Annotated in this window: 57 protein-coding genes (2 of these 57 cut by a window edge); 28 read left to right on the top strand and 29 right to left on the bottom strand. The window is 46.3% G+C overall.

Annotated features, from left to right (window positions below):
* Nucleotides 1-368: the end of an AAA family ATPase gene (locus C943_RS08230; protein WP_008626444.1), read on the top strand. It extends 418 nt beyond the left edge of the window; 368 of the gene's 786 nt are visible here — the last part of the coding sequence; its start codon lies beyond the left edge, outside the window; its stop codon occupies nt 366-368.
* A 63-nt stretch (nt 369-431) separates the two neighbouring features.
* On the opposite strand, the gene C943_RS08225 is transcribed toward C943_RS08230, so the two are convergent.
* A complete protein-coding gene (locus tag C943_RS08225) occupies nt 432-857 on the bottom strand; it encodes a hypothetical protein (RefSeq protein WP_008626439.1) in 426 nt (141 codons plus the stop codon).
* A gap of 461 nt (nt 858-1,318) precedes the next feature.
* On the opposite strand from C943_RS08225, the gene C943_RS08220 reads away from it, so the two are divergent.
* Entirely contained in the window at nt 1,319-2,719 is a 1,401-nt protein-coding gene (locus C943_RS08220) for a membrane dipeptidase (protein WP_040479675.1), read from the top strand.
* A 25-nt stretch (nt 2,720-2,744) separates the two neighbouring features.
* Here the strand turns inward: C943_RS08220 and C943_RS08215 are convergent, their stop codons facing one another.
* On the bottom strand, nt 2,745-3,188 hold the full coding sequence (locus tag C943_RS08215; protein ID WP_157198480.1) for a hypothetical protein: 444 nt from the start codon (nt 3,186-3,188) through the stop codon (nt 2,745-2,747).
* A 240-nt stretch (nt 3,189-3,428) separates the two neighbouring features.
* A complete protein-coding gene (locus C943_RS08210; protein WP_008626425.1) occupies nt 3,429-4,985 on the bottom strand; it encodes an AbgT family transporter in 1,557 nt (518 codons plus the stop codon).
* An 80-nt stretch (nt 4,986-5,065) separates the two neighbouring features.
* Between C943_RS08210 and C943_RS08205 the strand changes: the two genes are divergently transcribed.
* From C943_RS08205 to C943_RS08185, 5 genes are all read left to right on the top strand, one after another.
* On the top strand, nt 5,066-6,022 hold the full coding sequence (locus C943_RS08205) for an endonuclease/exonuclease/phosphatase family protein (RefSeq protein WP_008626422.1): 957 nt from the start codon (nt 5,066-5,068) through the stop codon (nt 6,020-6,022).
* A 12-nt stretch (nt 6,023-6,034) separates the two neighbouring features.
* A complete protein-coding gene (locus C943_RS08200; RefSeq protein ID WP_008626420.1) occupies nt 6,035-6,946 on the top strand; it encodes an SMP-30/gluconolactonase/LRE family protein in 912 nt (303 codons plus the stop codon).
* A 281-nt stretch (nt 6,947-7,227) separates the two neighbouring features.
* The gene (locus C943_RS08195; protein ID WP_040479847.1) at nt 7,228-9,033 is read left to right on the top strand and encodes an FAD-dependent oxidoreductase; all 1,806 of its coding nucleotides are present in this window, start codon (nt 7,228-7,230) and stop codon (nt 9,031-9,033) included.
* Nucleotides 9,030-10,868, top strand: a complete 1,839-nt coding sequence (locus C943_RS08190) for a 2-oxoacid:acceptor oxidoreductase subunit alpha (protein ID WP_008626411.1) — start codon at nt 9,030-9,032, stop codon at nt 10,866-10,868. Before C943_RS08195 ends, C943_RS08190 begins: the two co-directional genes overlap by 4 nt.
* Nucleotides 10,843-11,895: a 2-oxoacid:ferredoxin oxidoreductase subunit beta gene (locus tag C943_RS08185; protein WP_008626410.1), complete on the top strand. Its 1,053-nt coding sequence runs from the start codon at nt 10,843-10,845 to the stop codon at nt 11,893-11,895. Before C943_RS08190 ends, C943_RS08185 begins: the two co-directional genes overlap by 26 nt.
* 73 nt (nt 11,896-11,968) lie before the next feature.
* On the opposite strand, the gene C943_RS08180 is transcribed toward C943_RS08185, so the two are convergent.
* From C943_RS08180 to C943_RS08130, 11 genes are all read right to left on the bottom strand, one after another.
* On the bottom strand, nt 11,969-13,594 hold the full coding sequence (locus C943_RS08180) for an FAD-binding oxidoreductase (RefSeq protein ID WP_008626408.1): 1,626 nt from the start codon (nt 13,592-13,594) through the stop codon (nt 11,969-11,971).
* Nucleotides 13,595-13,671: 77 nt separating this feature from the next.
* Nucleotides 13,672-14,007 carry a Bor/Iss family lipoprotein gene (locus C943_RS21365; protein WP_008626406.1) on the bottom strand — a complete coding sequence of 112 codons (336 nt, stop codon included), beginning with the start codon at nt 14,005-14,007 and terminating at the stop codon, nt 13,672-13,674.
* Between the two features lie 245 nt (nt 14,008-14,252).
* Entirely contained in the window at nt 14,253-15,410 is a 1,158-nt protein-coding gene (locus C943_RS08170; protein WP_040479672.1) for a hypothetical protein, read from the bottom strand.
* A 144-nt stretch (nt 15,411-15,554) separates the two neighbouring features.
* Nucleotides 15,555-16,184 (bottom strand): response regulator, encoded by a 630-nt coding sequence (locus C943_RS08165; protein WP_008626396.1) that lies wholly within the window; start codon nt 16,182-16,184, stop codon nt 15,555-15,557.
* 41 nt (nt 16,185-16,225) lie between these two features.
* Complete coding sequence (locus C943_RS08160; protein ID WP_169334613.1) at nt 16,226-18,013, bottom strand: tetratricopeptide repeat-containing sensor histidine kinase; 1,788 nt, start codon at nt 18,011-18,013, stop codon at nt 16,226-16,228.
* Between the two features lie 303 nt (nt 18,014-18,316).
* Nucleotides 18,317-18,841, bottom strand: coding sequence for a YfiT family bacillithiol transferase (locus C943_RS08155; RefSeq protein ID WP_008626393.1), 525 nt, complete (start codon nt 18,839-18,841; stop codon nt 18,317-18,319).
* Between the two features lie 33 nt (nt 18,842-18,874).
* Nucleotides 18,875-19,591, bottom strand: a complete 717-nt coding sequence (locus C943_RS08150) for a DUF3307 domain-containing protein (RefSeq protein WP_008626392.1) — start codon at nt 19,589-19,591, stop codon at nt 18,875-18,877.
* Entirely contained in the window at nt 19,588-20,232 is a 645-nt protein-coding gene (locus C943_RS08145) for a hypothetical protein (RefSeq protein ID WP_008626391.1), read from the bottom strand. The genes C943_RS08150 and C943_RS08145 overlap by 4 nt, the downstream gene beginning before the upstream one ends.
* Nucleotides 20,233-20,365: 133 nt before the next feature.
* Nucleotides 20,366-22,885 carry a replication restart helicase PriA gene (priA, locus tag C943_RS08140; RefSeq protein WP_008626390.1) on the bottom strand — a complete coding sequence of 840 codons (2,520 nt, stop codon included), beginning with the start codon at nt 22,883-22,885 and terminating at the stop codon, nt 20,366-20,368.
* A gap of 8 nt (nt 22,886-22,893) precedes the next feature.
* The gene (locus C943_RS08135; RefSeq protein WP_008626389.1) at nt 22,894-24,918 is read right to left on the bottom strand and encodes a thioredoxin domain-containing protein; all 2,025 of its coding nucleotides are present in this window, start codon (nt 24,916-24,918) and stop codon (nt 22,894-22,896) included.
* 291 nt (nt 24,919-25,209) lie between these two features.
* The gene (locus C943_RS08130; RefSeq protein ID WP_008626384.1) at nt 25,210-26,196 is read right to left on the bottom strand and encodes a GSCFA domain-containing protein; all 987 of its coding nucleotides are present in this window, start codon (nt 26,194-26,196) and stop codon (nt 25,210-25,212) included.
* Between the two features lie 348 nt (nt 26,197-26,544).
* Here C943_RS08130 and C943_RS08125 point away from each other — a divergent pair, with 348 nt between their 5' ends.
* The 14 genes from C943_RS08125 (at nt 26,545) to C943_RS08055 (ending at nt 38,146) form a co-directional block, all read left to right on the top strand.
* Nucleotides 26,545-27,129 (top strand): hypothetical protein, encoded by a 585-nt coding sequence (locus C943_RS08125; RefSeq protein ID WP_008626382.1) that lies wholly within the window; start codon nt 26,545-26,547, stop codon nt 27,127-27,129.
* Nucleotides 27,130-27,210: 81 nt separating this feature from the next.
* Nucleotides 27,211-28,362: a helix-turn-helix domain-containing protein gene (locus tag C943_RS08120; RefSeq protein WP_008626380.1), complete on the top strand. Its 1,152-nt coding sequence runs from the start codon at nt 27,211-27,213 to the stop codon at nt 28,360-28,362.
* Nucleotides 28,363-28,436: 74 nt separating this feature from the next.
* Entirely contained in the window at nt 28,437-28,832 is a 396-nt protein-coding gene (locus C943_RS08115) for a hypothetical protein (protein WP_211208872.1), read from the top strand.
* A 529-nt stretch (nt 28,833-29,361) separates the two neighbouring features.
* The gene (locus tag C943_RS08110; RefSeq protein ID WP_040479666.1) at nt 29,362-30,003 is read left to right on the top strand and encodes a hypothetical protein; all 642 of its coding nucleotides are present in this window, start codon (nt 29,362-29,364) and stop codon (nt 30,001-30,003) included.
* A gap of 139 nt (nt 30,004-30,142) precedes the next feature.
* The gene (locus tag C943_RS08105) at nt 30,143-30,661 is read left to right on the top strand and encodes a DUF5946 family protein (protein WP_157198479.1); all 519 of its coding nucleotides are present in this window, start codon (nt 30,143-30,145) and stop codon (nt 30,659-30,661) included.
* A gap of 13 nt (nt 30,662-30,674) precedes the next feature.
* Nucleotides 30,675-31,439, top strand: a complete 765-nt coding sequence (gene map, locus C943_RS08100) for a type I methionyl aminopeptidase (protein WP_008626363.1) — start codon at nt 30,675-30,677, stop codon at nt 31,437-31,439.
* Between the two features lie 212 nt (nt 31,440-31,651).
* Nucleotides 31,652-32,167 carry a GNAT family N-acetyltransferase gene (locus C943_RS08095; protein WP_040479661.1) on the top strand — a complete coding sequence of 172 codons (516 nt, stop codon included), beginning with the start codon at nt 31,652-31,654 and terminating at the stop codon, nt 32,165-32,167.
* Between the two features lie 162 nt (nt 32,168-32,329).
* A complete protein-coding gene (locus C943_RS08090; RefSeq protein ID WP_040479659.1) occupies nt 32,330-32,956 on the top strand; it encodes a hypothetical protein in 627 nt (208 codons plus the stop codon).
* 353 nt (nt 32,957-33,309) lie between these two features.
* Entirely contained in the window at nt 33,310-33,756 is a 447-nt protein-coding gene (locus C943_RS08080; RefSeq protein ID WP_157198478.1) for a hypothetical protein, read from the top strand.
* A 286-nt stretch (nt 33,757-34,042) separates the two neighbouring features.
* Nucleotides 34,043-34,264, top strand: coding sequence for an antitoxin VbhA family protein (locus C943_RS08075; RefSeq protein WP_040479649.1), 222 nt, complete (start codon nt 34,043-34,045; stop codon nt 34,262-34,264).
* A complete protein-coding gene (locus tag C943_RS08070) occupies nt 34,257-34,868 on the top strand; it encodes a Fic/DOC family protein (protein ID WP_008626358.1) in 612 nt (203 codons plus the stop codon). Before C943_RS08075 ends, C943_RS08070 begins: the two co-directional genes overlap by 8 nt.
* A 195-nt stretch (nt 34,869-35,063) precedes the next feature.
* A complete protein-coding gene (locus C943_RS08065; RefSeq protein WP_008626356.1) occupies nt 35,064-35,969 on the top strand; it encodes an NAD-dependent epimerase/dehydratase family protein in 906 nt (301 codons plus the stop codon).
* Nucleotides 35,970-36,066: 97 nt separating this feature from the next.
* Entirely contained in the window at nt 36,067-37,041 is a 975-nt protein-coding gene (locus C943_RS08060) for a hypothetical protein (RefSeq protein WP_008626355.1), read from the top strand.
* 412 nt (nt 37,042-37,453) lie between these two features.
* Nucleotides 37,454-38,146, top strand: a complete 693-nt coding sequence (locus tag C943_RS08055; protein WP_008626348.1) for a DUF4349 domain-containing protein — start codon at nt 37,454-37,456, stop codon at nt 38,144-38,146.
* Between the two features lie 142 nt (nt 38,147-38,288).
* Here C943_RS08055 and C943_RS08050 read toward each other — a convergent pair whose 3' ends face one another.
* Together C943_RS08050 and C943_RS08045 are read right to left on the bottom strand one after the other, a co-directional pair.
* Nucleotides 38,289-38,681 carry a DUF1573 domain-containing protein gene (locus C943_RS08050; protein WP_008626334.1) on the bottom strand — a complete coding sequence of 131 codons (393 nt, stop codon included), beginning with the start codon at nt 38,679-38,681 and terminating at the stop codon, nt 38,289-38,291.
* 10 nt (nt 38,682-38,691) lie between these two features.
* Nucleotides 38,692-40,146 (bottom strand): ATP-dependent DNA helicase, encoded by a 1,455-nt coding sequence (locus C943_RS08045; protein ID WP_040479643.1) that lies wholly within the window; start codon nt 40,144-40,146, stop codon nt 38,692-38,694.
* A 15-nt stretch (nt 40,147-40,161) separates the two neighbouring features.
* Between C943_RS08045 and C943_RS08040 the strand changes: the two genes are divergently transcribed.
* The 4 genes from C943_RS08040 (at nt 40,162) to coaD (ending at nt 42,604) form a co-directional block, all read left to right on the top strand.
* Nucleotides 40,162-40,665 (top strand): NUDIX domain-containing protein, encoded by a 504-nt coding sequence (locus C943_RS08040; RefSeq protein WP_008626330.1) that lies wholly within the window; start codon nt 40,162-40,164, stop codon nt 40,663-40,665.
* Nucleotides 40,666-40,718: 53 nt separating this feature from the next.
* Nucleotides 40,719-41,300: a hypothetical protein gene (locus tag C943_RS08035; protein WP_008626327.1), complete on the top strand. Its 582-nt coding sequence runs from the start codon at nt 40,719-40,721 to the stop codon at nt 41,298-41,300.
* A gap of 68 nt (nt 41,301-41,368) precedes the next feature.
* Nucleotides 41,369-42,136 (top strand): DUF3822 family protein, encoded by a 768-nt coding sequence (locus C943_RS08030; protein ID WP_342664142.1) that lies wholly within the window; start codon nt 41,369-41,371, stop codon nt 42,134-42,136.
* A gap of 12 nt (nt 42,137-42,148) precedes the next feature.
* On the top strand, nt 42,149-42,604 hold the full coding sequence (gene coaD / locus C943_RS08025) for a pantetheine-phosphate adenylyltransferase (protein ID WP_008626322.1): 456 nt from the start codon (nt 42,149-42,151) through the stop codon (nt 42,602-42,604).
* Here the strand turns inward: coaD and C943_RS08020 are convergent.
* Nucleotides 42,592-43,278: an NUDIX hydrolase gene (locus C943_RS08020; RefSeq protein ID WP_008626320.1), complete on the bottom strand. Its 687-nt coding sequence runs from the start codon at nt 43,276-43,278 to the stop codon at nt 42,592-42,594. The genes coaD and C943_RS08020 overlap by 13 nt on opposite strands.
* Before the next feature lie 108 nt (nt 43,279-43,386).
* On the opposite strand from C943_RS08020, the gene pyrE reads away from it, so the two are divergent.
* Nucleotides 43,387-44,031, top strand: coding sequence for an orotate phosphoribosyltransferase (pyrE, locus tag C943_RS08015; protein WP_008626317.1), 645 nt, complete (start codon nt 43,387-43,389; stop codon nt 44,029-44,031).
* A 113-nt stretch (nt 44,032-44,144) separates the two neighbouring features.
* On the opposite strand, the gene C943_RS08010 is transcribed toward pyrE, so the two are convergent.
* From C943_RS08010 to C943_RS08000, 3 genes are read right to left on the bottom strand one after another with little or no spacing between them, the layout of a single operon-like run.
* Entirely contained in the window at nt 44,145-44,915 is a 771-nt protein-coding gene (locus C943_RS08010; RefSeq protein ID WP_008626312.1) for a TIGR02757 family protein, read from the bottom strand.
* Nucleotides 44,916-44,917: 2 nt separating this feature from the next.
* Nucleotides 44,918-45,472: a hypothetical protein gene (locus C943_RS08005; RefSeq protein WP_040479836.1), complete on the bottom strand. Its 555-nt coding sequence runs from the start codon at nt 45,470-45,472 to the stop codon at nt 44,918-44,920.
* A gap of 5 nt (nt 45,473-45,477) precedes the next feature.
* Nucleotides 45,478-46,653, bottom strand: a complete 1,176-nt coding sequence (locus tag C943_RS08000; protein WP_008626308.1) for a LysM peptidoglycan-binding domain-containing protein — start codon at nt 46,651-46,653, stop codon at nt 45,478-45,480.
* A gap of 380 nt (nt 46,654-47,033) precedes the next feature.
* Here C943_RS08000 and C943_RS07990 point away from each other — a divergent pair, with 380 nt between their 5' ends.
* Nucleotides 47,034-50,201: a VPS10 domain-containing protein gene (locus C943_RS07990; protein WP_008626304.1), complete on the top strand. Its 3,168-nt coding sequence runs from the start codon at nt 47,034-47,036 to the stop codon at nt 50,199-50,201.
* 51 nt (nt 50,202-50,252) lie between these two features.
* Here the strand turns inward: C943_RS07990 and rfbB are convergent, their stop codons facing one another.
* The 6 genes from rfbB to C943_RS07960 all read right to left on the bottom strand — a co-directional run bounded on the left by rfbB (nt 50,253) and on the right by C943_RS07960 (nt 54,861).
* The gene (gene rfbB / locus C943_RS07985; protein ID WP_008626302.1) at nt 50,253-51,302 is read right to left on the bottom strand and encodes a dTDP-glucose 4,6-dehydratase; all 1,050 of its coding nucleotides are present in this window, start codon (nt 51,300-51,302) and stop codon (nt 50,253-50,255) included.
* Nucleotides 51,303-51,346: 44 nt separating this feature from the next.
* Nucleotides 51,347-52,399: an NAD-dependent epimerase gene (locus tag C943_RS07980; protein WP_008626300.1), complete on the bottom strand. Its 1,053-nt coding sequence runs from the start codon at nt 52,397-52,399 to the stop codon at nt 51,347-51,349.
* Between the two features lie 84 nt (nt 52,400-52,483).
* Nucleotides 52,484-53,653 (bottom strand): glycosyltransferase family 4 protein, encoded by a 1,170-nt coding sequence (locus tag C943_RS07975; RefSeq protein ID WP_008626298.1) that lies wholly within the window; start codon nt 53,651-53,653, stop codon nt 52,484-52,486.
* 105 nt (nt 53,654-53,758) lie between these two features.
* Nucleotides 53,759-53,959, bottom strand: a complete 201-nt coding sequence (locus C943_RS07970) for a helix-turn-helix transcriptional regulator (protein WP_040479635.1) — start codon at nt 53,957-53,959, stop codon at nt 53,759-53,761.
* A 12-nt stretch (nt 53,960-53,971) separates the two neighbouring features.
* Nucleotides 53,972-54,424 (bottom strand): hypothetical protein, encoded by a 453-nt coding sequence (locus C943_RS21360; protein WP_008626293.1) that lies wholly within the window; start codon nt 54,422-54,424, stop codon nt 53,972-53,974.
* An 11-nt stretch (nt 54,425-54,435) separates the two neighbouring features.
* On the bottom strand, nt 54,436-54,861 hold the full coding sequence (locus C943_RS07960; RefSeq protein ID WP_157198477.1) for a hypothetical protein: 426 nt from the start codon (nt 54,859-54,861) through the stop codon (nt 54,436-54,438).
* 170 nt (nt 54,862-55,031) lie between these two features.
* Between C943_RS07960 and proC the strand changes: the two genes are divergently transcribed.
* Complete coding sequence (proC, locus tag C943_RS07955) at nt 55,032-55,838, top strand: pyrroline-5-carboxylate reductase (protein ID WP_008626287.1); 807 nt, start codon at nt 55,032-55,034, stop codon at nt 55,836-55,838.
* 32 nt (nt 55,839-55,870) lie between these two features.
* On the opposite strand, the gene C943_RS07950 is transcribed toward proC, so the two are convergent.
* The 3 genes from C943_RS07950 to hisH form a co-directional block, all read right to left on the bottom strand.
* Nucleotides 55,871-56,359, bottom strand: a complete 489-nt coding sequence (locus C943_RS07950) for a hypothetical protein (protein ID WP_008626286.1) — start codon at nt 56,357-56,359, stop codon at nt 55,871-55,873.
* A 146-nt stretch (nt 56,360-56,505) separates the two neighbouring features.
* Nucleotides 56,506-57,225, bottom strand: a complete 720-nt coding sequence (gene hisA / locus C943_RS07945; RefSeq protein ID WP_008626285.1) for a 1-(5-phosphoribosyl)-5-[(5-phosphoribosylamino)methylideneamino]imidazole-4-carboxamide isomerase — start codon at nt 57,223-57,225, stop codon at nt 56,506-56,508.
* A gap of 140 nt (nt 57,226-57,365) precedes the next feature.
* Nucleotides 57,366-57,671 carry the 3' portion of an imidazole glycerol phosphate synthase subunit HisH gene (gene hisH / locus C943_RS07940; protein WP_008626284.1) on the bottom strand. It continues 294 nt past the right edge of the window, so only the last 306 of its 600 coding nucleotides appear in the window; its start codon lies beyond the right edge, outside the window; the stop codon is at nt 57,366-57,368.

Below are 57,671 nucleotides of genomic sequence, written 5' to 3'. Positions count from 1 at the left end.
TGCATGGCCAAAAAGAAGCCCTTCAAAGGAGATACGGTGACCTGACACAGGTGTCCCATGGCGAAGGCTTTTTGAAAGTGTTGCAGGGAAGACTCCAGTCCGAGGGTATTTACCTGATTGACGAACCGGAGGCGGCACTTTCCCCACAGCGGCAGCTTGCGCTTTTCTCCCTGATCAAAAACCTGGCGGAAAACGAGGGCTGCCAGTTTATCATCGCGACCCACTCCCCTATCCTGATGTGCCTTCCGAAGGCCCAACTGTTCCAATTTGACGATACTGTACATCGAGTTTCCTACGAAGAAACGGAGCATTTCACCATACTGAAAAACTTTTTGAACAACCCTGAGGCGTTTTTGAGGTATTTGTAGTAAAAAAGTAACAGAAAGATTTTTTGTTCAACCCATGCCAAATGTTGGCATCTCCCATTTTGATTACATGTTGTGTTCTGAGTTCCTAAGAGAAATAGCAAGCATGGTATATAAAGAGATGACGATCGCGGTAGGCAATGCAAGTCCCGAGATGTAGTTGTACTTTCGAATCTGGACTTTCTTAATCTCGGTGACCGGAATCCGCATTTGGTAGCGATCCTTCACTGCAATAGGGTCGTTTGTTACCGGTTCGCGCATCAACAATCCTTTGAGATGCTGCCCATCCGTTTCTTGATAAATCAAATAGTAGCGCTGTGCCTGGTAAGTTGTGACCAAAATGATATCCTCCTGCTCCAATTTTTCAATCTGCCGGAGGTCAAAGACATCATTTGATTCCGGCTTCTCAAGCCTTGGTCTGGTGTTTTCGATGTTTCTGAAAGTGACGCAGGAACTTGTAAAAAGAAGTCCCAATGCGAGGAAATTACACATGAAACTTAAACGAAACCTGTTCATAGCAACTTCTTAAATGGATTTTGATAAGTTTCACAAAAATCAGATCAACTAAGTTACACAATTATCCCAAGCGGACAGCATCATTCCCACATTTGACTTTACATTTTCCAACAACACGACCTATTGAACACCATCAGTCTTGCTTGACACAAGACTTACTTGATCCGGAAAGCCTTCCCAAAAGCCTCCCTTAAAAAGAGTAGCTGTCCCCTTTTTGGACCACATATGTAGGGTCAAAAAAATCCAAGTAACAAACTACCGCTGACTTTGTATGACCTCCCACTTTTTTGATCATCCAAAACTCCAGTGATTCGCCAATTACTCATGAATTCTACGCGTGGGAACTTAAAAAATGTGGAAAATCTTCAATAAAGCGCATTTTTCAATTTGGGCTTCCTACGCATTTGGACTAAATTGGATCAAACAATCTCCCCAAAATGCCGTCATTCCCAATTACCGATTTCCATGTGCATCCAAACCTAAAGACATATGGAAGAACCTTTGATAGGCGAGCAAAGGGTACCGAACAACTTTGGATGGAATCCAAGCCCGGCTTTTGGCAACTCAAGAAAAATGCACTTCTCGGACTGACCCATTTCAGCCAAGCGACCTACCTGATGTTGATAAAGGGCGGCGTGCGGGTTGCGATGGTTTCATTGTATCCGTTCGAGAAGGGCTTTTTCGAAAATGGACGTTTGAAGGGCCCTCTCGCTGAGATTATCGCCAATTTCATCACACAGATTGGGTTTAGCAGAATCCGCCACCTTCAGAAACAAATGGATTATTTCCAGGAACTCGCCGGAGAAATGGACTTTCTGCTCCGAGCGGAACAGTCTTTTGAACAAAATGGCGTTTCCTACACAGCGACATGGGCAGAAAATTGGACCAACACTCAACAAATACTTGCAACGCCAAACAGTCTGGCGCTCATCCCGACCATCGAAGGCGCACATGTATTCAATTCCGGCTTGGGAAAATTTGGCAAAAACCCTGATCGGGAAGAAATTCTGAACAACATCCGAAGTGTAAAATCATGGAGGTTCCCTCCCTTTTTCATCACGTTCGCCCATAATTTCAATAATGACCTATGCGGCCATGTAAGAAGCCTCGAAAAGGCTGGCAAACTTCTCGACCAATCCGAAGGCATCGATCTCGGATTCTCTGAATTGGGTTGGGAAGTGTTGGAACATTTGACGTCGACGCATTTTGGCCGGCCAATCCTCATTGACGTGAAGCACATGAGCGTGAAGTCCCGAAAGGAATTCTATGCCTGGAACAATCGCCGCCCCGATCCCCTACCCGTTTTGGCTAGCCATGCAGGCGTAGCCGGATTGGATTTTTCGAAAACATCCAAAAACCCAAATACCCCAACTTGGCTTTGCCACGATGAGATCAACTTTTTCGATGAAGATATCTTGGAAATCGGAAAGACAAAAGGCATACTCGCCCTGCAACTCGACAGCAGTCGCCTCGCCAATGCGGCCAAAATCAAAAAAAGCCTATTGGGCAAGAATCGGGAAAAGGCAATTGGCGAATCTTGCCAAATCCTTTGGGCAAACATCCAACACGCCGCTGAAATACTAGATCAAAACGGACTCGATGCTTGGGATTCCATTGCAATCGGCAGCGACTTTGACGGGACGATCAATCCCTTGGAGGGCATTTACACCACGCTTGATTTCAAAGATATGGCCAATGCGCTTCTGGAATTAGCGAAGAATTATAACAAAAACAGTTCGCTGATATTTGCAAAAAACCGACAAATCGAGCCAGAAGCTATCATTTCCAAGATTCTATTCGAAAATGGACTAGAGTTTCTGAAGTGGAATTTCCGTTAGATTTGATGCCAATTCAATGATTGTCTCAATAAAGGGATATTCCCCAATCGGCATTGATGATCAAGAAATAAAGTCCGACCAGTGAGGCAACGCCTACCACTCCCCACACCACGTAATTTTTCTTCCAAACCTCCAATTTCTGGATTTCATCCAGCGGGATTTTGATCAAATACCGATCATTCAGCTTCAGGATATCACCAGTTACCGGTTCCTTCCAAACCATCCCAATCAAAGTGCCATTTTCGACCTTTTTGTAAAGGACATTATAATCCCGCTCGGCAGTTTTTGCGATTATCCGTTCATTTTTATGGATTTTCATAAATTCATTCTCTGGAAACTGCTCAAATTGGGCGCGCTCTGTTGTTTTTGGGGCAAGGTCCATGACGTCTTTATACATCATGCAACTTGTAGTCAAAAAGAGCATCGCCATAAAAAGGGCGATTGAACGGAAGTATGGATTGATTCTCATGGGTCGTAAAGTTGGGGTCAAAAATAAAAAGCCCGTTTCCCACATTCATTGCGCTAGAAAAATGGACTTTATTGGCATTTGCCAATATCCCTAAATTACAGACTTACTTCGGCAGCTGAAAAACAGCCCGATACTCGTTTTGGCAATTTCCACCAAAATGCCAAAATAGATTGGCGAAAATCAATAAAATCCGCTGTTTTACGGAAATCTCGTCTTTTTCAGACCTATTCGCATGGAAATTTACGGCTTCACCAACATATACTCATAGGTGCTCTGCAGGCCCAACGGAATCCCCAAGGTCCAATACAAAAGCAGAAATAAGGTCCATGTAACCAACAGCATGATCGAATACGGAACCATGATCGATACCAACGTGCCGATACCCGTGGACTTGACATAGCGTTGGCAGAAAACTACAATCAATGGAAAATAGGGCAAAAGCGGCGTGATGATATTGGAAACAGAATCGCCGACACGGTAGGCCGCCTGCGTCAAATCCGGCGAAATTCCCAACTGCATCAGCATCGGGACGAAAATCGGACTGATCAATGCCCACTTGGCAGAAGCCGAACCCACGAGAAGGTTAACCAATGAGGTCAATATGACAATTCCGACAATAGTGATTTGCGCGGGAAGATTCATGGACTGGAGAAAATCCGCTCCCTTCAACGCTGTCAAAGCACCGATGTTGGACTTGGAAAACGAATCGATGAAAAGTGCACAGAAAAAAGCCATCACGATGTAATAAGCCATGCTGCCCATGGACTTGCTCATGGAGGCAATCATGTCCTTCATCGTCTTGTAGGTACCGCTTGCGAAGCCAAAGATCAAGCCCGGAATCCAAAACACGACAAAAATCAAGGGGACGATAGACTTCATCAGCGGCGCATCCCTTGAGGTAAGTTCACCTACCGGATCCCGCAGCGCTGAGTCATTCGGATATGCCCAAAAAAACAAACCGACCAAGCAAATGGCCATCACGCCGAACGCGACCCAAAATGCCTTCCCTTCCTTCTCGGTCAAGGATTCCATCTTGGGAACATCTTCAAGATTCGTATCAACCTGGATATTTTTGTTCAATCTGGGTTCGATAACACGATCCGTCAAAAACCAAACGACTGCTATGACCACCAAGCTCGACAATCCGGTGAAGAATATATTGTTCAATGGATTCAATACGATCTCGGGGTCAATGATTTGGGCAGCTGACTGGGTAAAGCTCTGGATCAGCGGATCAATACTCGAAGGAATGAAATTGGCACTAAAACCGCCCGAAACCCCAGCAAATGCTGCAGCGATACCAGCCAAGGGATGCCTACCTGCCGCATAGAAAATCACACCTCCAAGCGGAATCACCAATACATAACCCGCATCGGCCGCGGTATGGCTCACGTTCGCGACCAATACCAAGATGGGAGTCAGGAGCATTTTGGGCGTTACCCCCAACAAGAACTTCAAGCCCGCATTGATAAAACCCGAATGTTCAGCCACACCGACACCCAGCATCGCCAACAATACCACACCCAGCGGCGGGAAATTGATAAAAACCGAGGTCATATTGGCAAGAAAAGAAGCCAGGAAGGTCCCCGTCAACAAATTTTGAACCCGCAACTCCCCACCTGACCGTGGGTCTACCGCTCCAAAATCAATCGGGGCAAGTAATGCCGACAAAACCCAAGTCAGCAGCATCAACGATAAAAACAACATCGCCGGATCAGGCAGCTTGTTGCCCGCCCTTTCAATCAAATCCAAGAATCTATCCAAAAAGGTACGGGGCTTTTGTTCGATTGTGCTCATAAAGGATTAAATTGGGTTCTTCCAAAAATAACAAGCCTTCCCAATTTTCAAGCATACCTTGGCCACTTTCTACCCATTCGATGAATATTGACCCCAGCACCGCACCGAAAGAGGTAAAAGAGGACCTCAAAAACCTCCAAACCTTCCTGAGTCAAACTCTTCCTGCCAAGAAACTGGACCAAAATGTCCTGATATGTGCATGGAACATCCGCATGTTTGGAGGTCTGACGATGAAATGGGAATCGCAAGAAGAGGATTCGCCTAAGCGGGACATGCATTCCTTGCTGTGCATCGTCGAAATCCTGCGGAGATTTGACATCATTGCGGTACAGGAAGTCCGAGGGAACTTCAAATGCCTTCGGGAAGCAATGAGATTACTTGGGCCGGATTGGAGTTTCCTCATGACCGACGTGACCAAAGGGGGCAAGGGCAACAATGAGCGACTCGCCTTTATTTTTGACAACAGAAAGGTGAAGCTCTCAGGTCTTGCCTGTGAAATCGTCATTCCGGACGATGAATTGGAAAAAAACAAAGCGATCAATGCAGATGCCCTCCAGCGGCAATTTGCCCGAACTCCCTATGCGGTGAGCTTTCAGGTCGCAAATCATACCTTTGTGCTTCTCACGCTCCATGTGTTGTTTGGAAAGAAATCCGCGGACAGGGTGGCAGAAATACAGGCCATCGCCGATTGGATCAAAGGCTGGGCGGCAGAAATGAATTCCTGGAATCACAGCATGATTACCTTGGGGGATTTCAATTTGGAGCGAGGCAATGACCCCACACTTCAGGCTTTCCTATCCACAGGACTGCATATTCCACCGGATCTTGACCCCCATGCGAGGACGATATTCAAAAAATCCACCACCTATTACGACCAAATCTCCTGGTTCAAAGACAACATTTCACTGCAATACAATGGCGGCGGAATCGTGGATTTCCGGGAAAATGTGCTACAAAACAGAAACCACACATTGCCGGAAATTTCCTTTCGGATCTCCGACCATTTCCCACTTTGGGCTGAATTTCTCACACCTTAAAATAAACCCAGCATGAAAAAACACCAATTCCTTCACCTTTGCCTCGCGGGCCTTTTGCTCACAGGTACCTCCTTCGCCCAAATCGAAGACAAAACCGGCATTGTAGCCAAAGGCGCAAAAGTCGAAAAAGCGGGCGATGGATACAACTTCACAGAAGGCCCAGCGGTAGCTAAAAATGGCGACGTTTACTTCACCGACCAACCCAATGACCATATCCACAAGTGGTCGGCGAAAGACGGAAAGGTCAGCCTTTTCATGGAAAATACCAGCCGCTCAAACGGTACCTATTTCGATAAAAATGGCATATTGATCTCCTGTGCTGATTTGGAAAACGAACTTTTGGCGATAGGTCCGGACGGAAAAACCGAGGTCTTGGTCACAGACTACCAAGGAAAAAAGCTGAACGGACCGAACGACCTTTGGATCGCTCCCAACGGCACGATGTACGTCACAGATCCACTTTATAAAAGGGCTTGGTGGAAACGCAGCCCAGAAATGCAGCAGGATGGCGAACATGTGTATATGCTTTCTGCCGATCGAAAGACATTTACAAGAGTCGCCGATGATTTAACCAAACCCAATGGCATCATAGGCACGCCTGACGGTAAAAAATTATATGTAGCCGATATCGGCGCAGGCAAGACTTATTCCTTTGACATTCTGTCCGACGGCAGCCTCGCCAACAAGCAGCTTTTTGCCGAACTCGGTTCAGACGGGATGACGATCGACGCAAAAGGCAACATTTACCTCACGGGCAAAGGCGTGACCGTATTCAATCCGAAGGGAGAGCAAATCGCCCAAATCCCCATTGAAGAACGATGGACAGCCAATGTGGTGTTTGGCGGCAAGGACCGAAAAACGCTCTTTATCACCGCGATGGGTTCTGTCTACACTTTGAAAATGAAGGTGAAGGGAGCTTATTGATTTGGCTATTCCTTTACTCCCCAAGGATCCGAAATCCTTGGGGAGTTTCCTATACAATCGGAAACCGATTGGCGTCAGTAGAACTGTTTAGCTGAAAAGCATTCTGTCTTTTTTTCAAACATATTCACACCCAAAAGCAAGATCATTCTGTACAAAACGTAATTTTCCATATAAACAGATATTTTTCATCTGATTGGTCTTTATTGAATTTTGAAATTTAGTAGATTTAAAAAACGTTGCATCCGATATAGTTCGGGTGGATTTTGCCCAAAACAACCATGATGAAACCTACGAATACCAAAGATCCCGAGTATTACCACAAAGTGGTGGATTGCCAATACGCTTGTCCCGCCCATACGCCAGTTCCCGAATACATCCGCCTCATTGCAGCCGAAAAATACACCGAGGCCTATATGGTCAACTGGGAATCAAACGTGTTTCCAGGAGTCCTTGGCCGAACTTGTGACCGGCCTTGCGAGCCGGCTTGCCGTCGGGTGCGTGTTGAAGAAGAGCCGGTAGCAATTTGTCGTTTAAAAAGAGTCGCCGCAGACAACAAAGGCGACGTGAAGAATTACATGCCACAAGGCCCATTCCAACCAAATGGCAAGAAAGTCGCTTTGATTGGCGGCGGTCCTGCATCCCTGACTGTAGCGAGGGATTTGGCACCCTTGGGCTACGAAGTCCATCTATTCGACGAACAACCGGCAGGCGGCGGCATGATGCGCAGCCAAATTCCATCCTTCAGGCTACCTGAGGAGGTACTGAATGAGGAGGTGAATTACATTTTGGATCTCGGCATCCACACCCAATTCCTCACCTATGTAAACAGCCTCAAAGACGTCCTGGAGGGCGGATATGATGCGGTTTTTGTCGGAACCGGCGCTCCAAAGGGTAGGGACTTGCCAAAACTGCCTGGAAGAAAAGAAGGCGACAAATTCATCCACATCGGTATAGAATGGCTTGCAAACGTGGCCTTTGACCATATAAAATCAATTTCGAAAAAAGTCATCGTCCTCGGAGGCGGAAATACCGCCATGGATTGCTGCCGTACTTCCCGGCGATTGGGTGGAAAGGACGTCAAAGTCGTTGTCAGAAGTCCATTCGATGAAATGAAAGCCTCTCCATGGGAAAAGGAGGATGCATTGCACGAAGATATCCAAATCATAGACAACCATGTACCGCTCAGTTTTGAAGTGGAGGATGGGAAATTGATCGGCATGAAATTCCAGAAAGTCCGACCTGTATATGATGAAAACGGGAAAAGGCAATTATTGCCGACGGATGAACCGGAAGTCTTTATCGAAGCAGACGAGGTATTGATCGCGATCGGTCAGGAAAACAGTTTCCCGTGGATTGAACGGAACATCGGCCTGGATTTTGACCAATGGGGCATGCCTGTAGTCAATGAGAAGACATTCCAATCTACATTGCCAAAGGTCTTCTTTGGCGGGGACGCAGCTTTTGGACCCAAAAACGTCATCACCGCGGTGGCGCAGGGACACCAGGCGGCGGTGTCGATTCACCTTTTCTGCGAAGGAAAAGACCTACTCGACCGTCCATCTCCCTACACGAATCTCATCAGCCAAAAAATGGGAATCCACGAGTGGAGCTACGACAGCGCCGTGATTATTGACCAGCGATACATCGTGCCACAGGCCAAAAAGTCTGTTACGCTCAAGGACAGGAAGAAAGAGGTGGAATTGGGATTCGATGTTCCCACAGCCTACAAAGAAACCCAGCGTTGCCTTAATTGTGACGTGCAGACGGTGTTCACTGCTGACCGCTGCATAGAATGTGACGCATGTATGGACGTTTGCCCTACCTCTTGCATCACGTTTACGGCAAATGCTGAAGAACCCGAACTTCGCCAGAATCTACTTGTCCCTGCCGAAAACCTCAGTCAGGATTTATTGGTATCCAAGGAACTAAAAACGGGACGGGTGATGGTCAAAGACGAAGACGTATGCTTGCACTGCGGACTTTGTGCCGAAAGGTGTCCAACGTCAGCTTGGGATATGCAGAAATACTTCTATTCAGTCACCAAAGCCTACCAAATGCCCTCACCCCTACCAGCAATCCAGAAATGAAGAACAACATCAATGATTTTATAGTCCGCTTCGCGAATGTCAACGGAACGGGCTCTGCCAGTGCAAATTACCTTTTTGCAAAATCCATCTTTCGGATGGGCATTCCGGTGACGCCAAAAAACATTTTCCCCTCCAACATCCAAGGCCTTCCAACTTGGTACGAGGTACGCGTCAGCGAAAAAGGCTACCTGGGGCGGCGTGAAGGAGTGGACCTGATGGTCAGCGTCAACCCACAAAGCATGGCCCAAGACGTGAAAAACGTCAAATCAGGAGGCTACTTTATCTATGACAGCACCAAACGGCTAGCGCCTCCACTGTTCAGAGAGGATGTCAACTACCTCGGTATCCCGATGATGGAAATGGCCAATGAGGCATTTTCCGATCCCAGAAAACGGCAATTGCTCAAGAATATCATTTATGTGGGAGCGCTGTCAAAGTTACTCCAAATCGATATGCCCGAACTGGAAAAGCTTATCGCTGAGCAATTCGAAGGGAAAGCGCAATTGGTTGAGGCCAATATGGAAGCGCTTCGCTTGGGAAGAACTTATGTAGAGGAGAATTTCACCTATCCCCTGCCGTTTTTTCTCGAGAAACGCGACCTCATCAAAGATAAAATCCTTGTCGATGGCAATACCGCTTGCGGCCTCGGGGCAGTATTTGGGGGAGCAACGGTGATGGCCTGGTATCCGATCACACCTTCTACCTCGGTGGCAGAGGCGTTTGAGGATTATTGTAAAGTTTATCGCATTGACCCCGATACGGGAACCCACAAATATGCCATCGTGCAGGCTGAGGACGAGTTGGCAGCGATGGGGATGGTCATTGGGGCCAATTGGAACGGAGCACGTGGTTTCACAGCAACGAGTGGACCGGGAGTCTCATTGATGAATGAGTTTTTGGGCCTGGCATATTTTGCCGAGGTTCCCGCCGTCCTGATTGATGTGCAGCGTGCAGGGCCGAGCACCGGTATGCCAACACGTACCCAACAGTCGGATTTGCTATTGGCGGCATATGCCTCCCACGGAGACACCAAGCATGTGCTTTTGCTACCATCCACGCCTAAGGAGTGCTTTGATATGACCGTCCAAAGCTTTGACTTGGCCGAAAGGCTCCAAACACCCATCATGGTGATGACTGATTTGGATCTGGGCATGAACGACCATGTGTCGGAACCTTTTCATTGGGATGAAAAGAAGAAGTACGATCGTGGAAAAGTACTCTCCGCCGAGGAATTGGAACACATCGGGAGATTTGGCCGGTACCTCGACGTGGACGGAGATGGCATTCCCTATCGCACCTACCCGGGTACCCACCCGACTAAGGGTTCCTTCTTCACAAGAGGTACCTCACGCGATGAATACGCGGCCTATACCGAAGATGGTGCGGCCTACAAACGCAACATGGATCGGCTTTTGGTCAAATGGGAAACAGCCAAGAAAATTGTGCCTGCAGCCCAGTTGTACCAAGAAAACCAGCAATCCGAGCTCGGCATGCTATTCTTCGGCACATCCCAATTTTCCGCAGAGGAAGCCAAAGACCTGCTCCAAGAAGAAGGAATAACACTTGATGCGATCCGGATCAAGGCATTCCCCTTTGGAAAGGAAGTCGTGGACTTTGTCCAAAGCCACCGCGTCATCTTTGTCATAGAACAAAACCGCGATGGCCAGATGCGTAAGATGATGATCAATGAATTGGAAACTAATCCGTCCACATTGATCCCGATTCTCAACTATGATGGCATGCCCATCACGGCTGACGCGATCAAAAACCAAATCAAAAAACACCTTCACCAAGCCTCCAACCTGCACCATGAGCTATCTGAAACCACTGTTTAGACACCCGAAACTCCCAAAAAACAAACTGGGCTACACGCTCAAGGAATACGAGGGTTCGCTCTCCACACTTTGTGCCGGCTGCGGCCATGACAGCATATCGGCGGCAATTGTTCAAGCCTGTTTTGAGCTTTCCATCGAACCGCACAAAGTCGCCAAAATATCGGGTATTGGATGTTCCTCAAAGACCCCGACCTATTTCCTCGGCAATTCGCACGGCTTCAATTCCGTACATGGCAGAATGCCATCTGTAGCGACCGGTGCCAACATGGCCAACAAAGACATGGTGTATTTCGGGGTATCGGGTGATGGTGATTCGGCTTCCATTGGTATGGGACAATTGGTCCATGTGATCCGGCGTAATCTCAACATGGTGTACATTGTGATGAACAATGGCTGCTACGGCCTGACCAAAGGGCAAGACTCCGCCACCGCCGACCAGGGTTCCAAAAGCAAAGCAGGCAGTATCAATCCGTTTCAAGCCATCGACTTGGCCAGTTTGGCAATAGAACTGGGCGCGTCATTCGTCGCCCAAAGCTTCAGCGGTGACAAGCTTCAGTTGGTACCCTTGATCAAAGCCGCACTCCATCACAAAGGCTTTGCATTCCTCAACGTGATTTCGCCCTGCGTGACATTCAACAACAACCCCGGCTCTACCAAATCTTACGACTACGTCCGTGAACATATCGAAGCAACATCCAGCTTGGACTTTGTCCCGGAAATGCCTGAAATCAAAACCAAATACGACGAAGGCAAATCTACCCGCGTAGCCATGCATGATGGCACCTTGATCCAACTCAACAAGCTGGCAAACGATTGGGACCCGGAGGATCGCATTTCAGCCGTGAATGCACTCCAAAAGGCAAGGTCAAAGAATGAAATCCTGACCGGACTACTCTATGTCAATACAGAGTGGAACGACCTCCACGGCACGCTCAATACCCATCAAACACCATTGAATAAATTGAAGGAAGAAGACCTTTGCCCTGGCGATGAAGCTTTGAAGGAGATAAATGATGGGTTTAGGTAAAGACGTTGGAGATTTGATACACAGGATTTGAGATACATCGTTTTAACCTGAATTCGATCGGTTCAATCAGTTTTCAAGGAAAAGGCACATAAGTATCCAACCCACATTGCTGCATAAACTCATTGTTGAAAAGCTGCTGCACCTCCCGGGCCATAACCCGGGAGCGTTGTTTTTTCCAGGCTTCGATTCTTTCGGGACCATACATGTAATTGACCCTGTCCTTGTCCAGAAGTCGATTGACTTTCCCCCAATGTACGGTGTATGGAATTCCCTCCTGTTGCATTTGATCCAACAACAACTTGAAAAACTGATGGTTGATTGCCGCGTCCACACCATCCAATTCCATCACGACTGATTCCGGAAAGCGGGTAAAGGCCAACTTAGATCGACATCCTTTGACAAAACGAAAAGCCAACACGCCCGCCAACTTGATGTCTTTGTTGATTTCCAAGCAGATTTCAATGGTGCGCACGATATCCTTTCGATCCAAACAAACCCCGGCACTAAAAAGCTGTCCGCGAAAACGCGTATTCTTAAAGGTCTCAGCGATAGTGCCTGTCTGATCCTCAGGCCTGCTGTAGGCCAAATTGAATAGGGAATTGACAAGTTGAGGCACAAGTAATCTATTCAAAAAACCCGCAGAGGCCTTGATGCGATCCAAAATAGACTGCATAATACCAAGCGTCTCGTCCCCATAGGTATATCCTTCTGTCACCGTATCGATGGGCGTATAGTCATCCCTGTACTTGACCTTGAACATGGTCCGCATATAGGCCCCCTTGTCGGGATTGTGAAACTCAAAGTCGTGGGGATTGATGGCCAATTCGAAATGGTACAGGTGATGATCCGGATCATTCCAAGGGAACTTAAGCCGATAATTGATCTTGGAAAAATCACTGGCTGTCACTGCATCCATCATGTCTTGGTCAAAAGGCACCCGATTGAGCTTCTGTTCCAGGAGAAATTTGTCCTCAACCTCGACCAAGACTCCGTGGATGATACCAAAACTCCCAAAACTCACCAAAATGGCATTGAACAGGTCATCATCAAGGATAGCCTGCGTCTTCAGTTTCTGGTGAAAAGCTTCGGAGGCAACTTTCCTACTGGCTCTTTCCACATAAAAATGCCTGTCTGGCCCGGTAATCACGTGCATTCCTACAACCATTTCAGGCAATGCTCCTTTGAACACAGCCGCCCCATGGGTTCCGGTAGAAAACGCACCAACGATGGTTTGTCCATTACTACCGCCGCTGACCATCAAGGATTTGGGCGGATTGCTCTGCTTTTCGAGATATTCATTGATGTTGATGATGGTATTGCCGCACTGGAGAAACCGAAAATTGTCCGGTCTTCCGCCTTTTGCCAAAAAATCAGGGTCAAAATTATCAGGCCCCAAGGCAAACTTATGCCGAAGTCGTTTGGTGTTGATGATCGAATCCTCGCTTACCGCCACCTTGCTAAATGACCAACCGCTACCCATTGCCCTTAGATTCATGCTTTTCTCAAGCGCCTGTTGAATGATCCATTGAAAATTTTCCGTGCATTTGTTGTACTGCGAAAGTTGGTTCAAGGCCTGCCAACTTGGGTCATCCAGAAACATGTCAAACGACTGGTCTTCATCGAGCGGTTGGGTAAAATTCTCATGTGCATTGGTAAAATCCTTGATTTTCCAGGGCTTGATTCCAGCGGGATAGGTCATTTTGAGGGGGGTTAAAAATCAACTTGAAATGAACGATGTTTGGAAAGTCTCTAATTGTCTTTGGTTTTGACCAAGTCTTAGGGGATTATCTCTCCCGGCTTTGGCTCCGTGGCACAACAATAATACTCCATCGTCTGTGGAAGAACGATTCCTAAAGTAATCGCGGATAGAAATACCTGTCCAAAATTCGTCTTTACCTTGACTTGGCACATGGACTTGCAATCGGGTCCCGTGACTACGTCGACGGGTTGCTGCAAACCCCAGAAATAGGAAACGCGCGTCACCTTGACGGGAACTGGGTTGTCTGAATCATACTTGGAAATTACCCGCAGATTGGCACAGGAACTAAGCGCGAATACAAGGCCGATGGCGACCGTCAAATACCTGATCGTTTGAATCGATTTCATTTTCATACATACCAAAATTTGACCCAAATTCTTTAAAAAATCTCTTAACTACCTAAATTTCAGGATAATTTATGGAAAAAATTAAAGTATTCGAAGCTTTTTTTCAAATCGAGGTTGCAAGATATAATGTCAAGTCAATCAAAAAAGTGAATTCCCGATCAGCCCAGAGCAAATCCACCCCAAGCTTAAGTGTCGATGAAAAAAAACGGCCCGCGTTTCCGGGCCGTCTTTCTCTGTGTTTCCGTGAAAAATCAGGGATCAATAATGATGGTCGCGAGTTGGCCAGTACTAGTTCCACAATTGGTTCTGAATGATAGCTGATAGGAGCAGCCTACCTTCATGGTGGCCAATGGAATCGTCACCGTGGTCGATTCAGGATTAATTGGAACAGGGGCAATCGAAGTGCCTGGACAGTTAGAATTTGTACTTAGAAACCGTGCCTCTGACAACCAATTAACGTTCTTGCCGGTCACGTTGATCGCCGGATTTCCAGCCTTTGACCAAGAAACCCGCTGGGAAGGTATGGTTGCTATGGTGATTTCCGGAACAGAAGCTACTGGGTAGCTGAATGGCTCCGACTTGATCGTGGTATTATCTATAGAGACCACAAAATCCTCTTTACGCGCAAATCTCCCGGTAAGTACCGGATCTGGAGTACATTCTCCTGAGGCAAGCGATGCTGGTAATCTAAACTTAAAAGCACCGGAGCAGGTGGCCAATGATTGCTCATATACCTCTAAAGGAACAGATTCTGACAAGATATTCAATTTCAATTTTTTGTCTATCCCGGCATCGTCCGCATACAGTCCTAATCCTCCAAGACTCAGAATATTGTCCTGGTCCTTACCTGGAATCACACCTGCGCCTTTGAAGCCCGAATTGGGCACGCAAATCTCTCTGATAAACGGCAGTCCGATCAATTTCAAAGGCTGAGACACTGCAGTACTTTTCCCGACAGTAACGGAAACCCTAGGCGTAATGGCTCCACAGGGTCTTTTCCCATCGTTTTGCGCGGCGGTTTTGTAGGGAATTTTGATCTTAAGGGAAGTCGGTGTTGCTGTGACAATCGTCGCTTTTCTCCATCCCAAAGAATCGGTAGGACTCTCGCCGAGACAAGTTCCCAAGGCGGCCACCTCTTGTTTGATCCAAACAAAATTGTCCTCCACTTTAGTACTAAATCCAGATCCGCTAATGGTAAGTTCTTCTCCCCAGAAAACATACTCAGGCGAGGTACCCGTGATCTCTACCTTCGCCGTAACCGGCGGATTGTTGGGATTATTGTTGTTGGGATTATTGGGGTCTTGTTCCTCGGCGCAAGCGAACAAAAATGACCCCACCAACAGTGAGAAGGCTACATGCCAGAAACTCCTGACCGTTTTCCGATTTTTTGAATGTTTAACAGTACCCATAGCGCGTGTGTTGAAAAATGACGATTGAAACAAAAGAAAAGGACTTGTCGATCGGTTTCTAAAACCAAAAATCGAATGCTCCTTTCTATTTGCTAAGTTGCCTGGATCGACACCCCGAAACAATACCCTAAAAGGGTGATTTTTTTAAACCAGTTTTTCCTGAAAAGCCTTGCTGACGGCTTCCACTTGTGAGTGGACATGCAATTTTTCGTAGATTTTTTTGATGTGGGTACGGACAGTTTCCAGGCTAATTCCCAAATCAGCAGCGATCATCTTGAAGCTGTTGCCCAAAGCAAGGGAACGAAGAATCTCTTTTTCCCGATCGGAAAGGTTGTATCCTTGGGTAGCTCTTGCGTTGCGCATATTTTCAATGACCAAGCGTGCAATAGATGGGCTCATGGGTGCACCGCCGGATAGCACATCCTCAATGGCGGAAATCAACCGATCCGAGGCATGGCGCTTCAAAAGGTACCCGTTTGCCCCAGCCTGTAGGGCTTCGAAAACATGTCCTTGGTCATCAAATACAGTCAACATGATAATCTGACAGCGCTGATTGAGGGTACGTATCGCCTTGACGGCTTCCACGCCACTGGCGCCCGGCATTTCGATATCCATCAAAACCAGATCCGGATTCAAATCCCTTACTTTCTCTTTTGCCAAAAGTCCACTGGAGAAACTGCCCACTACCTCAAACTCATCCCTGAGCATCAGTAGGTGCGATATGCCCTCCCTCAGAAAGTCATTATCCTCAAAAATGATGATTTTGGTCTTCATGGAATCATGAGTAGATTTTGAAGGTAGCGTTCTTTCTTGATTCAACCAATACCCCAATGGGGGGAGGGTACTTTCAGCCTGATGTGGGTCCCTTGCCCGATTAGACTCTCAAAAGTCAAGGTTCCCTTGATTTGTGCGGCACGTCCCTGCATGTTTTTCAATCCATTGCCTCGGTGTTGCTCATCCTCCACAGAAAATCCCTTACCATTGTCCGAAACAATCAGGAACAGGTCTCCATCTTGAATCGTGATCTTGGCTGTGATTTCGCTTGCCTTGCTGTATTTGGAGGCGTTGTTGAGGGATTCCTTGAAAATCAAGTAAAGGTTTTTCCTGACCACCGGACTGATTTTTGCCTTGAGGTCCAAGGATTCGGCATCAAACTGGAAATTGATCCCCAAAGGCTCAAGCATCTCAGAAGCAAAATCCTTCATCTTGAAGACCATCATGTCCAGACTGTCGTTTGCGGGATTGATCGACCATACGATATGGGACATGTTGTCCAAAATAGCCTTTGAGTTTTGCTGGATTTTCTCCAGTTGTTTGACAACAAAATCCTTCTCCTCCATCTTCATCAAGGCAATGCGGCTGTTGATGCTGATACTCGACAAGGTCGAGCCTATATCGTCATGAAGGTCTTTTGAAAGCTGGTTGCGCAAAGTTTGCTCTTGGAGTTTTTGCTTCAACTGGGCCCGATTAAAGATCAAATAACCAAACCCAACCAATACCGGAATCAGGGCCAACAGAAAATATTGCAACTGACGTTGCCGTCGGGACTTGATCGCTTCCAGCTCCATGTTGGATCTCAACAGCGCGATTTCCTGCTCTTTTTTCTCATTTTCATATTGGGCCGTCAACTCGGACATCTTTTGAATCTGCATGTTTTGGGCCAGTTTGTCTTTGAGTTGCAGTGTCAATTGCAATTGGTCCGTTGCCTTTTTCCACTGTTGGGTTTGCTGATAGAGTTGGGAAAGCTCACTGGAAGCATCGAACTGGTAGTTCCGCAGACCAAGGCTGTCAGATAGATGGTAGGACCTCAGCAAAAATTCCTCTGCCTTTCCAAAATCACCCAACGAACCATAGGCTTTTCCCACGACCATCGCCTCATAGGCCACATCTGCCATGTTTCCCAACTTCACAAACAAGGCGTATGCTTTCTCATATTCCGCAAGGGAAGCCCGCACTTGCCCTTTCATGAAATAAGTCTCTCCCAAATGCTCCCTCACCATGGCCATTTGGTAGAGGTTCTCCTCTTGTTCTAGCAGCCTTAAGCAGCGGTTGAGGACCGAAAGGCTGCTGTCAGGAAGATCCATTTTTCGCAACAAAATACTCAGGCTGATCGCCGTATTGATGCTCCTTCTCGTGTCCTTTTGTTCTTCGAAGCCTTTGATCGCGGCTTGGAAATTTTCCACCGACTTGGCATATTCCCCCTTTTCCCGGTACAGGATGGCGAGCAAACGTTTGGTATCGGTCAGCAGCGGGATATTTCCCAATTGCTCGGAGAGGCGTTCCGCTTCCAAAGCAGACGCCAATGCCTCCGCAAACCGCGACTGCTTACTGTATACCTCCGACAAATTGATCGCTACGCGCGCCAAATCAAATTCGAGCTTTTCTTGGGTGAAAATGTTTTTGGCATGCAAAAGGTAAAAAACCGCGGAATCCAAATTCCCTTTGTGCATCCAGGTCCAACCCAGTGCATTTGCGGCATTTGCCTCGCCTCGCAGAAAGTCACTTTCCCGAGACAATTCAAATGCTTGTCTACCTAATGACAGTGCAGAATCGGAGGCGTGGGAAGCCAGTGCAAAAGCCTTTGAGCCCATCTCCAACGTCAAGCTGTCCCCGGATTGACCTCGGGCCGAAAACCCAAAGAAAAAAACTGCGCAAAAAAAGATACTGTGTATCGCAAATCTCATTGGAAATCAGAAAACAATAAGTCTAATAACAGTGATTCAATTACCAACTGACCTGATGGAGCGGGTTGAGATACATCTATCAAGTAGCTGACAAAAAGGTAATAAAATCCCTTGAATCTTCCTTCACCGCTCAAAAATGAAATTGAACAGAAAGCAGCTGAATACCCCCCAACAATTCCGGAAATCAGTACCGAATCCCAGTGAAGTTCAGAACTCCCCCTTTTATTCAGGATCGGTCACCAACATGACATGTGCCAAGTGGTGCTTACAATGCCAGGCATAGAGGGCCGTGGCTTCGTAGAGTGACAAGCTCCTCTTCTTCTCAGGATGAAAAAAGGTCTTCGCATAATCCTCCTCCGTCATGGATTTCAACAAAACTACCCACCTGAAATGAAGTGCCTCCAAAATCTTCAAGCTATGCGTCAATGGAACATTCAAATAGTCCTCCATTTCGGCCCACTTATCCTCGTGGTAGGGCTTTATCGTAGGATTTTCCTCGGTAAGCGCTAGTTTAAAGCGGATAAAGCTGTTCATATGGCTGTCCGCACAATGGTGGACCACCTGCTTGATTGTCCAACCTTCAGGCCTGTAGGGCTTATTCCAAGTCACCCGCATGATCTTGCTGATCTCCGATGCCAATAGTCCCGGAAACCGCTCAATCGTGTAAATAAAAGAATCGAGTTCTTCCTTGTTGTAGGCCTTTGGAGCTTGGAAGCGTCCGATAGGATAGCGAAGGTCTTTGGTCATGGCTTTTTTAATTTCTGTGTTAAGTCGAACTGTTTAAAGGTAGGCTGAAATTTTCAAAATCAACAATCCGGTGAATATTGCGATTCCAAAACTTAGTAAAGTTCCAATGAGGATATATTCCGTGAGTTTCCGGTCCTTGGATTCCTTCAAATCCCCAAAGCGAAAAACCGATTTGGCTGCCAAAAGGAATCCGACCGCCTCCCAGTGGTCAGTCACGATGAACACAAAAGTCAACAGCCGCTCCAAAATACCAATGTATCTACCCGCTTCCGCGAGCGATTTGTTCTTTTCCTTTTGGATATCAGCAGTCCAATTGGCCATCACCACTTGAATTCCAAATCCCACTCCGAAACTCAGAAACACGAAAGCCGTCAGATAAAGCCAAAGTAAAGGGCTTTGTACCCAATCAAAAAAATGCACTTCGGGCCGCGCCCAAATCATCCACAACACCAACAGGCTGGCCAGGTGTAAAGCCTGATCACCCAAAAACCACCAACCTGCATTTTTCGGCTTCTGAAGATATAGCTTGAGTAGGTCTATGACTGCATGGATCAATGCGACCAAAACAGCAAGCAACCAATAGTCCAAATCCCAAAGCAAGACCATGGCTAAAACGCCGTGAAGAAAACAGTGAATGTATAAGTACGGTGATGCGATTTTACGCTTCTGCTTGCTGTCGACCCATGCAGAAGGCTGCAAAACGAAATCCCCAATCAGGTGCGCAAGAATGAGTTTTGTCAACAAAATCATGGGAAACACTGCTTGAGTTTATGCCTAAACATCAGCTCGACTTCCAGCAATTCATCCACTTTGGCCCTATTCCAGCGGCCACTTACAGAGTTTTGCTTGATCCCCAGCATATTCCCAAGCGCTTCTTGGTTGGCCGCCGGACGCTTGAGCACCATGCTGACAAGTTCAGCTGAGGAAATCGTCCATTCATCCATAAACAATCCTGCAAGCTTCAAGTACAGGTCGATCTCCCGATCAAAATCTTCGCTCGGACTTTGAATTCCTAGATTGACCCGGTCTTTTTTGAGTTTTTCGAACCGCTCTCCGGCGTAGACAAAGGCTGGGCCGTTGCTTTCCGATATTCGCTCCCCTGTATAAGTTTTCTCTCCAATTCCAATTGCCATCCGCACGTCTATCGGACTTGATTTCCGCTGCGGGTCATCTGCTGCGACATGCTTAACAAGCGCCTTGATTTGCAGGGCACGATGGAGCGCCTCTTCGGGCTGCGTAATCTCAAATTGGAAAAAATCACCCCAAACAATCTCCCATTGCCAGGTCGTTAAGCCCCAATCGGCAAAAAGATGTTTCAATGGGGCAAGCCATTTGTCCGGATGTTCCAGATTTCTTGAACCGATGATATCTCCTTTGATTACCGCAATCATATATCCAAATATCGTTAAAAAAGACGATATTTACAATTATCTTCTAATTAAATGATATACATAAATATCATCGTATCAAAGGATATTGTAGTATATCACTTCAAAAGACGATATTGAATTAAGCGTCATAGATTCAATACGGATCCACATCCACCACAAACCGCACCGATTTGAAGTCTTTGTGCGCCTGCATTTCCTCCAAGGCTGCTTGGAGATCATGTTTGAACTGGGCTTGTGCTTGGGAAGTACGATCCAACTTGGCCACCGACTCAAAGATGTATTGATCCTTGATTTTTCCGATCAAGCCTTTCTCTGGACCCAACATGATTTTCTTCACTGGAATTTCTGCCATCAATTGGTGCAGGTGTCGGGCGGCTTTTTCAGCCACTTTGTACTCTTTGTGGCGCGTGCTGACTTTGATGATCTTGACAAAAGGCGGGTAAAAAAAACGCTGTCGCTCCCCCATCTCCTGCAGGTAGAAATTGACATAATCGCCCGCCATGATTTGGGTAAAAATCTGATCATCCGGCCGTCGCGTTTGAATAATGACGTTGCCTCGCTTATCCCTCCGGCCTGCTCTTCCTGCGACCTGCGTGATCTGCTGAAAAGCCCGCTCACCGGCCCGGAAATCCGGGAAATATAAGATCCTATCCGCATCCATAATTCCCACTACGGTCACACGATCAAAGTCCAAACCCTTGGTAATCATCTGTGTCCCAACCAAAATATCTACATTGCCACTGCCAAAATCCTCCAACAGGCGCTGGTAGCCATACTTGCTCCTTGTGGTATCCAAATCCATCCTGGCAATCCGAGCCTCGGGAAATAGCAGGGCCAAACTTTCTTCTATCCGCTCTGTACCCAATCCAACTGCTCCCAATTTGGTACTTCCACAGGCTGCACAGGTGTGGGGGACTTTTTCCTTGAAACCACAGTAATGGCAGCGCATTTCCTCTCCAAATTGGTGATAGGTAAGGCTGACGTCGCAGCGATCACAACCCGGTATCCATCCACAATCCTCGCAACAGATGTAGGGGGCATACCCCCTCCTATTTTGAAAAATCAAGACTTGCTCCTGCCGCTGCAAGGCCTCTTGGATTTTCTCCCGCAGCAGCCTCGTGGAATCGAGTTTGAGCAGGTTTTTCTTTTTGTCCGCTAGGATATCTGCCAAATGAAACTCCGGAAGCTGCGCTTCGCCGTATCGGTTCTTCAGTTGGAAGTAGCCGTATTTTTTTTGCCTTGCATTGTAAAAAGATTCAAAAGATGGCGTTGCGGAACCCAAAAGCGTCTTTGCCTGATGCAGCCATGCAAGCATAATGGCTGCATCCCGGGCCTGATACCTCGGTGCGGGATCAAACTGCTTGTAAGACGACTCGTGTTCTTCATCTACGATCACCAAACCCAAGGAATCAAAAGGCAGAAAAATCGAAGACCGTACACCTACGACAAAGGAAACTTTCCCACTCAGGACTCCATTCCATACTTCGACGCGTTCGTTGTCGGAATACTTGGAATGAAAAACCCCCATCCTGCCTCCAAAAACCTTCCGCAGTCGATCCACCATATGCGTGGTCAAGGCAATCTCGGGCAACAACAACAAGACCTGCGAACCACCTGCCAAGGCCTCCTCGATCAAGGTAATGTAGATCTCCGTCTTTCCGCTTCCCGTGATGCCGTGCAATAGGACAGTATGTTTTTCCTCAAACTGTTGCTTGATCGATGCCTTCGCCGCCTCCTGTTCTTGGGACAATTGAATCGGATCGGAAGCAGCCAACTCGTCTTGGAATCTGCTGACCACGACCTTGAATTCCTCCAGCACCCCATTTTTCACCAAGGTCTTCAGGGCAGATTGGGACAGTCCGGCTTGGGCGAATACGGATTTCTCCAATCCTTTCTCATTCAACGCGACCTGATGAAATACTGGAACTTCCTGGAGGTACTTGAGTAGGATTTCCTCCTGCTTCGGTTTGCCGGAAATGCTGGCAAAAAGCCCTTCCAAAGCATCGCGATCCTCCGCATAGCGTTTCACCAATCTCACCCTGCTCTCCACCTTTGGGCTGAATTTATCCTTGACTTCCTCAAAAACCAGAATTGCTTCCTTTACAACAAGGCTTTTGATAATACCATGTATGGATTTGATTCCCAGGATATTTTCACAATCTTGGTAACTCATCTCTTCACGCTGGGCAAGGGCCTCCAGAATCACCAACTCCCGATCGTCCAGGGGATAGGCAGATGTCTCTTGATCAAAAAGTGGATTGATCTGGATCTTGCTTTCGCTGCTGAGTTTCAATCCCGAGGGAAGCGCAGCATTCATCACTTCGCCGATATGGCAGCAATAGTACTCCGCCATCCAAGCCCACAGTCGGATTTGGAGTGGATTGACCGTAGCCTGCGCATCGAGCACATCCAAAATCGGCTTTGCCTCATAAGCTTGGGGAGGTTTGGCATGGACCTTACCGACAATTCCGGTAAGAACCTTCTTTTTTCCAAACTGTACGATAACGCGGTACCCAATCCCAATCCCTTCTGCAAGGGACTTTGGGATTTTGTAGGTAAACATTCGCGGAATCGGGACGGGCAAAATGATATCCGCAAAAAGCGGATTGAGGTCCTCCCCGACCGGATATGTATCTCCAAATAGGCTTTCCAAAAGTCTTGCTACGCTAAAGTGGGAAACTGTGCGACGGCATCCGCCACCGCTGCGACCGGCCTTTGGCAGGCACGGTTGAAGCAAACGTAAATTAAGGCATTTCCTTCAGAATCCGCCGTCTTGCCTTCCAGCAGCGGGACAATATTCGTCAGGGTTTCTGAACAGGCTAAAACCATGTTGGGCTGATAGGTGGACAAAAGCGCTTTTCCCTTTTCGATTGCGCCGGTTCCCACTACGGCAACCTCGGCTTTTGGCACCAAGGTGTGCAGCATCAGTGAAGCCCAATTGCACAAAAATCCCGGCTCGGTCAAAATCAGCCTTTTTACGCTCGCCAGCATATGTTCTGCGATCGCTTGATATTCTTCCTGGTAAAAATACAAACCCAAATCCTGCAGGTTTCTAGCCATGACCGAGTTGGAAGCCGGAATGACATTGTCAAAAAGCTCCTTCTTGTTGGCGATGAGTTTTTCGGCTTTGGGATTATTGAAAAAGAAAAAGCCATCCCCCTCATCATAATACTGCTCCAAAACCAAGTCCGTCAATTCCTTGGCTTTCAGCAGCCATTCGGTCTCAAAACTCGCTTGGTAAAGGGAAATGTATCCCCGAATTACCGCGGCATAATCCTCCAGGAATGCCGGCGTGTAGGCTTGCCCATCCTTGTAGGACCGGTACAAGACTTGGCCTTTGAACATCTTTTCCCAAAGGAACTTCCCATTCCTCTTGGCCAATGAAAGCGCCTTCTCCGATCCAGTTGCCAGAAAAACCTGCGCCAAACCCGCAATCGCCAAACCGTTCCAACCGCTCAAAACCTTGTCGTCCAATCCTGGATAAATACGCCGGTTGCGCACCGTTAGGAGTTTGGTCTTGATTTGCTGAAGTCGTTCCCGATAGGCTTTTTCGCTCAGCCCAATCTCCGCGGCAAGATCCGCATAGGGCTCCGTTTGGAACAGGATGTTCACACCATCTTCCCAATTGCCCTGGTACTTCAAGTTGTAGAGCTTCTTGAACCAACTCAGGTCTTCACCCAGGATGGCCTCAAGTTCCTCATATTTCCATGTGTAAAATTTCCCTTCCACGCCTTCCGAGTCAGCATCCTGTGCCGCAAAAAACCCTCCTTCGGACAGCAGCATCTCCGCCTCTATCCAATCGACCGTCTCCAAGACTTTTTCCTTGAAAAACTCATCCCCGCTCACTTGATAGGCCTTGGCGTAGAGGTCGAGCAGTTGTCCATTGTCGTAGAGCATTTTCTCGAAATGCGGCGCAAACCATTCCCCATCCACAGAATACCTCGCCCAGCCTCCCCGCAAGTGGTCATAGATGCCGCCCATACCGATTTTCTTCAGGGTGAAAAATACCTTTTCGAGCAGTTCTTGATCCTTACCCAGCAAAGCCGCATCCAATACAAACAACCAAACCGCCGGCATCGGAAACTTGGGTTTACGGTTCATTCCGCCCCATTCCAAATCAAACTGTGCAGTCAACTTGTCCAATACCAATTCGATATCCGCTTTTTCCAAACCTGTTTCGGCGGCTTTTAAACCATACTTTTCCAGCTCCGACCTGCCGATACTCCGTCCAAACCCCTCTGCGCTTTCAAGCAATTGCCCATGGTGGTTTTTGTAAGCATTGGCGATACTGCCGAGGAGGTTTTTCCATTGCTTGTTGGGGAAATAAGTACCACCATAAAAAGGCTTCTGATTGGGCATCAGGAATACATTGAGCGGCCAACCGCCCTGTACGCCCATCGCCTGCAGCGCCTCCATGTAGATATTGTCAAGGTCGGGCCTTTCCTCCCGGTCGATCTTGATACAGACAAAGTGGGCATTCATCAGGTCTGCCGTCTCCTCGTCCTCAAAACTCTCCCGCTCCATCACATGGCACCAATGGCAGGCCGAATACCCAATACTGACGAGAATTGGCTTGTCTTCCTGCTGCGCCTTGTTCAAAGCCTCCTCTCCCCAAGGATACCAATCCACAGGATTATGCTGGTGTTGGAGCAAATAGGGGCTTTTTGATTGGGAAAGGCGATTCATGGGAGTTGGTTAGGGTGTTATTGAGTTATTGAGTTATTGGGTTATTGGGTTATTGGTTATTGAGGGGGTCGATAGTCCATGGTCCACAGTCGATAGCGGCTGAAATTGGCTTTCATTGCATATTTCCTTTCTCGCAGCCTTGTGTTTGAATATGTAAAGACCATAGTCCAATCTCTGATTAACATCGAAGCGCTCCCTTCTCCTGCCAAATATCTCGTGTCTCGCTTCTCAACTCTCGCTTCTTGTATCTTATGTCTTGCGTCTTGTGTCTTGCGTCTTGCGTCTCAAATCTCACTTCCCCCGATACTGCGTCTGCTTCCGGAGTTGGTCGATTTCCTTCGAAAAGTCAAAGTCGCGGTTGTATTTCTCCAGTTTCTTCTGGAGGTTGTCCAGAAACTTCATATGTGCCGGACTGTCGGGATTGAAGGGCCGGTGGGCCAAGTCCCGCTTGATTCCCTCAAACTCCTCGATTAGCTGGAAAGACTTGGAATCAATCCATGCGGTCTTGAACCGCTGCCAAATGTAATCCTCGGCCTGGGCATTGGGATGCACCAGATCTTCCTTATAGAACCGGTAATCCCGCAACTCATCCATCATGATTTCATAGCTGGGGAAATAGCTTACAAAGTCGTAAGTCTCCGTCAAGTCATGGGCGGCTAGCCTCAAGACCGATTTGCTGAGTTGGTTTTCCGGTATGCCGTCCCTTGTATGGCGGACTGGACTGACGGTCAAAATCACCCGGATGTTGGGGTTGATTTCGCGGAGAATATTGAGGAAACTGCTGAATGATTTTTGGATTTCGTCGGGGTGGAGCAGCCTTTTTTCAAACAAATCCGCAGGTTGCTTATGGCAATTGGCGACGATTTGGCCTTTTTCCCCATACTCATATACCCAAGCCGTACCAAAAGTCACGAGTAGGAGACTTGCATGCTCCAGTGAATTTTTGACCTGCTGCTGCTTTTTTTGGATCAAGCGCTCCAGCGAATCCTGACTGTAGGCGACCACATCCGAATGCATCCCATAATGCAGGTACAATCCATCCCTGACCAGCATCAAATCGGTGTTCACGGGCATCTCCAGCGCAGAGTCCTCCAATAGATTGGCAATGGAGAGGGGATTAAAAATGGTGCCAAAGGGATTGTTCAAAACCGGAAACTTCCGCTCGGCCAGCTTCTCTCCGATCATCGTCGAAAAACAGGAGCCGATAGAAAGGATGGAAGAGCGGTGGGTAATTTTATTGTCCCCCTCGGGGATATCGAAAGACGTGGTCCAAAGCATGGCTTAAAATTAGGAAGAATCGCCACAACCAAGAACATAAATTTACGCCAAAGTCACAATTATTGCATCGGAACAAATCAGGGCCGATCGGAACAAATCTACAGGGCAGCAACACAGTGGGATAAGGCCGTTTTCCCGGGAAAAACCCTTCCAACCTTAAACAAACCAAACCTCCAACCTGACCGGGGCAAGGGTACTCAGGGTCTCAAATTATTTGGGACCAGTAAACCCGACAGTTTGAGGACTCAAATCATGATCTAAGGCGCCTGGGAAAATCCAGCACCGTTACTTTGGTCCCATGATTGGCACGGTCGTGTCAGCTTTGTAACCTCATCACAAAAAGAAAAAATGAAAAACCTCATGATCCTTGCCTCTTTGCTCCTATCCTTACAATTGGGCAAAAAAGAAAAAATCGAAGTCCCTGCCATGAAATCCGTGGAGCTTACCTATCAGGAGTTTGCCTCCTTCGATGTCAACATAAGCAGCACCTCCAAAACCCCCATCGATGTTTCGGTGATCGATCCCAAAACCAAAAAACAAGTACAGGGCTTTGGGCTTGGATCCTATGGCAACGCGGTAGTTTCGGTAAACCCAGACCATATCCTAAGGCTGAAAAACAATTCCTTGAATGATATGAACCTGTCAATAGAATTCGTAGAACGCAAACCCTACACCTACAATCCCGAAAACGCGCCCGAGATCAATTTCACACTGCACAACTCATCTCTAAAGTCCATTCCACTGATCATCCCAAATGTGATGAATCCTAACCTTTCGCCCATGTCCAACAGTGGTGTTTCGTTGAAGGTCGGCCAAAAAATCTACTTCCGGGATGGTGCCAAAAAGGTGCTGATCCTGACGGTGAACGAATCCATCAAGCCCGGCGATAAGATCGATATGGCAAAATTGGTCAAAGACTTGAAAAAAGATTGATAAATTAGAAACCCATCCCGTCGGCAATCCAATCCACATCTGGCATGGATTGCCGACTTTCCTTTTTTGACCCTCAAATCCATGTCGATCTATACCACTCCCCTGCAATTCGGATATTTCTTCAGCCTTGTGATCTGGGTTTTGCTCTTGGTCCGTGGGTATCGCGAGCAGCGGCTATCGGACAGATTGCTTGGCTGGATCATGTTCATCTTGGCCATGGAAATGCAGGACTATACGTTTGGCTTTGCAGGAATCAATGTCATGTGGGATGAATTCAACGGATTCCTGAGAAGTGTGAGTTTATTGTTTGGGCCTGTGGTGTACTTTTACTTTCTCACCCAGACCAACCGTTCGTTCCGACTGAAAAAAAGCCACCTTTGGCATTTTTTGCCCTATGGCATTTACTTCATCTACAAAATTGCATTCTTCGTCCAAGGTCCTGCGGCTGTAGAATCACTGCATGCCTCAACGCTGGACTTGGTCGCAAGCTACGTGATGAGGATTGCTGCGGTCACCTCATTTGCTTATTATCTTTCGCAGTGCTTGCTGATCTATAAACGATACCGGATCTGGAGTATGGGGCAGTTCAGCAACCTGGATTTGATTGACTTCAAGTGGTTCAGGAACTTCATCTACTGCATGATCTTTTGGCTGGCTTTCCGGGAGATCATGGTGGTTTTGGATGTGATTCTCTCACTCGACTTCTACCAAGACTGGTGGTGGAACCTCGCCCTTGTCGCCGTCGCGGTCTACATCGGCTTGGCGGGTTATGCGCAAAAACAGCCGGCGCGTATTGACTTCATCCCCGATCCAACACCCGAAAGCCAGGGTATCGCACCCATCCAATACCAAGAAACCACAGCCGGCAAGGATGCGAGGGATCCGGAAAAATCCGCCCTAGCTTCCCGGCTAGGTCTGCTGATGGAGACAGAAAGACTTTTTCTCCAACCCGAGCTGAGCTTGCAGGAATTGGCGCAGCACCTGCAGACCAATCCCGTACAGCTCTCCGCCGCAATCAATCAGGTATTTGGCAAAAATTTCAACGACTACATCAATGGCCTTCGGATCGAGGAGTTTATCAAAAAACATACAGCGGACACCAATAGACGCTACACCCTCTTGTCACTGGCTTTGGATTCGGGCTTCAACTCGAAGGCCACCTTCAACCGCGCCTTCAAAAAGATCAAGGGAAGTGCGCCACAGGAATTTCTCCAGGGCGGAAAAGAAGAATAAGCAAGCCGGAGGTAAGAGAATGTCAGAAAAATCCGTGTAAATTGATTGTGGTAAAATGGAAACGGAAATTTGAAGTGAACCCAAAACTCCCCAATCTCCTCCTGATCATTTTCTCCCTTTTCGGATACTTGGAATGGGGACAGGGGCAGCATTCCTTTCTGTTTCAGGCTGAAGCAGAGTTGTTTTCCAAACTCGTTTCCAATCCAGCCGACGTCATCCATCCCTTGACGGTCCTTCCATTCTTGGGTCAAGTCCTCCTTTTGGTCACCCTCTTCCAAAAAACGCCAAGCAAAATCCTGACCTATTTGGGAATAGCGGGCCTTGGGTTGCTGTTTGGGATGATGGTCTTGGCCGGGATTTTTGGTGGGAATATGAAAATCATACTTTCCACCTTACCGTTTTTGGGGACCGCTGCTTGGGTGGTGCGGAGGAATTGGAAAAGCCGAATTCACCACCAAGAGGGTGAATAGGATTTGAATTCCCGAAATCGAGATAGTCAGGATTTTTGTCTAAACCGAACCAAAACGAGATTGGAATTATCATTGATCAATCCTCGAAATTTTATCCCGAAAACCTTTGGTATCAGAGGGAAAAACCGATGCCCGGCAAGATGACACGGCAGAACCAAAGTTTTTCTTTTCCTACCCCTATCGAAGCTTGGCCAAGCCCCTGAAATGCCCTTCTACACATCAAGTCATACACGGAATATCATCGGGTAATGGTCGGGTGGCGGTCGGGACACGGTAGGAACGCGGTCGGGACGCGGTAGGAAGGCGGTCGGGACGACGATAGGAGATGAACCAAGTGCGAAATACGATGTAGCAAGTAGCTAGTGGAAAAACTCGATCCTCCCCGCAAAAGGGGCATAGGAATTGGTCAAAAAAATGGCTTCTGGATCAATTGGATTTCTAGAGCTTTAGGTTTAAGTTTAGATAATCGAAATATATCCGCAACTGTTGCGCTATGTATTCCATATAGCATACATAGCGCAATGATTGCGTGAAGCAACTCGTTGTGTGGCATAATAAAAAGACAGCAACCAGGAGAATGATAGCAATGATAACAATGGCTTTGATAATGATTTCCTGCATCGGGCATGGAAATTCAACGGATAAAACATCTCTCGGAGAAACGACTGATAAAAAGGACACATTAACATATTATTGGCAACCTGATTACAATATATATTCATTTGATACTGTTATTAATCGGACAAATTATCTAATGAAAACGTATTGCTTAAATGATAGTGCTGTCTATAACGAGACTTTTTCGGAAGAGAGAAGCAAAAATAAGAACCTGATTGAATATAGTGTAGCACATAATTTTGCGACTGATTTTACAATTAAAACAGACGCCAATGTGATTAAGGTACATTTGTTGAAGGAGAATTTTAAAGATAGTTTATCAGCCGATTTCTTTAAGATTTGTCACATGTGGAAAAATGAGTTTTCACATACAGAGAATGGACAACTAATTTTTCGTGCGACATTTGCCAAACCAGATACAGATTATCAATTTGCTATTTTATATTTGATTACGGACAAAGGTGATTTTAAGATATTAAAAGTAGAAGATGAATCATTTAATGGTTCAGAAGATGAACAAATTACGCCACACAACATACAATATAGCCAATAAGGGTTTCAGTGGTATACCAAGGTTTGCAGCCCGCTTTAACTTTTAGTGTAACCTGATAGGAAACCGCCCGCAATCCCTTACTGGCCATATTGTCAAACGTTAACGGTCCGGCTAAAAAAGACAACAATAAAGACGAAAAATGGACGAATATATTAATTGTTTTGGGTGCGGCTCAAAATCTTTAAACATTGACGGTGAAACTCACGAGTATATGTTATCATCAACGGGGTGTTGGATTATGTTTTGTGAAGTTTTAGAGAGAGAATATTCTGATTTTAACTATGCAAAAGCTCATCACTACACAGTTGATGCTTACACAACACAACATGTTGGTAATGAAAATGATGTAAGGGCTATAAATTCCGTGAACATACATTTGGCTTCTCTGTATATGATGTTCGAAAGAAACTTAGACATTATTGATGCTGCTGATTTTAAAATGAACTTTTCTCAATTTTACAAAGGGAGTGGTGACTTAGTATGGCTTGAGCCACCTATTTCATTTGGTAATCTTACTATTTATGAACTTTGGGACAACAACAATCCTGAATTGCATTTCTCATTAGCTGAAAAATGGGCTAAATCAGTATGGAATTCTTGGGAAAAACATCATCAAACCATTAGTAGATTAGCGAACAACTTTTTAAACAAAAAATAATACTCAGATAAACATGTCTATAACAAAAGAATCAGAATTGATTGGAATGAAAAAGGTAAGTGACGTTGTTGCTTATACTTTAAAAGAAATGAAAAACTATGTAAGACCAGGTATTTCAACCAAACAACTTGACGACTTCGGAGCAGAAATATTAAAAGATTTCGGAGCGAATTCAGCCCCTAATAAAACATACAATTTTCCGGGTTGGACTTGTATAAGTGTTGATAATGAATTTTGCCACGGTTTACCTTCAAAAAACAGAATATTAAAGGATGGCGACCTGATAAATATTGACGTTTCAGCGGAGCTTGAAGGTTTTTGGTCAGACAATGGTGCATCATTTGTAATTGGAGATGACAAATTTGGACATCAAAAACTTGTAGACGCTTCCAAAGAGATTTTAAAAAAAGCAGTTTTTAATATCAAAGGAGGCGTAAGGGTTTCGGATATTGGACATCTTATTGAAACAGAAGCAAAAAGACGTGGTTACAAAGTAGTTAAAAATCTTACTGGACACGGAATCGGAAGAAGCTTACACGAAGAGCCATCTGAAATCGCAAACTTCCAAGACAGATTTAACCTGACACGTTTTAAGAAGAATTCTGTTGTGGCAATTGAGACATTTATATCTACCCATTCAACTTATGCAGTGACATTGAATGACGGTTGGACAATGGTTGGAAACAAAGGCGGGTTCATGGCTCAACACGAACATACAATTGTGGTGACAGACAATAAACCAATCATATTGACCGAGAAAAATGAAATTTGGAATTAATTATGCCAAACAAAAAGAAGCCTGAACCGCTATAGGCGTTTGGCACAATAGCGGGTGGCGTTGTTAATTGAACATTCTATCTCGCATCAACAGCAATACTTATCGGGATGGTGTATTGACAGTTTTTTGATCCGAAATTCGCCACTGCGCCACGTGCCAAAACGTTAGCGGTCAGGCAATAGTCGAAAACACATTAATTACAAGAGAAAAAAATGAGTATTGAGACTGAGAATCTAATGATCATTTCTTGCGACTCTGAAATATTGAAATCAGCAATTCAAGGGAATGAAATTCTGTCAAAGAAATTAGGTATAACTATTCAGGATGATTGGACAGAATTTGGAATTGGTGCTTTAAAATATTCGCTTGATAGACTTTTAGAAAACGAGCAAGAAAACGGTTGGTGGACTTATTTTCCTATACACAAATCAGACAACAAACTAATCGGAAGTGGTGGATATAAAGGCAAGCCGACAACAGAAGGAACAGTTGAAATTGGTTATGAAATTGCGCCAACCTATCGAAATCGCGGACTTGCAACCGAAATGACAATGGGACTTGTTGAGAACGCTTTTAGAAATGAGAAGGTAAAATCTGTCATTGCACATACACTTGGACAAGAAAATCCGTCAACGAAAGTTCTACTAAAATGCGGCTTTAAGAAAATTCAGGAAATCAATGACACAGACGATGGACTAATATGGAAATGGGAACTAAGAAGAAAATAATGAAAAAAGCCCGAACCGCTGACAGCGTATATGACTTATGGCGGAGAAAATGGTAAATTCAAGGTTTGTGTTTTTAAGTAAGTTTATTGCAAGCGGACAAGAAAGTGCTTCGAAAACTGCCACTGCACCAAGCGCCAAACCTATTATGCCATGCCTTGATAAATGATGAGAGTTAAGATCATACTTTTAGCAACACTAATACTGGTTTCCTGTGGCGACCTAGTTCGATTTGAAGAACCTCAGCCGGCGGGACAATCAAATGAGAAAAGAATTCCACAAAATCTTGTAGGGCAGTATTTGAGTTTGGGCGACTCCTCAAAACTCATCATAGCAAACGGACTTATCATTAAATATTCTGTTTCTCACTTTTCTGACCTGGTGGATTCGATTGAAGTGAAGAATATCGAAGGAGATACAACATTTTCCGGAACTGAAGACAAGTTTAGGTTTGAAGTAGTGGTTAAGGAAGACAGCATCTTTCAACACTGGGGTTATTACGATACTCTTTTCAACCTAGCAGAAGGTGACATTCTTAGGAAGTACAAAGGACACTATTTTTTGAATGACAGGATTTCTGAAAATAGTTGGCGCGTAATGATCTTGACAAAGATTGATCATGGTGTGACACTTGGAACAATTTCCAAAAAGGATGACATAGATAATTTAAGGGCCGTAACCGAGACAAAGTCTGATACCATTTTTAGTTTCCGACCAACAAAAACAGAGATGAAGAAATTCTTAAAGGGTAAAGGATTTAGCGACAGGGACACCTTTTTCAAAGTCAAATAGTGGAAGGCGCGGCAGACAACAAGGGTAACCGATGCACAACCTCCCTTGGAATTAAATCAATTGACGTTCCTTTAGCGAATTGGTGGATTTTTCATGGTTGGGAGAAATCGGGGTCGCTTTTTTTTGCTCGGGCGGGGCCTGAAGGCGCTATGGCGCGGATGTCTATCAAGAAAACGAATTTGATCAGTTTTTGGTTGGTATCGTGATCTGGAGCAAGTCGACGTTGACCCCGTATAGAAAAAACTGAACTGAATTTGCTAAATTCACCAAGTAAGTGAAATGGGTTCACTGAAAATGCTTGGGACTTTTTTCAAGGTCTGACATTGGGCGCAAGCCTTCGGGACAAAAATGACATGATCGACAACTTAGACAAATATGTAACCAGAGACAACCTTGACATTAATTGGAGGTTTGAAGATAAAAAGGAAATTTTGACTCAAATTAAGATCCTCGACCGAAAAGCTTATGATTTAATCTGGGAGAAGTTGTTCCATGATAACATCGTTGGTAAATTCACGCTTAACGAGGACAAGTTTAAAACTTTTGAAGCAAAGGATTTCAACAACGACTATAATTGGATAACTGCGCGCCTACATGAATTTAAAAATAAGGAGGATGATATAATTTTAATCTGGGCAGACGGACAAGCTCTTTTAACAAATTTTCAAACCTTCATTGAAAATTGGGACGACTTTTATTATCCAAGCTCGGACGACCTTCTAATTATTAACAGCAAAAGAGACTGGATAATCAATTTAACACACTATGAATGTTTCCGGTTTGGACAAGGGATTGGATAGAAGGCAAGCGTCGAATCAATTAGACGGCCTGTCCAGATTTCTCTGAGGATTCGCGCCCCTTACGTCGGACATGTCTCACACTGCTCGCATCCCCTTGTAACGCCCTATTTTTGACCTATATTCCACGTTCAGGACACGCGCATCCGAAAGGTTATCAGGGTGGCACGGGGAACCAGTGCTTTACGATAGGACACATCTACTCGAATGCACGACTCTAAAAAAGAAGACCCTAAGAATAAAATGCGGGATTTTTTGTAAATTCGTAGAAAGTTTAAAACCAAAACGTATGTTCTCCACAATCGAAATTGATAGGAATAACTTGACGATAATGGGAGTGAAATTTTCGGATTTAAATACATTCGAAAGCACAGCTAATGCTTTAGGTAGTAACATGTTTGAAGGTTTTGAACCAACACCAAAGGGAGTTGAAATAATTAGAGATTATGTGACAGGTAAAATTTCCCTGAGTGATTTGGTGAAATTTGCAGAAGAAAAGGCTTATGTCTGATGCCTATAAGTACATTGACTTTGATTATACTTACACCGACCCAAAAACAGGAATTTTAAAAAATCTGCGGGGAATTACGGATCCGGATGTATTACTTTTTGTAGAAAGTGCTGCCGTAACAAAACGACTTCAGGAGCTTTATAATAATCCAATCAAGATTAAAGGGATTGAAAACCTTTTTGATATTCACAACCACCTGTTTCAGGATATGTATGTTTGGGCTGGGAAAAAACGGATTGTGGAAATAAGCAAAGACGGGAAACAATTTTTCCCTACTTCCCATTTTGACAATGCGCGTATCTACATAAACTCCTTGATTGCTGATTTCAAGAAAATTCCAAAAAACAGAAAAAGAGAATTGGCAGAAAAGTTGGCGGAAATTTTAGACAATGTAAATTACTTTCATCCATTCAGGGAAGGAAATGGCCGTGCTCAAAGGGAATTTCTCAGATCGTTGGCGTTGGAAAAAGGGTTGATTTTAAACCTCAACCCTCCAAATAATAAAAGCGTGTATGAAAGATATATGAAAGGGACAATAGAGAGTGATTTAGTGACATTGAAAGAGCTGATTTTTGAACTAGTTGCCTCAAAAAATCGGGAATAAAAGTGAAAAATAGCGTAGTGCCCTCGCCAACACTTAAGTTGACTAGGATCGCCACCGCTATCTATTTGGCCCGATCTGTTTACAATATTGTATACGGTTCCATCCCCTCCCCCACAATCTTTCCAAGCCCATGGATTTTGTTCTGTTGCCTGCTTAACTTGTGCGCATAAGCTTCACTTGTAAACTGGAACAGAAATGAAAAAAATGCGGATATTTTTCACCGGAGGATCGGGAAAGGCGGGCAGGCATGTAATCCCTTATTTGCTGGAACAAGGGCACCGTGTGATGAACGTGGACTTGGTGCCGCTGCACTATCCGGGCGTAGACAACCTGACGGCCGATATCACAGATTCGGGACAGATGTTCAACGCGATGAGTGCCTATGCCGGCTTTGATGAGCTGGAACCCGGCACAGGCGTACCGAAGTTTGACGCCGTGGTGCACTTCGCCGCGGTCCCACGCATCCTGATCAAACCCGACAACGAGACCTTCCGCGTCAATACAATCGGCACCTACAATGTCATCGAAGCTGCGGTGAAGCTGGGCATCAAGAAAATCATCATCGCTTCCTCTGAGACCACCTACGGCGTTTGCTTTTCGGACGGACAGACCAATCCCCGCTCGTTGCCCGTGGAAGAGGGCTATGATGTGGACCCCATGGACAGCTATGGGCTTTCGAAAGTGCTCAACGAGCAGACGGCCCGCAGCTTTCAGCGCAGGTCGGGGTTTGACATCTATGCCCTGCGGATCGGAAACGTGATCGAGCCGCATGAATATGCTTCGCTTTTTCCCCATTATCTCAAAAACCCAGAAGTCCGCCGCCGGTGTATCTTCAACTATATCGATGCCCGCGACCTTGGGCAGGCTGTGGACTTGTGCCTAAAAAAGGACGGAATGGGCTATCAGGTATTCAATGTCGCCAACGACCACAACGGCGCGGTCCTACCGAGCAAGGAATTGGCCGAGCGGTTTTTCCCGGGCGTACCCGTCACCCGGGAGCTTGGTGAGCATGAAGCGCTTTTCTCTAACCGCAAACTTCGGGAAGTCCTTGGCTTCAAGGAGCAGCACCATTGGCGGAAATATGTGGGAGGAGAGGAATGATCCAATAAAACGATCGATTTACGGGAATGAAATACAATCCTGGAAAATCTGAACCGCTAGTTTACTTCCAAGTGAATACAAGACAACAAATAAAAGCATGGCAAATCTCAAGCATTCCCTACTCATCGCTGCCTTCACGGGGATCATTTTTGGGTGCAAAAACGAGCCCAAACCACCCGTGGTAGAAACCCAATCCGTCGAAACCGCGGTCGAAAAACCCGATTTTACGGGAAACTATGTCACCGAATCCTACGATCAGCGCACCGAAGGCTATGATTGGGTGGCGGTAACTGTGACCCCTGAAGCAGGTGACCAATTGAAAATATCCGTCAGGTCCCGAGCAGACAAGAAGAAACCCACCTGCACATTTGACGCGACTGTACAGCGATTTGACGACAGCACTTACAGCACAAGGGTTGACGACAAGGTGATAAGATTTCGGTTTGGTCAAAACAGCCTTCGGATCGAACCCGAAAGCCAAGATGGCGAGTCAATCCTATATTTCTATTGTTCGGGCGGGGCGAGTCTAGCCGGTACTTATCAAAAAATCAACGAAGCCTTGGATCAAAACCAAATCGACAAAACCCAATTCAGCAAAGTGTTGAACCTGCAAGGGGTGGGCTTCAACGTTTCCGCGATCGAGAAAAACGGCACAAATGAATTGAGCATCTTCACTTTCGGGCTACCCGTTGAATTCAAGGAAACCTTTGCTATTGAAAACCAAGCAGTGCAAAACGCAGAAGTGGAAGATTTGAATTCCGATGGTTCGCCCGAGTTGCTTGTATTTACCAAGGAAAATGGGACCAATGGCAAGGGGCAAGTCTATGCCTTTTCGGTCAACAATAAGAAATCGATGAGCGCTGTTTATTTACCTCCGACCGAGGAAAACGAAAAGATCAACAAAGGCTATCAGGGAGGGGATGAGTTTGCCTTGGTCGAAACCAATCTGGTACAACGCTTCCCCATTTTTAAAAATGGCACCGAAACCGGTAAGATCAGGCAGGTTTCCTATACGCTCAAAAACGGGGAGAACTCAAGGATATTTGTGGTAGACCGGATCGATGAATTTTAAAGGTGGGTTCAAAAAAGATACATTCATTTTTTTTCTGCCTGCGCCAATTGAAGAAAATACGTTCGATCTTAAACGAAAAAAAGCCAGCCGCTTTACAACGACTTGCTTTTCAATTTTGATTGCGAAGCTTTCCCGCTGAATTGAAGACTACTCCTGTAATGATCCAAGGAAACAAGTTTGTATCGATCAATGTACTGTTTTACCAACAATCTCGTTAATTCAACAAAGTTGATTTATTGTTCAGCCTCGAGGTCAGTGAAATCAGTCAGAATAGTCGTTTTTGGTTAGTATTTGCTAGAGACAGCATTTAAAAAAAGATCACGAAGCATTAAGTTATAATAAATTTAGTTGTATTTATCGAGCTCATCCAACAATCACCCGAACGACAAAAATGCTAAAGGAATCATACAGAATGGAAATCAAAAGAACTGTTTTCATTATCACCTCGGTAGCAATATTATCCGGTTGTGCCGTAAACAAACCAACCGAGCAATCAAGCTCGTATGCTGGTTCGAAGATGATTGAATCCGAAGAATCCAGACCTAACCAAAGGCGGGCCTATGAAAATGACTCTGAGAACACGAGGCGTATTGTAATTTACGACGCGTCGATAAAAATCGTAGTTAAGATTCCGGATTCGACAAACGTAAAGTTGGCAGAAACAGCCCTTAAGTATGACGGCTATGTGCAGACCCTCGGAAACAAAAAATCGATTCTTAGGGTGAAATCTGACAAACTCCAAAGCGCAATCGCTGACATTTCATCGCTTGGAAAAGTTAAGGACAAGACTATTTCAGGAAACGACGTGACAGATCAGTTTGTAGACTATCAAATCCGCCTAGACAATGCGAGAAATGCAAGAAAAAGGTATTTGGAGTTGTTGGCGAGAGCCGAAACAGTAGAGGCGGCATTGAAGGTGGAAAAGGAATTAGAACGATTGAATGGGGATATTGACTCATTGGAAGGAAAAATCACACAGCTAAAGCACCTGTCAGAATATTCGACCATAACAGTTTTAATGGAGGAAAAAGTTAAACCCGGCATCTTGGGTTACATCGGAATAGGACTCTATGAATCAGTAAAATGGATTTTTGTTCGGAATTGAAATAAATAGGTTTAAAACACCATGACATCCTTTCCCGATATCGTTCATCAACCTGAAGGAGTAACAATTTCCAAAATACGACAGAAAGGAAAAAGCCAGCCGTTTCGCAACGACTGGCTTTTCTTTTTTTGATTGTCACCGATCAACTGCCTTTTGGCAGCACGTTGGAAATCAGGGAAACCTTTTCAATCGGCTCGGAGGCATTGGAATATATCCGGATCACGGAATTCTGTTTCCCGAGCTTGCCTGCGGAGTTGAAGACTACTTTCAGTTCTCCTGTCGCTCCGGGCGCAATGGCCTGCTTGGGCCAGTTTGGCGCCGTACAGCCGCAGGTGACGGCTACGTTCTGGATCAGAAGCGGGGCATCGCCAGTGTTTTTGAACACGAACGTATGCTCTACCTTGTCGCCTTGGGTGATGTCGCCAAAATCTCTGGCTTTTTCCTGAAACTCAATCACAGGGCCTGTGCCTTGTGCCATGAGCGCCTGACCCGCAAACGCCAAGCTAACCAACAGAAGTAAAATGGACTTTTTCATAGGGATTAAGTTAAGTTTGGTTTTCTGTTTCGTTGTAATTAATGTAAAATCTGGGATGAAAGTTCACCATGAACAACTCTTTTCGCGCCCTGGTCATCGCTGTATACAGCCATCGAAGGAAGTCGGAGTTGACCTGTTCCTCGGTCAGGTAGCCTTGGTCCACAAAAACCGCCTCCCACTGTCCCCCTTGGGCCTTGTGACAGGTGAGGGCATAGGCAAACTTGACCTGTAAGGCCGAAAGATAAGAATCTTTTTTAATCAATTCCATCCTTTCGTTTTTGTCGGCCACATCGGCATAATCTGCACTTACCTGCTGGTAAAGCGATCGAAACTGCTCCGAAGTCAATGAGGGGCCATCGGAATAGAGGGTATCTAAAAGCACTTTAGCTTCGAAATAGGGCTCATCCGGGTAGTCCACCATCCGCAGTTCCAAGGTAGCAAATCTGAAGCCATACATTTCCTCGAATGACCTCACCTTCATGATTTCCACAAAATCCCCGTTGGCGATGAAGCTTACCCGCTCGGACTCGGCCATGTAGAGGTAGTTGTTTTTGACGACCATCAGAAAGTCGCCCGCCGCGAGTTCATCGTCATGAAAATGGATACTCCGGCGGATGTATTGGTTGTACTGTACGGCGGCCTTGTTGGAGCGGGTTATGACTATGGCTTGCTCAATTCCGTATTTCTCGTAGGCATAGCGCAGTCCGTCCTCAAGCCTTTCACCTGTCATTTTATAAAAATCCTTGAATCCCAAGGTCTGCATCCGTATAGCCGGTTTCGCTTGATACATCTCGTTCCTCAGCTTGGTGGCGTTGAAAAGAATTCCCGAATCCAACTGTTGCCGCATGACCTCGCGGAGTTCCGTCTCGGTCACGCTGAGTCCAAAATGCCGCTTGAGATAGCCCCCATCCAATCCAGGGCTGAGCGAACTCCCCACCGGTGGCAGCTGCGCCATATCGCCCACCATCACGAGGCTGTTGCTGGGTTCCTGGAGTACAAAACGTATCAAATCGCGCAAAAGCGACCTACCGCCGAATGACTCATCTGAAATCATCGAGGCCTCATCGACGATGAAAACCGTATTTTTGGAGTAGTTCTTTTGCAAAACAAATCCCGCGCCACCGTCTCCCAATTCTCCTTTGGGCTTGTATATAATCTTATGGATGGTAAAGGCGGATCGAAGGCTGTAGTTGCCCATGACCTTGGCGGCCCTGCCCGTCGGCGCCAAGAGTAGCGACTTGAGTTTAATTTTGGGAAGGGTTTTGACCAACGCGGAAACCAAGGAAGTTTTTCCCGTACCCGCATAGCCCTTAAGCAGGAAAATCCGGCCGCCACTTGCTTCCACGGTAAGATAATCATTCATCCTCCTAAAAAACTCCATTTGCCCTTGGGTAGGCTCGTGTGGAAAATTTCTTTTCAGCAGTCGCAAGGGCAGATCGGGCTCGTGCTTATCTTTAGCGTCCATCGGCTCGAATCTAGCATGACAATTTTGAAAAAGGAAATCGAGGAAAAATTTGGCGGGAGGTTACGGCTTCGGGTCAACGGCGTGCTGATTCAGGACGACCGAATTTTGATGATCAAGCATCATATGGGAGAGGGTCGGTATTTCTGGAATGTTCCCGGTGGCGGGATGAAGTTTGGCAGTTCTGTCGAAGAAAACCTACGCAGGGAGTTCTTGGAAGAAACAGGCCTTCAAGTCGAGTTGGGCCAGTTTCTCTGCAATTTCGAATTTCTGGAGCCACCACTCCATGCGGTGGAGCTGTATTTTGAGGTACATGTCATCGGAGGAAACCTGGTGAAGGGAATAGACCCCGAGTTGGCTGCAGAAAAGCAGTTGATCACCGAAATTGACTTTCTGGACATCGATAAATTGGCGTCCATCAAAAAGGAAGAAAAACACCGCCTGTTTTGGGGAATAAAATCCCTGAATGATGTGCGATTGTGGAAAGGTTATTTTAATTTTGAAAATATTTCAATAAAATAGCAACCTATTCTTAATACCATCAACCTTACCTTAAGTTCTAATCAATCCAAAAAATGACACTAACGAGAATTCTATCGATTGTATTCCTTGTTTCAGCCTTGGGCTTGGGCTATTTGCTTTACAAGAGTGTGGATGACGTCATGCAGCAGGAAAAACTCATTGCGGCGACTGAGGCACGTATCATTGAAAAGCTCCAAATGCTTAGGGATGCCCAGATCGCCTACCTTGCGTCCAATGGTCAATATGCAGGAAGTTGGGATGAGTTGAAGAAGTTCATCCAGGACGGGAAAATTTGGATTGTGCAAAGAACTGAGACCACCAAGCTTTTGGAATACGGAAAAGAAGAAATCACGGTCACACTGGACACTTTGGGTTCTGTGATGGTGATGGATTCCCTCTTCAACGAGAGGAGGTATCCAAACTTCAACTTGGAAAATCTTCACATCGTGCCAGGGTCCGGAGGAAAGCAGTTTGAGTTTTTCGCTGACAAGGTTGAAAGAACACAGAGACAAATACCCGTTTTCGAGATTCGTGACCCAGATCCGATGAATCCGAAAAGAAGGTTGAACAATAAAGAGAAAGCCCTCCGCATCGGATCAAGGACCGACTCATCTACTTCAGGCAACTGGGAGTAATCTTGGCTATAAAGGCTGTACATACGCGTCCCGAAAAAATTTATTGCGATAAATTTGATACCGCTCAGGTGTCAAATTTATCGCTTTTCTTGTTTAAGGATCACTATTTCCTGTTTGCCCGGGACATCAACGGCAAAGTGGCTGCGATCCATCAAATGACGTTCGACAACCAACGTCGGCTCCTCCAACAACTGAAAGAAGACAAATTGCTCCGGTTGGAAGTCCCCAAAAGGATCTTCCATTATGGAGAATCGTTTTCTCTTGTGCCCGGAATTTTGTTTGATGCGAGTCTGCTTTCTGTATATCTCTTCTTCGCCGAAAAGCCGAAGGAGGGCGACAAGTTGTTTCAAACCAGCCTCGAGAGCAACACACTGCACCTGGTAGGTTCGATAGACGAGGCTGTTTCGGATGCCCTGCAATCAGGCTATTCCGACACCTATTTCCACCACGGAGCGTCATGCTTTCTTTCCTATGCACTCAAGGAAAAATTCAACTTGATTGATCAGGAAATCCTGCTGGTATTGTACGATAGCTTTTTCTATTTGGCAGCTTTCTCCAAACAGGAGATTGTTCTTTTCAACCGGTTTGAGGCATACACCAAAGATGACGTGCTCCGCTACTTGATGGGAATCCTTCAACAAATGGGTTTCAACCGCAACCACTGCAGGGTGACGGTTTACGGTGATTGTGAATCGCTGGGGATTGATGAAGCCTGGGGTGAAACGTATTTTAGAAATTTCAAAATCAGCACGCCTCACCCTAACCTCCAATACTTGGAAGGAACCGAAGAATTCCAACAAAGGTCCCTTTTTGAATCTTATTGGGTACTGCCCTAACCTTAAATCTTGATGAAGAAAATCGCCGTTTTCCCCGGTTCGTTCGACCCTTTCACCAAGGGACACCATGACATCGTAATGCGGAGTCTGGAGATTTTCGATGAAGTAATCATCGGTATTGGCTACAATTCCGCGAAGAAAAACCGATACTTCGATATCGAGCTTATGGTGGAAAAAATCAAGGGCATCTACATTGGCAATGACCGTGTAAGAGTGGTTGTTTATAACGAACTTACCTCATCGCTTGCGAAAAGTGAAGGTGCCAGATTTTTGGTTCGTGGACTCCGTAACACAACTGATTTTGAGTATGAAAACACAATCAGCCAAATGAACAGAAACCTATATCCTGGATTGGAAACGGTTTTTCTGATCACCTCTCCGGAATTTGCTGCGGTAAGTTCCACGATCATTCGCGAAGTCCATCGGTACGGTGGAGATGTGACCCCCTACCTCCCTTACAGCTTGTAGGCTTTGGGGACTTTTTTCAGAAATTGCTTGTACAAATACCGGATCGAAGGATAGGAATTGACCAAGGCTGTCTTCGCTTCCTGATGCGTCATCCAGCGGATATCCTCGATACCCTCTTCCTTTTGGGGTTTCATATTGGCATCTGAGATGTTATCCATTTGAAACCAATAGGTCTTCTTCAAAATGCTCTTTCTATCCTGCGTATAGGTATGCCAGGTTTTGCAGATTTTGGAACCCAAACGCACCTTGATACCACATTCCTCTTCCACCTCTCTCAATGCACAAGCTGCGGGAGATTCGCCCTTGTCAAACTTTCCCTTTGGCAAATCCCATTTTCCCAGCCTAAAAATAAACAGCACCTTATCGTCCTTCGTCACCACCCCACCGGCTGCCTTGATGACGGTAAATCGGCTTTTGATGAATTTTTTTGTATCTTCTTTTTCCTTGCTGACCAAGGTCACCGAGTCAAGATTCTTAAGCTTTCGGGTCCTCATCAAGTACAAGAGCTTGATGATCACATCACGGGAAGGCTCGATGATCAAGACATCATCATGAAACTCCCCTGTCGCGGGAATATCGGAAGGATGGTCGTAGATTACTTCAAAAGTTCTATCTGCAGGCAATTCCTCCGGCGTGAATACGTCCAAAGGCTTGTCGTTGACAAAAATCTTCATGGCGCGGGTGTTTTGAAAGTCCCTTTTTGGCTACTGGTTGGGCCAAAAATGCATAAATTTTTTAGGCTGCACAACGGGCACCAATTTTTAATCCCCTAATTTTGGCGTATGAAAATTTTCGATCCCAAAATCGCTTCCGCCGTTGCCCAAAGGCTTCTTGAAATTGAAGCGATCCGTCTTCAACCTACCAAACCTTTCACCTGGGCTTCCGGCTGGAAATCTCCGATATATTGCGACAATAGGCTTTCGCTCTCCTACCCTGCCGTCCGTTCGTTTATCAAGCATTATCTTCAGGATGCGATACAAAAGAATTTCGCGAATATCGAAGCTGTGGCTGGAGTCGCGACAGCAGGAATCCCACAAGGGGCCCTTTTGGCTGATGCAATGAACCTGCCATTCTTGTATGTGCGGTCAAGCCCCAAAGGTCACGGAATGGAAAACATGATTGAAGGAAAGGTCACTCCGGGGCAAAAAGTTGTCGTGGTAGAGGACCTGGTATCAACAGGTGGCAGTTCCCTGAAGGCGGTCACGGACCTCAAAGCAGCCGGATTTGAAGTGCTGGGAATGGTCGCGATCTTTACCTATGGGTTTGAACTGGCGGCTGAAAATTTCGAAAAAGCAGGTGTCGAATTGGTCTGCTTGAGTGATTATTCCTCGATGTTGCCGCAGGCGATTGCCAACAATTACATAGACCAAAACACCTTGGCTTCCCTGCAAGAATGGCGGAAAAATCCTGGGGCTTGGGGAAAATAGAAGTTAGAGGTTAGAAATACGAAGTTGGAAGTTGGATAGATGGTGCTTTTCCTGCGCAGGAAGATATCAAAATCTCCTCCTTTGTTTGAAAGGCCTCAAACCCCGTGCGCGTGTCACATCCCGTACTTTTCCTCAACACCAAGCCCAAATAGGGCGAAGTCATATTTCACCGGATCATTGGGGTCAAATTCCCTCAGCCTCTCGGTCAATTCGACTGCGGTTTGCCAGTCGGTTTGTTTTCTCTCTATCAAGCCCAATTTGCGGGCAACCCGGTCTACGTGCAAGTCACAGGGACAAATCAATTGTGCCGGCTTGATTCTATGCCAAATCCCAAAATCCACTCCTTTGTCGTCCTTCCGGACCATCCAGCGAAGGAACATATTGATCCGCTTGCAAGCTGAGTTGCGTTCGGGAGTTGCGACGTGCTTTTTGGTTCTTTGTGGCGCCTCTGGCAGGTTAAAGAACAAGCGGTGAAAGTTGGTCAGTAAGGTTTTCATTTCGGCTTGCTCATCTTGCAGGCCGATGCAGAAAGCATTTTCCAAGGAATCGTTTTCCTGAAAGTACCAAGCGAAAAAACGCACAAAATACAGTAGATCGAGGTCGTTGAAGGTGCGGTGTTTGAATTTCAGCAAAGCTTTCAGATCGGCATCGGTATGGTTCAGTACAAAATCATGGGGTGCATTGTCCATCAAGCGAAGCAATTCATTGCACTTTAGGACAATGGTTTTGCGCTGACCCCAAGCGAGGGTGGCCGCGAAAAATCCAGCAATTTCAATGTCTTGTTTTTTGGAGAAATGATGTGGAATCGATATTGGATCCAAGTCAATAAATCCAGGTTGATTGAATTGTGCGACCTTTTGGTCCAAAAAATCCTTCAGATCCATCTTCAAATGGCGACACTTACCTCCCCACCTTGTATGCCATCAAACCACTTGAACTGTAATCGGTTGTCTTCCTTGCCCGACAGGTGCCAATCGAAACACTTAATCGTGGTCAATGGGGTCAAAGTATCCCTATCCGGATTGTACAGACAGATGTCAAAATCCGGTAAAAGTTTGGAATCAGTCGTATTCCATTTTTCAAGCAGCAAGCCCTCTTCCATGAATTTCACCTTGCTGCCAAAGATATGGTCCTGCAGTACCGATGGAACTCCATCTATCCTCCGGAGTTGGAAGCAAGTCGGTCCGAATACGATCTGTTTGAACGGCTTTGCTTCCAAAAGACTCTCTGCCTGTGGCAAGGGTACCCAATCCGTCATTTTGTATGACTGTTCCTCCTTACCTTTCTTCAGACCTGCCAAAAGCCGTGATATTGCGGAAAACACGTAGGTGAGCCCAATGAAGAGTATCCCAAATGTCGCAATGATCGGATAGGATATGACAAAAACGGCATTCCAGATAAAGCGAAAAAAGTAATGGAAGAAGAGGGAAATTTTTTGCATTTGGATCAATAGGAAATTTCAACCGGGAATCTAGGATTCACCGCCCGGAGTTGGTCATAAGCTGCTTTGGATAACTTGATGACCAATTTGTTGTTGTCACCTGTGTCAGGGAGTTTCCCGACCACCCTTGCGAAAATCGTAATGTCATTTTCTTCGTTGCGCACACGCATGATCGTGCCTACAGGCGCATCGCGGTGCAAGACCAGGTACTTTTTATTGTTGGCCGTACCTTCGATCACTTCCGCCAAACCGGTTTCCTTAATGTTTTTGTAAGCCGTGCTTGCATTCGGGTCGACTCGCTCCGATGAGGAAGAACTCAGCGTTGCGGAGGACTTTTCATTATTGACAATGACCGGAACGGTTGCAGTCACGACCGGTACGTTGGAGTTTGCTTCACGCCCGACTTTCAGCTTTTGACCTACTGAAATGCTATTTGACCCTAGTCCATTCCAAGAACGGATATCGTCCACAGAGCTGTTGTATTTCTGGGAAATGGAGAAAAGCGTTTCCCCTTGAGCTACCGTGTGGGTAATCCAATCACCAGGAAGTTGCGCGTTGGTTGCCACCTGAGTTGGTGCGGCAGGCTTCTCTATATTCTGGTTTTGCGGTGCAGGAGTTGAAGGCCTGTTTTCGAGAGGCTGGCTTGGCTTCGGCTGTGTGGCTGCTGCAGCGGGAACTGTAGCCGAAGCTTTGGCGGAAGTTGCATTGGTACGGATTTCAAGTTTCTGCCCAACGGCAATATCAGAACCACTCAGTTTATTCCAACTAATAATATCTCCAACTGCGACATTGTATTTTTTTGAAATCGAAAACATGGTCTCCCCTTGCGCAACGGTATGGATTACCGAGCCCGCGCTTGGGGTAGTTGTGGCAGGCTGCGCAGGCTTTGGCGTAGCGGGCGCGGGGGTTGGAGTGGTTGCTTTGGGCGTATAGGGGATCCTGATGCGTTGACCAATTTTGAGTCCCTCAGATAAGGTTGGATTGGTTTGTACCAGTTCATTTACCGTCACTTGGTATCTCCTCGATATCCCAAAAAGTGTTTCCTTCTCGTCAACTTGGTGAATGATGAAGAACTTATCGCCGACTTTTTCTATTCCTACAGAGTCCACCAAAGTGAGATCGGCGGCATTGGCAGCGAGGCTCAGCAAAATACAAAATCCCAATACAAATGTTTTTCTCATGGATTAATCGGTACTTTAAAGCGAGTGCAAAGTTCCGCTTTATTTTTTCAATTCCAAGGAAAGGACGCGCTGTGTCCGCCTTTACTTTTCGCTAACTTCACCAACGACAAACCTGCTGTTTTGATATTCGGGTTCAAAAATTCAGCTATTACCAAATACCAATACGATTCGCAACGCAGGCCAATCCGATATCACAATACCCGCTATTCAAGCCAAAAGAGTAGTCTGAATCCAAAAAAACACCAAACAGATTAATTTTATCGCCCTTTTATCCAATGAAAAATCCCCCCATATCAATATGTTATTTTTATGATTGAAATTGACTTTATTTAACACTTTATAACCTACATCAATCCATGAAAAAACGAATACTTACCCAAATGTACTTCTGGGGATTGCTGGCTTTGGTGGGGCTGATGCCCCTGCAAAGCAATCTCTTTGCCCAGCAGGTCGACATGTCACTGTTCAAAAACATGAAGGCGCGGAGCATCGGCCCCTCCGCTATGTCGGGCAGGATTACGGCGATCGATGCCGTCCATGAGAATCCCAACATCATCTACGCTGGATCTGCTTCCGGTGGACTTTGGAAATCCACATCGGGAGGGGTCACCTTCGAGCCGATTTTTGACGAAGAAAAGGTTCACTCGATAGGCGCAATTTCCATTTACCAGAAAAACCCCAACATCATCTGGGTCGGCACGGGAGAAGGCAACCCGAGAAACTCGCTCAATATGGGCGCAGGCGTATATCGTTCCCTTGACGCAGGACAGACCTGGCAGATGATCGGCTTGGAAAAAACCAAAGCCATCCACCGCATCATCGTACATCCCGACGATCCAAACACGGTATTTGTCGGAGCCATTGGTTCGCCATGGGGTGAGCAAGAAGACCGCGGCGTGTACAAGACCACGGATGGTGGGAAAACCTGGAAGAAAATCCTCTACGTCGATACCAAGACGGGCGTCGGCGAGATGATCATGGATCCCAACAATCCCAACAAGCTTTTTGTGAATATGTGGGAACACCGCAGATATCCATGGTTTTTCAAATCCGGTGGCCCATCCTCTGGACTCTATGTGACCATTGATGGCGGGGAAAACTGGAAAAAGCTGGACGATAAAAACGGCTTGCCTAAGGGCGACCTGGGCAGGATGGGATTGGCAATCTCCAAAGCCAACAGCCAAAAAGTCTATGCGCTCATCGAATCCAGCAAAAATGCGCTCTACGTCTCTGAAGACGGGGGCAACAATTTCAAAGTCATCAACGACAAGCCGGAAATCGGTGACCGACCATTCTACTACTACGAAATCTACGCTGATCCCAAAAATGCTGACAGGATCTACACCTTGTACTCAAGGGTAGGCATCAGTGAGGATGGTGGTAGATCATTCAAGGAACTGCTCTCCTACGAAGGTGTACACCCCGACCACCATGCTTGGTATATCAATCCGCATGATCCGAAGATGATGATCGATGGCAACGATGGCGGTTTGAACGTGACCCGTGACGGTGGAAAGACCTGGCTTTTTGCCGAAGGCATTCCTGTCGGACAGTGGTACCATATCAATGTGGACAACGAAATCCCCTACAACATTTACGGCGGTCTTCAAGATAACGGAAGCTGGGTAGGACCAGCCTATGTTTGGAGGCAAGATGGGATCAGAAATACCTATTGGCAGGAAATCATGTTTGGAGATGGATTTGATGTTGTATCCGACCCTGAAAACTCTCGGTTTGGCTACGCTATGTCCCAAGGTGGGAACGTAGCGAGGTTCGATAAGGAGACCAGCCACCGTCGCATTATCCGCCCAACCCATCCAGATAAAAATGTTTTCCTGAGGTTCAACTGGAATGCAGCCATTGCACAAGATCCGCACAACGCGGCAACGATCTATTACGGAAGCCAATTCCTACACAAGAGTACGGACAGGGGCGAGACTTGGGAAATCATCTCTCCCGATTTGACAACCAACGATCCCGAAAAGCAGAAGCAGCAAGAAACCGGGGGGTTGACCTATGATATCACGGGTGCCGAAAACCATACCACCATCATTGCCATTGCGCCGAGTCCGGTAGATCCAAACGTGATCTGGGTGGGAACCGACGACGGCAACGTGCAGGTGACCAAAGACGGTGGAAAAACTTGGACCAATACATCCGCCAAATTGACTGGACTACCCAAGGCAACCTGGATTCCGCAAATCCAAGCCTCCCGGTATAATGCCGGAGAAGCATGGATCATTGCCAACAACTACAGGAACAATGACTTTAGTGCCTACGCTTACCGCACCAAAAACCATGGTGCATCTTTCGAAAGGATTGCCGACGACAGCAAGGTAAGCGGGTATACGCTCTCCATTGTGCAGGATCCCGTAGAGCCGAACCTGGTTTTTCTCGGCACGGAATTCGGATTGTATGTCAGTTTCGACAATGCCAAAACCTGGAACCAATGGAGACACGGCTATCCCAATGCAGTATCGACTTACGACATGGTCATCCAGGAAAGGGAGGCTGATTTGGTGATTGGTACCTTTGGCCGTTCCATTTATGTGCTTGACAACATCCGTCCGTTGCGTGAGTTTGCCAAAAACTCCGGCAAGGCTCCAGCAGCTAAAATCACTGCCTTGCCTTCTCCCGATGCCTACCAAGCCCAAATCCATCAGCCGCACGGTGAAAGATTTGCGGCGAGCGCCAAGTATGCGGGCGAAAACAGGCCTTTTGGCGGCAGATTGGGATTCATCCTCAACGATGCCGGCAAGGAAAAACTTGACTCGGTGGTCATTTCGATCTACAATGCCGAGGGCGAGCAAATCCGCACCATCAAATCGCTACCGACTCAAGGTGTGAACCAAGTAATCTGGAATCTTGACAGAAAATCCTCCGTAGAAACGCCATCCTTCGGTGGCGGTGGCGGCGGAGGTCAGGGCGCTCGCTCCAGGGGATTCTTTGAACCAAGCGGAGGTCCCACACTGCCTGGCAAATACCGGGTTGCAATAGCCTATGGTGGAGAAAAATCAGAGACGGAAATCACCGTCCATGGTGACCCAAGAATCCAAGCTGAAATGGCCAATCTGAAGGCAAGGGAGAATTTCATCAAAGAAGTTGAATCGCTTTCAGGAGATGTGATGAAGGCTACGAGACAGCTCGATGAAGCCAAGCGCACCATCGACAAGCTGCTAGCCTATGCCAAGGATATTGACACAGAAGAAGTGAAAGCCTTGGTGAAAATGGCCAACGAGACCAAGAAGAAAGTGGACAAAACCAGGGAAGCGTTCTACGGTCCGACGATCGAAGGCCAGGGAATCACCCGTGGACTCTATCCTACGACGATGTCAAGGCTCTTCGCTCCACGAAGCTATGCGAATTCGTCATTCGGTGCCCCTGGCCCAACGGAACAGCGTCTTCTTGACCAAGCTAAGGAAAGCGCTAAGGAAGCCATGGTCGTCTGGAACGCCTTCATGGACAATGACTGGAAACCATTTGTAGAAAAAGCCCAAGCCACCCAAATCGACATCTTCAAGGAGATAGAAAAAGTGGAGATAAAATAATAAACACAAGTGTCCTGAATAAAAAACCCCGGCCAGTTTGGCCGGGGTTTTTTATTTTCCATAATGCGCTTGATAATATTGCTGATAGGCTCCTGAGGTGACATGGTCCAGCCAATCTTCGTTAGCGAGGTACCAGTCTATGGTTTTGCCGATACCTTCCTCAAACTGCAGCGAAGGTTCCCATCCGAGGTCCCGCTGGATTTTGGTAGCGTCGATCGCATAGCGCAGGTCGTGGCCCGCCCTGTCTTTGACGAAGGTGATCAGATTAGCAGAGGTACCGGCACTTCTGCCTAGTTTCTCATCCATTTTCTGGCAAAGCAACCTGACGATATCGATGTTTTTCCATTCATTAAACCCACCGATGTTGTAGGTCTCTCCAATTTTCCCTTTATGAAACACCACATCGATAGCCCGTGCATGGTCCTCCACATACAGCCAATCGCGGACATTCTCGCCTTTTCCATATACGGGCAATGGCTTATTGTTGCGGATATTGTGGATACATAGTGGGATCAGTTTTTCGGGAAATTGGTTGGGGCCGTAATTGTTGGAGCAATTGGAAATGACCGTGCGCAACTTGTAGGTATTCGCATAGGCCCGGACGAAATGGTCCGAAGAAGCCTTGGAAGCTGAATAGGGAGACTGTGGGTCGTATGCGGTGGATTCCGTGAAGAAGCCGCCATGATCCAGGGAACCATACACTTCATCCGTGGAAACATGGTAAAACAAGCGGTCATCAGCGCCTTTCCAAAAATCTTTGGCCGCATTCAGCAAGTTGACCGTCCCTATCACATTGGTTTTCACAAAAGCTAAGGGATCAGAAATCGAGCGATCTACATGGGATTCGGCAGCCAAGTGAATTACGTCGGTAACTGAGTGTCTCCCAAAAGCCTCTTTGAGGCCGTTGGTATCAAGGATATCTACCTTCTCGAAAATATAATTCGGTGCATTTTCCACGTCCCGAAGGTTCTCCAAATTGCCTGCATATGTGAGACAATCAAGATTGATGATTCGATAATCGGGATATTTATTGACAAAAAGCCTTACCACATGGGAACCGATAAAGCCGGCCCCTCCGGTAATGAGGATGTTTCTTTTCATGCAAACAAATGTCGGAGAATTATCCCAAAAGGAAGTATGCTATGCTATTTTCCGTAAAAATCTCGGTACCAAGAGACAAATTTCGCAACACCTTCCTCCACAGGCGTGTTGGGCTTGTAACCCGTATCCCGAATCAAGTCCGATACGTCGGCATACGTGGCGGGAACGTCACCCATCTGCAATGGAAGCATGTTTTTCTCGGCTGTTTTCCCGATCGCCTTCTCCAAAGCGCCGATATAATCCATCAATTCCACCGGCTTGGAATTGCCGATATTGTAAACCTTAAACGGCGCATAGGAAGACCCTGGATCCGGGTTGTCGCCTGACCACTCTGGGTTAGGTTTCGCAGGTCGGTCAGCAACACGGACGATGCCTTCCACGATATCGTCGATGTAGGTGAAATCCCTTTTCATCTTTCCGTGGTTGAACACATCAATCGGCTTGTCGGCCAACATAGCCTCTATAAACAGGAACAATGCCATATCTGGTCTTCCCCAAGGCCCATAAACAGTAAAGAACCTCAATCCGGTGGTTGGGATACCAAAAAGATGGCTGTAGGTGTGTGCCATCAGTTCGTTGGACTTTTTGGTCGCGGCATAAAGACTGACTGGGTGGTCAATATTGTGGGTCGTGGCGAACGGCATCTTGGTATTCGCACCATATACCGAACTGGACGATGCATACACCAAATGCTTGATCTTAAACGCACGGCATGCTTCGAGAATATTCAAGAATGCTTGAATATTGGCCGTTATGTAGGCATCCGGATTGGTGAGGGAGTATCTTACGCCCGCTTGGGCCGCCAAATTGATCACAACATCGATTCCTTCTTTTTCAAAAACTTCGGTGAGTGCTTTCTTGTTGGCCAAATCCAACTTGTAAAAAGTGTATGCGGGGTACTTCGTTGATTTGACGGCTTGGTTCTCCTGGATTTTGGACTTCTCTATACCGCAATGCTCCAATCTCCGGTATTTCAAATTCACGTCATAATAATCATTGATGTTGTCGACGCCTACTACTGCGTCACCCCTATTGAGCAAATACTGAGCAACATGAAAACCAATAAATCCGGCCGTACCGGTAACAAGAAATTTCATTTGGATGCGGTTAAAATCAAACGCTAAAAAACAAATTAAATTCCAAATTGTATAAACCGGACTTACTTTTTGTCCAAAAAACTATCAGACCTTTTGCGTTTTTTCGATTCCCAGTAGTTTTCGGTAATTTTCTTCTATCAATTGATGGACGTAAGGACGCTGGTATTTTTCAAAAACTTCCGCGTAAAGATTCCCTGCCAAAGTCTGCATATAATCCCTTTTCACAAAGGCAAACTCCAGTGCCTCCTTCAGGAAATCGCTGTTTTTGACTGGAAAAACCAGCCCAGTCTTTCTGTTGGTAATGATATCCGTATTGCCCATAATATCGGAACAAATCACGGGCAACTGCATCGCACCTGCTTCCAAAAGGACATTTGGAAAACCCTCCCTATGCGAGGCATGCACCAAGACATCTGCCAAGGCATAATAATGCTCCACATGGTCGGTCCATTCGATTTGTACGATACGTGGGTGATCGACGATTTTCTTGTATATCTCCTCTGAAATCGGGTTCAATTCTTGTTCAAAAGAACCCAAAAGCACCAACTTTGCACGATCTGAAATCTTTGAGTTCAAGAAGGCTGTCACCAATTCCTCGATTCCTTTGTCTTTGACCAGCCTGCCAACAGCCAGGATGATGAAGTCATTTTCTCCGGGCATGATGCGCATCGTAGCTGCCACGAGGTGGTTTTCCTTCAAATTATCACGATTGAATCGGGAAAAATCGACTCCGTTGGAAGAACCTTCGCCAATGACGCTGAGCTTATCCTCGGCACACAATGCCTCTTTGACGATAAAATCTTTCAAAGCCGGGGAATTTGGCCATACTTGGGTAGCGTTGGCGTAGGTCTTTTTTTCCGCCCATACCAACAGACCTTTTTTGTTTTTTCCAGCTGCCATTAGCGGCAGTCCGGCGACTGTGTGAATCCTTACCGGAACTCCGGCCAACTTTGCAGCCCACATGCCTAAAAGTCCCGCCTTGGGGGTATGTGTATGGACGATGTCGGGCTTTTCTTCCTTGAACAAATTGTAAAGTTTCCAAAGGCAAATCATATCCTGCCAAGGCGTGATCTGCCTTGTCAAAGGGACAACGCGGTGTTCTACACCCTCCCTTTTGACCACGTCGCGGACTTCTTTGCCGTCAGCGCTGATAGCCAAGACATCCCACCCGTTCTCTTTCATGTATTTCAATTGCCCGGCAAGAAGCAATTTCAAAGAAATGGGGACGGTCGTGATACGGATAAGTTTTGGCATACAGCTTTTTGTGTTTTGACGGCCAAAGTTAACCTTTTATTGTTTTGATGTCACTGAAAATTCGACGATTGGAGTGCGGAACTTTCACACAGTGCCACAAGTACGCTAGTCGCCATCCTCCAATTGGAAAATCTCTTCCACGCCGACATCAAAAACTTTGGCAATCTTCAGCGCCAGTACTGTTGAGGGCACGTATTTGCCCGCCTCGATCGAGTTGACCGTCTGCCGGGAGACCTGAATCCGTTCGGCCAAATCCTGTTGGGTCATGTCCTTTTTTGCCCGTTCCACCTTAAGGGAATTCTTCATCACCTTCCGACATTAAGCCAAGAGAAGGTTCTTTTGCTGGTTCATCAGCACCCAGCGAAACCTGAGAATAAAGAAAACCTGTAGCGAAAACATATTGTATCCCATGAAGAGTAGATAGTCGAAGCTATAAAAGACCAAGGTCCCGACGATGGAAATCATTGAATAAAGGTAAAAAGCCAACAGCAGGCTGTCCAGGCGCAGTTTTTGGATGTACTCGTCTTCGATTTTTTCTTTCGAGAAAGCAATCAAAAACAGCGATATAAACGTGCCCACATAGGCGATTTCGTAGGTAAAATTCTCGTCCGGAGTGTTGAATCCATCAGCATCCTTGCGGAATCCATTCCAGGTAAGCCATGACAATTCAAATTCATAAACGCCGGAAAGCACCAGCAATAGGGCAAATGGCAGGAAAAGCGCCAGACCCACAAACTTCAGCGGATAGGGCAGGAGGAATTTAGTCAACATGATTTTAGGATTTATGATGGATTTTGTTCGTTGGACCTCCACTTTTGGTATTCAAAAGCCGCCCATACATAGAGATTGAGAAGGAACAGCACCATCCCCGCAGACACAGCCTCGGCGTGGATGCTACCGTAACGGTAATAGTTTACCGCGAGTACGGCCACCAAACCGCACATCAACCAAAAGAACCCGGTATGAAATGCCTGAAGCCGGAACGTCTTGATCATCTCGTCCTCGACTTTCTCCTTGCTCAGATTGAGCAGTGTCAAACCACAGGCCCAGCCCAGGTAAATAATCTCCGCAGCTTGGTCGGGATCGATACCTGTACGAAGAATCGCCATCGCAATTACCAAAAGCACGGAAACCGGAAAAAACAGAAAAGCCAGTTTCCTCCATCTCCTGTCCAACATGGGGACGTGTAATAGTGAGAATGTTTTCATAATTGTAAAGATATTTTTACCAAATGTAAAGTATATTTTACATTGAGTCAAGTTTTCTTGATAAAAAAAATATTCTATGGGCAAAAAACTCTTGAATCCTTTTCTCCAAAAACCAATAAAATGCCCATTCCTTTCTACCTTTAAATTCCAAACCATTAAAACCTAAGGCTATGCATTGGGAAAATATCAGAATTGCCATCATCGGCTGTGGCAATCTCGGCACTTCGATCGTCAACGGGCTTCTGGACCAGCCCGACTTTATTCCACAAAACCTCCACATCACCAAGAGAAACCCTTCCAGCCTAATGCACTTTCAGGACAAAGGTGTGCGGGTACATTCGGACAATTCTTTGGCAGCCCAGGAATCTGATTTGGTGATCTTGGGCGTGAAGCCGTACAACGTGAATTCAATTCTGAAGGAAATCAATCCCGTCTTGGATCCAAAAAAACAGGTAGTCATTTCCTTGGCCACGGGTATTACTTTGGACGAAATGTTTGAGGTTCTCGATCCAAAAACTGTCGCGTTCCGAGCAATGCCCAATATTGCCGCGGATATTCGGGAGTCGATCACCTGCATTTGTGGCAGAAACAGCGATGAAAGCCATGAGAAGCAAGTCAAATCATTGTTCAACAGCATTGGATTCAGCATCACCATCGATGAGAGCCTGATGGAAGCAGCAACGGTCCTCGGTGCCTGCGGGATTGCGTATGTATTGAGATTTATGCGGGCGATGATACAGGGCGGGATTCAAATAGGCTTTGACGCCAAAACCGCCAGCCTGATTGTCAACCAAACTGTGAAAGGTGCAGCGGAACTCATGATCCAAAAAAACATGCACCCTGAGGAAGCCATCGACAAAGTCACCACACCCAAAGGCTGTACCATCGTCGGCCTCAATGAGATGGAACACCAGGGGTTTTCGGCAGCGATGGTCCGTGGGGTACTCGCCTCGTACGAAAAAATCGAAAAGGTATAGACATAAAAAAAAAGCCGGTTACCCGGCTTTTTTTATTTTTTCAACAATACATCTGCTGGCGGCGCCTTCCTGTTGGCCCTTTGGCTAGGATGGATAAAGGTGTAGAAAAACAGCCTAATCTCATATTTATCCTGGGTCAAAAACACGGTACTCATGCCGTCGTTCACCTCGTCATAGGTGTTTTTATCCTGCTTTTCGAGCCATTCAGGATCCAAGCTTCTGAACATGGAACTCATCGGAACGAAAGACATGTCATCTTTTTGGATCAAAACGGGTCGTTGAAGCTTACCTCCCTTTACCGTTGCTTTCCCAAAATAGCATTCGCTTCTTCCTTGGTGAATAACCGAAATCACCACATCATGTTGGCCATCGGTGACAGGACTAGCACCTCTTTCCGTAAATGCGATGATGTAATCATTGTAGCAACCCTCGATTCCTTTGGAATGGATACTGGTTGCTGATTGTGCTGTAACTTGAAAAGCAGCAACAACTAAAACTAAAAACAAAACAATTTTTTTCATGATTTTTTTTGGATTAGAGAAGTTAAAATCTTCGAACCAAATTAGAAAGAATAAGTATTTGCAAGCAAAGATTCACTAGGAAATCTTGCCCGATTTCGTGAATTGTTTCAATGCATGGATTGGCGTGTCAAAGTCGACACAGAAAATCAGGCCACAAAGCTTGCCAATTGTTCCAAAGTGACTTTCCCCTCATAGTAAGCTTTTCCAACGATGGCGCCATATACCCCGATCTTTTGCAAGTCCTCCAGGTCCTTTATACCAGAAACACCACCCGACGCGATGAGCCGGATGCCCGGAATTTCGGACAAAATATCCCGGTACAAATCGAGCGAAGGCCCTTGCAACAGGCCATCCTTGGCCACGTCGGTACAAATCACATGGGATAGCCCTTTCGCGAAATACTTCTTGATAAATGATATCACTTCCTCACCGGATGTTTCCTGCCAGCCAGAGACAGCGATTTTACGGTCCTTTGCATCTGCGCCTAGGATGATTTTTTCGCCGCCAAACTGCTTAATCCAAGAATCAAAAAGTGCCGGGTTCTTCACCGCGATACTGCCACCTGTCACCTGATGCGCCCCAAGGGAAAAAGCCAAAGCGATATCCTCATCTGATTGCACACCCCCTCCGAAGTCTACCTTCAGCGAGGTGCCTGAGGCAATCGATCTCAAGACCGCCCCATTGATAATCCGCTTTGCTTTGGCACCATCCAAATCGACCAAATGCAGGCGCTTGATGCCGGCATCCTCGAAGCGCTTGGCCATTTCCAATGGACTGTCATGGTATACTTTTTTTTGGGAATAATCACCTTGGGTGAGTCGGACGCACTGTCCGTCGATAAGGTCTATGGCTGGGATGATGTGCATTGTCTAGACGAGAGATGTGAGATACGAGATATGAGAAAATGCTAGAAAGGTACCTGATGAGCGATGCTGGATGACCTGTGAAGTGGGTCAGAAAGGTGGCTAGCCAACCATTAACTCAATAACTCAAAACCCAATAACTATTAACTGCCAATCCTAAGGAAATTCTCCAAAATCCTTTCTCCCACTTTCCCACTCTTCTCTGGATGCGCCTGCATGGCGTAGAAATTATCCCGGTGCATGAGCGCCGCGAAATCATGGATATAGTGGGTTTTGGCAATGGTAAAATCAGATAGCTCGCAGAAAAAGCTGTGCACATAGTACACGAATGCCGTTTCATCCAATCCGTTCAGGAGTGGATGCTTGAGGTCAAGGAGATTGTTCCATCCTACATGAGGCACTTTGAATTCCTCATGGCTCTCGGGAATGAAGCGCTTCACCTTGACTGG

The sequence above is a fragment of the Mariniradius saccharolyticus AK6 genome, assembly GCF_000330725.2.
Classification (GTDB): Bacteria; Bacteroidota; Bacteroidia; order Cytophagales; family Cyclobacteriaceae; genus Mariniradius; species Mariniradius saccharolyticus.
This window is presented reverse-complemented; position numbering and strand designations above follow the sequence as displayed.

What these genes read in the sequence shown, in the direction of transcription:
- C943_RS08135 (WP_008626389.1), bottom strand. Translation starts at nt 24,918, where the DNA reads ATGAATCGCCTTTCCCAATCAAAAAGCCCCTATTTGCTCCAACACCAG.
- C943_RS08020 (WP_008626320.1), bottom strand. Translation starts at nt 43,278, where the DNA reads ATGAAGATTTTTGTCAACGACAAGCCTTTGGACGTATTCACGCCGGAG.
- C943_RS07970 (WP_040479635.1), bottom strand. Translation starts at nt 53,959, where the DNA reads ATGAAGAATTCCCTTAAGGTGGAACGGGCAAAAAAGGACATGACCCAA.
- C943_RS07960 (WP_157198477.1), bottom strand. Translation starts at nt 54,861, where the DNA reads ATGAAAACATTCTCACTATTACACGTCCCCATGTTGGACAGGAGATGG.
- C943_RS08130 (WP_008626384.1), bottom strand. Translation starts at nt 26,196, where the DNA reads ATGCTTTGGACCACGTCTTTCGATATCCCCGAGGGGGACAATAAAATT.
- C943_RS08075 (WP_040479649.1), top strand. Translation starts at nt 34,043, where the DNA reads ATGTTCTCCACAATCGAAATTGATAGGAATAACTTGACGATAATGGGA.
- C943_RS08150 (WP_008626392.1), bottom strand. Translation starts at nt 19,591, where the DNA reads ATGATTTTGTTGACAAAACTCATTCTTGCGCACCTGATTGGGGATTTC.
- C943_RS08005 (WP_040479836.1), bottom strand. Translation starts at nt 45,472, where the DNA reads ATGCAAAAAATTTCCCTCTTCTTCCATTACTTTTTTCGCTTTATCTGG.
- C943_RS07950 (WP_008626286.1), bottom strand. Translation starts at nt 56,359, where the DNA reads ATGAAAAAAATTGTTTTGTTTTTAGTTTTAGTTGTTGCTGCTTTTCAA.
- map (WP_008626363.1), top strand. Translation starts at nt 30,675, where the DNA reads ATGTCTATAACAAAAGAATCAGAATTGATTGGAATGAAAAAGGTAAGT.
- rfbB (WP_008626302.1), bottom strand. Translation starts at nt 51,302, where the DNA reads ATGAAAAGAAACATCCTCATTACCGGAGGGGCCGGCTTTATCGGTTCC.
- C943_RS08040 (WP_008626330.1), top strand. Translation starts at nt 40,162, where the DNA reads ATGACAATTTTGAAAAAGGAAATCGAGGAAAAATTTGGCGGGAGGTTA.
- pyrE (WP_008626317.1), top strand. Translation starts at nt 43,387, where the DNA reads ATGAAAATTTTCGATCCCAAAATCGCTTCCGCCGTTGCCCAAAGGCTT.
- C943_RS08105 (WP_157198479.1), top strand. Translation starts at nt 30,143, where the DNA reads ATGGACGAATATATTAATTGTTTTGGGTGCGGCTCAAAATCTTTAAAC.
- C943_RS08055 (WP_008626348.1), top strand. Translation starts at nt 37,454, where the DNA reads ATGGAAATCAAAAGAACTGTTTTCATTATCACCTCGGTAGCAATATTA.
- C943_RS08060 (WP_008626355.1), top strand. Translation starts at nt 36,067, where the DNA reads ATGGCAAATCTCAAGCATTCCCTACTCATCGCTGCCTTCACGGGGATC.
- C943_RS21360 (WP_008626293.1), bottom strand. Translation starts at nt 54,424, where the DNA reads ATGTTGACTAAATTCCTCCTGCCCTATCCGCTGAAGTTTGTGGGTCTG.
- C943_RS08170 (WP_040479672.1), bottom strand. Translation starts at nt 15,410, where the DNA reads ATGGGTACTGTTAAACATTCAAAAAATCGGAAAACGGTCAGGAGTTTC.
- C943_RS08155 (WP_008626393.1), bottom strand. Translation starts at nt 18,841, where the DNA reads ATGACCAAAGACCTTCGCTATCCTATCGGACGCTTCCAAGCTCCAAAG.
- C943_RS08165 (WP_008626396.1), bottom strand. Translation starts at nt 16,184, where the DNA reads ATGAAGACCAAAATCATCATTTTTGAGGATAATGACTTTCTGAGGGAG.
- C943_RS08035 (WP_008626327.1), top strand. Translation starts at nt 40,719, where the DNA reads ATGACACTAACGAGAATTCTATCGATTGTATTCCTTGTTTCAGCCTTG.
- C943_RS08185 (WP_008626410.1), top strand. Translation starts at nt 10,843, where the DNA reads ATGAGCTATCTGAAACCACTGTTTAGACACCCGAAACTCCCAAAAAAC.
- C943_RS08215 (WP_157198480.1), bottom strand. Translation starts at nt 3,188, where the DNA reads ATGAGAATCAATCCATACTTCCGTTCAATCGCCCTTTTTATGGCGATG.
- proC (WP_008626287.1), top strand. Translation starts at nt 55,032, where the DNA reads ATGCATTGGGAAAATATCAGAATTGCCATCATCGGCTGTGGCAATCTC.
- C943_RS08145 (WP_008626391.1), bottom strand. Translation starts at nt 20,232, where the DNA reads ATGATTGCGGTAATCAAAGGAGATATCATCGGTTCAAGAAATCTGGAA.
- C943_RS08125 (WP_008626382.1), top strand. Translation starts at nt 26,545, where the DNA reads ATGAAAAACCTCATGATCCTTGCCTCTTTGCTCCTATCCTTACAATTG.
- C943_RS08200 (WP_008626420.1), top strand. Translation starts at nt 6,035, where the DNA reads ATGAAAAAACACCAATTCCTTCACCTTTGCCTCGCGGGCCTTTTGCTC.
- C943_RS08045 (WP_040479643.1), bottom strand. Translation starts at nt 40,146, where the DNA reads ATGGACGCTAAAGATAAGCACGAGCCCGATCTGCCCTTGCGACTGCTG.
- C943_RS08190 (WP_008626411.1), top strand. Translation starts at nt 9,030, where the DNA reads ATGAAGAACAACATCAATGATTTTATAGTCCGCTTCGCGAATGTCAAC.
- C943_RS08220 (WP_040479675.1), top strand. Translation starts at nt 1,319, where the DNA reads ATGCCGTCATTCCCAATTACCGATTTCCATGTGCATCCAAACCTAAAG.
- C943_RS08090 (WP_040479659.1), top strand. Translation starts at nt 32,330, where the DNA reads ATGATGAGAGTTAAGATCATACTTTTAGCAACACTAATACTGGTTTCC.
- hisA (WP_008626285.1), bottom strand. Translation starts at nt 57,225, where the DNA reads ATGCACATCATCCCAGCCATAGACCTTATCGACGGACAGTGCGTCCGA.
- C943_RS08080 (WP_157198478.1), top strand. Translation starts at nt 33,310, where the DNA reads ATGATCGACAACTTAGACAAATATGTAACCAGAGACAACCTTGACATT.
- coaD (WP_008626322.1), top strand. Translation starts at nt 42,149, where the DNA reads ATGAAGAAAATCGCCGTTTTCCCCGGTTCGTTCGACCCTTTCACCAAG.
- C943_RS08205 (WP_008626422.1), top strand. Translation starts at nt 5,066, where the DNA reads ATGAATATTGACCCCAGCACCGCACCGAAAGAGGTAAAAGAGGACCTC.
- C943_RS21365 (WP_008626406.1), bottom strand. Translation starts at nt 14,007, where the DNA reads ATGAAAATGAAATCGATTCAAACGATCAGGTATTTGACGGTCGCCATC.
- C943_RS08000 (WP_008626308.1), bottom strand. Translation starts at nt 46,653, where the DNA reads ATGAGAAAAACATTTGTATTGGGATTTTGTATTTTGCTGAGCCTCGCT.
- C943_RS08050 (WP_008626334.1), bottom strand. Translation starts at nt 38,681, where the DNA reads ATGAAAAAGTCCATTTTACTTCTGTTGGTTAGCTTGGCGTTTGCGGGT.
- C943_RS08065 (WP_008626356.1), top strand. Translation starts at nt 35,064, where the DNA reads ATGAAAAAAATGCGGATATTTTTCACCGGAGGATCGGGAAAGGCGGGC.
- C943_RS08225 (WP_008626439.1), bottom strand. Translation starts at nt 857, where the DNA reads ATGTGTAATTTCCTCGCATTGGGACTTCTTTTTACAAGTTCCTGCGTC.
- C943_RS08095 (WP_040479661.1), top strand. Translation starts at nt 31,652, where the DNA reads ATGAGTATTGAGACTGAGAATCTAATGATCATTTCTTGCGACTCTGAA.
- C943_RS07980 (WP_008626300.1), bottom strand. Translation starts at nt 52,399, where the DNA reads ATGAAATTTCTTGTTACCGGTACGGCCGGATTTATTGGTTTTCATGTT.
- C943_RS08120 (WP_008626380.1), top strand. Translation starts at nt 27,211, where the DNA reads ATGTCGATCTATACCACTCCCCTGCAATTCGGATATTTCTTCAGCCTT.
- C943_RS08010 (WP_008626312.1), bottom strand. Translation starts at nt 44,915, where the DNA reads ATGGATCTGAAGGATTTTTTGGACCAAAAGGTCGCACAATTCAATCAA.
- C943_RS08180 (WP_008626408.1), bottom strand. Translation starts at nt 13,594, where the DNA reads ATGACCTATCCCGCTGGAATCAAGCCCTGGAAAATCAAGGATTTTACC.
- C943_RS08070 (WP_008626358.1), top strand. Translation starts at nt 34,257, where the DNA reads ATGTCTGATGCCTATAAGTACATTGACTTTGATTATACTTACACCGAC.
- C943_RS07990 (WP_008626304.1), top strand. Translation starts at nt 47,034, where the DNA reads ATGTACTTCTGGGGATTGCTGGCTTTGGTGGGGCTGATGCCCCTGCAA.
- C943_RS08210 (WP_008626425.1), bottom strand. Translation starts at nt 4,985, where the DNA reads ATGAGCACAATCGAACAAAAGCCCCGTACCTTTTTGGATAGATTCTTG.
- C943_RS08195 (WP_040479847.1), top strand. Translation starts at nt 7,228, where the DNA reads ATGAAACCTACGAATACCAAAGATCCCGAGTATTACCACAAAGTGGTG.
- C943_RS07975 (WP_008626298.1), bottom strand. Translation starts at nt 53,653, where the DNA reads ATGCCAAAACTTATCCGTATCACGACCGTCCCCATTTCTTTGAAATTG.